This window comes from Bacillus sp. LBA3-1-1.1, assembly GCF_040676495.1.
Taxonomy (GTDB): Bacteria; Bacillota; Bacilli; order Bacillales; family Bacillaceae_G; genus Bacillus_A; species Bacillus_A nitratireducens.
This window is the reverse complement of record NZ_JBEGIB010000011.1, coordinates 57672-106218: the sequence shown is the minus strand read 5'-3', so window position 1 is coordinate 106218 and position 48547 is coordinate 57672. Positions and strand designations below refer to the sequence as shown.

Annotated in this window: 38 protein-coding genes, 1 pseudogene and 1 riboswitch (1 of these 40 running past the window's edge); of the genes and pseudogenes, 37 read left to right on the top strand and 2 right to left on the bottom strand. The window is 36.0% G+C overall.

Annotated elements, in window-relative coordinates; genetic code table 11:
• The 33 genes and pseudogenes from MRBLBA3_RS10950 to mutL form a co-directional block, all read left to right on the top strand.
• Window positions 1-233: pseudogene (locus tag MRBLBA3_RS10950) on the top strand (hypothetical protein); the annotation flags it as partial.
• Window positions 234-383: 150 nt separating this feature from the next.
• On the top strand, window positions 384-1430 hold the full coding sequence (asd, locus tag MRBLBA3_RS10945) for an aspartate-semialdehyde dehydrogenase (protein WP_000414857.1): 1047 nt from the start codon (window positions 384-386) through the stop codon (window positions 1428-1430).
• 23 nt (window positions 1431-1453) lie between these two features.
• A complete protein-coding gene (gene dapG / locus MRBLBA3_RS10940) occupies window positions 1454-2686 on the top strand; it encodes an aspartate kinase (RefSeq protein ID WP_000692461.1) in 1233 nt (410 codons plus the stop codon).
• Window positions 2687-2697: 11 nt separating this feature from the next.
• On the top strand, window positions 2698-3576 hold the full coding sequence (gene dapA, locus MRBLBA3_RS10935) for a 4-hydroxy-tetrahydrodipicolinate synthase (protein WP_097810826.1): 879 nt from the start codon (window positions 2698-2700) through the stop codon (window positions 3574-3576).
• 610 nt (window positions 3577-4186) lie between these two features.
• Complete coding sequence (locus tag MRBLBA3_RS10930; protein ID WP_000823077.1) at window positions 4187-5857, top strand: ribonuclease J; 1671 nt, start codon at window positions 4187-4189, stop codon at window positions 5855-5857.
• Between the two features lie 103 nt (window positions 5858-5960).
• Entirely contained in the window at window positions 5961-6710 is a 750-nt protein-coding gene (gene tepA, locus MRBLBA3_RS10925; RefSeq protein WP_000139810.1) for a translocation-enhancing protein TepA, read from the top strand.
• Window positions 6707-6910, top strand: coding sequence for a YlzJ-like family protein (locus MRBLBA3_RS10920; RefSeq protein WP_000605032.1), 204 nt, complete (start codon window positions 6707-6709; stop codon window positions 6908-6910). The genes tepA and MRBLBA3_RS10920 overlap by 4 nt, the downstream gene beginning before the upstream one ends.
• 212 nt (window positions 6911-7122) lie before the next feature.
• Window positions 7123-9513: a DNA translocase FtsK gene (locus MRBLBA3_RS10915; RefSeq protein ID WP_363381241.1), complete on the top strand. Its 2391-nt coding sequence runs from the start codon at window positions 7123-7125 to the stop codon at window positions 9511-9513.
• A 204-nt stretch (window positions 9514-9717) separates the two neighbouring features.
• Window positions 9718-9819: riboswitch (purine riboswitch) on the top strand.
• 226 nt (window positions 9820-10045) lie between these two features.
• Entirely contained in the window at window positions 10046-10771 is a 726-nt protein-coding gene (locus MRBLBA3_RS10910; protein ID WP_000114184.1) for a GntR family transcriptional regulator, read from the top strand.
• A gap of 90 nt (window positions 10772-10861) precedes the next feature.
• The gene (locus MRBLBA3_RS10905; protein WP_000730600.1) at window positions 10862-11938 is read left to right on the top strand and encodes a BMP family lipoprotein; all 1077 of its coding nucleotides are present in this window, start codon (window positions 10862-10864) and stop codon (window positions 11936-11938) included.
• 108 nt (window positions 11939-12046) lie between these two features.
• On the top strand, window positions 12047-13579 hold the full coding sequence (locus MRBLBA3_RS10900; RefSeq protein ID WP_000456923.1) for an ABC transporter ATP-binding protein: 1533 nt from the start codon (window positions 12047-12049) through the stop codon (window positions 13577-13579).
• Window positions 13572-14630, top strand: a complete 1059-nt coding sequence (locus MRBLBA3_RS10895; RefSeq protein ID WP_001074493.1) for an ABC transporter permease — start codon at window positions 13572-13574, stop codon at window positions 14628-14630. The genes MRBLBA3_RS10900 and MRBLBA3_RS10895 overlap by 8 nt, the downstream gene beginning before the upstream one ends.
• Entirely contained in the window at window positions 14631-15590 is a 960-nt protein-coding gene (locus tag MRBLBA3_RS10890; RefSeq protein ID WP_000008059.1) for an ABC transporter permease, read from the top strand.
• Window positions 15591-15800: 210 nt separating this feature from the next.
• Window positions 15801-17075: an EF-P 5-aminopentanol modification-associated protein YfmF gene (yfmF, locus tag MRBLBA3_RS10885; RefSeq protein WP_098328013.1), complete on the top strand. Its 1275-nt coding sequence runs from the start codon at window positions 15801-15803 to the stop codon at window positions 17073-17075.
• Window positions 17076-18362 carry an EF-P 5-aminopentanol modification-associated protein YfmH gene (yfmH, locus tag MRBLBA3_RS10880; protein WP_000411957.1) on the top strand — a complete coding sequence of 429 codons (1287 nt, stop codon included), beginning with the start codon at window positions 17076-17078 and terminating at the stop codon, window positions 18360-18362. It begins immediately after the preceding gene.
• A 116-nt stretch (window positions 18363-18478) separates the two neighbouring features.
• Entirely contained in the window at window positions 18479-19192 is a 714-nt protein-coding gene (ymfI, locus tag MRBLBA3_RS10875) for an elongation factor P 5-aminopentanone reductase (protein WP_000759587.1), read from the top strand.
• 75 nt (window positions 19193-19267) lie between these two features.
• Complete coding sequence (locus MRBLBA3_RS10870; protein ID WP_000114449.1) at window positions 19268-19516, top strand: DUF3243 domain-containing protein; 249 nt, start codon at window positions 19268-19270, stop codon at window positions 19514-19516.
• A 139-nt stretch (window positions 19517-19655) separates the two neighbouring features.
• Entirely contained in the window at window positions 19656-20441 is a 786-nt protein-coding gene (locus MRBLBA3_RS10865) for a DUF3388 domain-containing protein (RefSeq protein WP_000574107.1), read from the top strand.
• Window positions 20442-20462: 21 nt separating this feature from the next.
• A complete protein-coding gene (locus MRBLBA3_RS10860) occupies window positions 20463-21404 on the top strand; it encodes a helix-turn-helix domain-containing protein (protein WP_363381246.1) in 942 nt (313 codons plus the stop codon).
• Between the two features lie 63 nt (window positions 21405-21467).
• Window positions 21468-22046, top strand: a complete 579-nt coding sequence (gene pgsA / locus MRBLBA3_RS10855) for a CDP-diacylglycerol--glycerol-3-phosphate 3-phosphatidyltransferase (protein ID WP_001052979.1) — start codon at window positions 21468-21470, stop codon at window positions 22044-22046.
• 21 nt (window positions 22047-22067) lie between these two features.
• On the top strand, window positions 22068-23306 hold the full coding sequence (locus MRBLBA3_RS10850) for a competence/damage-inducible protein A (RefSeq protein ID WP_363381233.1): 1239 nt from the start codon (window positions 22068-22070) through the stop codon (window positions 23304-23306).
• A gap of 143 nt (window positions 23307-23449) precedes the next feature.
• A complete protein-coding gene (gene recA / locus MRBLBA3_RS10845; protein WP_001283855.1) occupies window positions 23450-24481 on the top strand; it encodes a recombinase RecA in 1032 nt (343 codons plus the stop codon).
• Between the two features lie 482 nt (window positions 24482-24963).
• A complete protein-coding gene (rny, locus tag MRBLBA3_RS10840) occupies window positions 24964-26526 on the top strand; it encodes a ribonuclease Y (RefSeq protein ID WP_000099777.1) in 1563 nt (520 codons plus the stop codon).
• 171 nt (window positions 26527-26697) lie between these two features.
• A complete protein-coding gene (locus MRBLBA3_RS10835) occupies window positions 26698-27492 on the top strand; it encodes a TIGR00282 family metallophosphoesterase (protein WP_001221088.1) in 795 nt (264 codons plus the stop codon).
• A 149-nt stretch (window positions 27493-27641) separates the two neighbouring features.
• Window positions 27642-27902, top strand: coding sequence for a stage V sporulation protein SpoVS (spoVS, locus tag MRBLBA3_RS10830; protein WP_000404341.1), 261 nt, complete (start codon window positions 27642-27644; stop codon window positions 27900-27902).
• Between the two features lie 59 nt (window positions 27903-27961).
• Window positions 27962-28885: a dipeptidase gene (locus tag MRBLBA3_RS10825; RefSeq protein WP_000688013.1), complete on the top strand. Its 924-nt coding sequence runs from the start codon at window positions 27962-27964 to the stop codon at window positions 28883-28885.
• 227 nt (window positions 28886-29112) lie between these two features.
• Window positions 29113-30870: a 2-oxoacid:acceptor oxidoreductase subunit alpha gene (locus MRBLBA3_RS10820; protein ID WP_000625430.1), complete on the top strand. Its 1758-nt coding sequence runs from the start codon at window positions 29113-29115 to the stop codon at window positions 30868-30870.
• Window positions 30857-31723 (top strand): 2-oxoacid:ferredoxin oxidoreductase subunit beta, encoded by an 867-nt coding sequence (locus MRBLBA3_RS10815; protein WP_000190147.1) that lies wholly within the window; start codon window positions 30857-30859, stop codon window positions 31721-31723. The genes MRBLBA3_RS10820 and MRBLBA3_RS10815 overlap by 14 nt, the downstream gene beginning before the upstream one ends.
• A gap of 429 nt (window positions 31724-32152) precedes the next feature.
• A complete protein-coding gene (gene miaB / locus MRBLBA3_RS10810; protein ID WP_001005382.1) occupies window positions 32153-33682 on the top strand; it encodes a tRNA (N6-isopentenyl adenosine(37)-C2)-methylthiotransferase MiaB in 1530 nt (509 codons plus the stop codon).
• Between the two features lie 3 nt (window positions 33683-33685).
• On the top strand, window positions 33686-34117 hold the full coding sequence (locus MRBLBA3_RS10805) for a RicAFT regulatory complex protein RicA family protein (protein ID WP_000649390.1): 432 nt from the start codon (window positions 33686-33688) through the stop codon (window positions 34115-34117).
• A gap of 127 nt (window positions 34118-34244) precedes the next feature.
• Window positions 34245-34787 (top strand): outer spore coat protein CotE, encoded by a 543-nt coding sequence (gene cotE / locus MRBLBA3_RS10800; protein ID WP_001288802.1) that lies wholly within the window; start codon window positions 34245-34247, stop codon window positions 34785-34787.
• 180 nt (window positions 34788-34967) lie between these two features.
• Window positions 34968-37640: a DNA mismatch repair protein MutS gene (gene mutS / locus MRBLBA3_RS10795; RefSeq protein WP_000195996.1), complete on the top strand. Its 2673-nt coding sequence runs from the start codon at window positions 34968-34970 to the stop codon at window positions 37638-37640.
• An 8-nt stretch (window positions 37641-37648) separates the two neighbouring features.
• Window positions 37649-39592 carry a DNA mismatch repair endonuclease MutL gene (gene mutL / locus MRBLBA3_RS10790; protein ID WP_098883180.1) on the top strand — a complete coding sequence of 648 codons (1944 nt, stop codon included), beginning with the start codon at window positions 37649-37651 and terminating at the stop codon, window positions 39590-39592.
• 320 nt (window positions 39593-39912) lie between these two features.
• On the opposite strand, the gene MRBLBA3_RS10785 is transcribed toward mutL, so the two are convergent.
• Window positions 39913-40194: a GntR family transcriptional regulator gene (locus tag MRBLBA3_RS10785; RefSeq protein ID WP_232290536.1), complete on the bottom strand. Its 282-nt coding sequence runs from the start codon at window positions 40192-40194 to the stop codon at window positions 39913-39915.
• A 453-nt stretch (window positions 40195-40647) separates the two neighbouring features.
• On the opposite strand from MRBLBA3_RS10785, the gene licT reads away from it, so the two are divergent.
• From licT to MRBLBA3_RS10770, 3 genes are all read left to right on the top strand, one after another.
• Entirely contained in the window at window positions 40648-41490 is an 843-nt protein-coding gene (gene licT, locus MRBLBA3_RS10780) for a BglG family transcription antiterminator LicT (RefSeq protein WP_000453252.1), read from the top strand.
• Window positions 41491-41614: 124 nt separating this feature from the next.
• Window positions 41615-43543 (top strand): beta-glucoside-specific PTS transporter subunit IIABC, encoded by a 1929-nt coding sequence (locus tag MRBLBA3_RS10775; protein WP_001233914.1) that lies wholly within the window; start codon window positions 41615-41617, stop codon window positions 43541-43543.
• An 83-nt stretch (window positions 43544-43626) separates the two neighbouring features.
• Window positions 43627-45054 carry a 6-phospho-beta-glucosidase gene (locus MRBLBA3_RS10770; protein WP_000672303.1) on the top strand — a complete coding sequence of 476 codons (1428 nt, stop codon included), beginning with the start codon at window positions 43627-43629 and terminating at the stop codon, window positions 45052-45054.
• A 389-nt stretch (window positions 45055-45443) separates the two neighbouring features.
• On the opposite strand, the gene MRBLBA3_RS10765 is transcribed toward MRBLBA3_RS10770, so the two are convergent.
• Window positions 45444-45629: a hypothetical protein gene (locus MRBLBA3_RS10765; RefSeq protein ID WP_000461134.1), complete on the bottom strand. Its 186-nt coding sequence runs from the start codon at window positions 45627-45629 to the stop codon at window positions 45444-45446.
• Between the two features lie 583 nt (window positions 45630-46212).
• On the opposite strand from MRBLBA3_RS10765, the gene MRBLBA3_RS10760 reads away from it, so the two are divergent.
• Window positions 46213-48547, top strand: partial view of a dynamin family protein gene (locus tag MRBLBA3_RS10760; RefSeq protein ID WP_001235295.1) — the 5' portion only. It continues 449 nt past the right edge of the window; the window shows 2335 of its 2784 coding nt (coding positions 1-2335); the start codon lies at window positions 46213-46215; its stop codon lies beyond the right edge, outside the window.

The window sequence follows — 48547 nt, the reverse complement described above, 5'->3', positions numbered from 1 at the left end:
AAGGTAATGAAAAAACTACACATTTTCATTGTCGCTACCATGTTGGCGTCAACCTCATGCGCCTAATGGCTACAAAAAACATCTACTTCGTCCCATTCGGCCAAGATGCACCAGAGAAAAAACCGAACTCAATGGTAGCTCGTATGGAGTTACTTGAAGATACAGTATTAGAAGCATTGCAAGGGAAGCAATTGCAACCTGTTGTTGTAGAAAAATTCAGATATATGAATTAAAAAACGAAAAAAAACGGACAATTTTTGATGAAACCATCATTCTTACTGTAGAATATGATAAAATTAACGTTATTAAGATTGGGAGGGGCATTTTATGCTCCTTCTAATTCTAAGTTATAGAAGGATTGGTATCTAGAAAGGGGCATAGTGATGGAAAAGCAAAAAACTTTTCATGTCGCTGTAGTTGGAGCAACCGGCGCAGTTGGTGAACAAATGTTAAATACTTTAGAGAAACGAGAATTTCCAATCGGGAAATTAACGTTACTTTCATCTAAACGATCTGCAGGTAAGAAACTTGTATTTAAAGGCGAAGAATTTACAGTTCAAGAGGCAACTCCTGAAAGTTTTGAAGGAGTAGATATCGCACTATTTAGTGCTGGTGGATCTGTATCGAAACAATTAGCGCCAGAAGCAGCAAAGCGCGGTGCGATTGTTGTTGATAATACAAGTGCATTCCGTATGACAGAAAACGTGCCACTTGTTGTGCCTGAAGTAAATGAAAACGACTTAAAAGAACATAATGGTATTATTGCAAATCCGAACTGTTCTACAATTCAAATGGTAGTAGCTCTTGAGCCAGTTCGTCAGCAATATGGTTTAAAACGAGTAATCGTTTCCACATATCAAGCTGTATCAGGTGCTGGTGCGGCAGCGATTGAAGAACTTCATGAACAATCACAAGCAATCTTAAATGGCGAAGAAGTTAAGGCGAATGTTTTACCTGTATCAGGTGATAAAAAACATTACCAAATTGCTTTTAATGCGATTCCACAGATTGATAAGTTCCAAGATAATGGATTTACGTTTGAAGAAATGAAAATGATTAATGAAACGAAAAAAATTATGCATATGCCTGAATTAGAAGTAGCGGCAACATGTGTACGTTTACCAGTTGTATCAGGGCATTCTGAGTCTGTTTACATCGAAGTAGAAAAAGAAGGCGTAACAGTAGCAGAATTAAAGAGCTTACTTGCAAATGCGGAAGGTATTGTTCTGCAAGATAATCCAGAAGAGCAGTTATATCCAATGCCAGCTACTGCAGTAGGTAAAAACGAAGTATTCGTTGGAAGAATCCGTAAAGATTTAAATAACGATAAAGGATTCCATCTTTGGGTCGTATCTGATAACTTATTAAAAGGCGCTGCATGGAATTCTGTTCAAATTGCAGAGCGCTTAGTAAAATTACAATTAGTGTAAACGGCTAAGAGAAGGTGCAAAATATGAAAATAATTGTTCAAAAATTTGGTGGCACATCAGTACGCGATGAAAATGGACGTAAGCATGCGCTTCATCATATAAAAAAATCGTTAGCTGCTGGTTATAAAGTAGTTATTGTCGTATCTGCTATGGGCCGTAAAGGTGAACCGTATGCAACGGATACGTTATTAAGTCTTGTAAATCAAGAGGAATCTAATATTTCTAAACGTGAGCAAGATTTATTATTATCATGCGGAGAATTAATCTCAGCAATCGTCTTCTCTAATATGTTAAATGAGAACGGCATTAAAGCAGCGGCATTAAATGGTGCACAAGCTGGTTTTGTAACAAATGATGATTTTACGAATGCGAAGATTATTGAAATGAATTGCGATCGCGTACATGAAGAGTTAGAAAATGTAGATGTAATTGTCGTTACAGGATTCCAAGGACAAACGAAAAAAGGTGATACGACAACACTTGGACGCGGAGGTAGCGATACTTCAGCTTCAGCGTTAGGTGTTGCGCTTCATGCTGAATATATCGATATCTTCACAGATGTAGAAGGTGTTATGACTGCGGATCCTCGTATTGTGAAAGATGCACGTCATCTTCAAACTGTAACGTACAATGAAATTTGTAACATGGCATATCAAGGTGCAAAAGTCGTTCATCCACGTGCAGTTGAAATTGCGATGCATGCAAAAGTGCCGCTTCGTGTACGTTCTACGTATTCTGATAGTGAAGGTACGCTTATTTCAGCATCTGATGGTGCTACAAAAGGCCGTGATGTAGAAGAACGACCTGTTACAGGTATCGCTCACGTATCAAATGTGACGCAAATTAAAGTGCTTGCAAAAGAAACGGCATATGATTTGCAACAGCATGTGTTTAAAGAAATGGCGAATGAAGGAATAAGTGTCGATTTAATTAACATTTCACCTACTGGAGTAGCTTATACGGTGAGTGATAATGTATCAAGTCGTGCAGTTGAATTATTAAAGAACCTTGGATATGAGCCAATTGTGACAGAGCACTGTGCAAAAGTATCTATTGTAGGAGCTGGAATGGCAGGATACCCAGGGGTTACTGCGAAAATCGTTACAGCTTTAGCGGAAAAAGGTATTCAAATTCTGCAATCAGCAGATAGTCATACGACAATTTGGGTTCTTGTAAAAGAAACCGATTTAGTGGAGGCTGTAAATGCATTACATAGTGCGTTTGAGCTTTCAAAAGAAAAGCAACTGGAACAATAAGGAGTGAGACCATGATAGATTTTGGGACAATTGCAACCGCGATGGTAACACCGTTTGATATAAACGGGAATATCGATTTTGCAAAGACAACGAAATTGGTAAATTATTTAATTGATAACGGTACAACAGCAATCGTGGTAGGAGGAACGACAGGTGAATCTCCTACATTAACTTCAGAAGAAAAAGTAGCGTTATATCGCCATGTCGTATCTGTTGTCGATAAAAGGGTGCCCGTAATCGCTGGAACAGGTAGCAATAATACGCATGCTTCTGTTGAGTTAACAAAAAAGGCAACTGAAGTTGGTGTTGATGCAGTTATGCTAGTGGCGCCGTATTATAACAAACCGAGTCAAGAAGGAATGTATCAGCACTTTAAAACGATTGCTGAAAGCACGCCACTTCCGGTTATGCTATATAACGTTCCAGGACGATCTATTGTACAAATCTCCGTTGATACAGTTGTTCGTTTATCAGAAATCGAAAACATTGTTGCGATTAAAGATGCAGGCGGCGATGTGTTAACAATGACAGAAATCATTGAAAAAACAGCGGACGACTTTGCAGTATACAGCGGTGATGACGGTTTAACGTTACCGGCTATGGCAGTTGGAGCGAAAGGTATCGTTTCAGTAGCATCTCATGTTATTGGAAACGAAATGCAAGAAATGATTGCAGCGTTCCAAGCAGGAGAATTTAAGAAGGCGCAAAAATTACATCAATTACTTGTAAGAGTAACGGATTCATTATTTATGGCGCCAAGCCCAACTCCAGTAAAAACAGCGTTACAAATGGTGGGATTAGATGTAGGTTCTGTACGTTTACCGCTTCTTCCATTAACAGAAGAAGAAAGAGTAACGTTACAATCTGTAATGCAATCCATTCCTCGTTAATAAAAAATGACCTAGTGTGAAACTAGGTCATTTTTTATTTTTTTAACTAACTGTAGTAACATTCCTTAGAGTTAATAGGATGTAGGGGAAGAGGAAATAACATTTAATTAGTTATATACTGATTGCATAGTTAATATATTATGGAACATTTTTAGTGCATATAGTTTTATATTCATGCAAAGAAATCGCATGAATATTTTTCCATCAAACTCTTGTGGAGTAGGAAAAGTAATAAAGATGATATGAATTTCACCCTCGTAAATTATAACCTCATTTTAGTGTCTTCTCTTGTCTTTCGCATAATTTAACTTGTGTTCTATTTCTTGTATCAGGTATAATATGGCTAAGTAGCTTAGTACGGGTATGCTTAGCAAAATTGGGAAAAATTATGATTCAATGAAATTTTCATATCATATCGAATAAGATATTTGATTTATATAATGAAAGAGAGGTGAAACCTGGTTTAAAAAATAAACAAGGACATGATATCGCATAACGGTAAGGACATTCGTCTTGGACGGTGAATATATGGTGGTTGTAGAGTTTCCCCTGGTGTCTCTACAATTTTAGTGAAATCAGTGTTTGCAAGATTTTTAAACCAGGCAACAACATGAAGAGAAAAGAGAATGAGTCTGTTAAAGTATTTGCTCTTGGTGGAGTAGGTGAAATCGGGAAAAACATGTACTGTGTTGAAATTGATTCTGAAATCTTTATTGTAGATGCAGGATTAATGTTCCCAGGAGATGAAATGTTTGGAATTGATATCGTTATTCCTGATATTACATACTTAGTGGAAAATCAAGAGCGAGTAAAAGGTTTATTTATTACTCACGGTCATGAAGATCATATTGGTGGAATTGTTTATGTACTTCGTAAATTATCTATTCCAGTATATGCAACGAAATTAACAGTAGGACTTATACAAGAAAAACTTGGCGAAGCGGGCATGTTAGGCCGTGTAGACTTAAAAACAATCGATTCAAATTCAACAGTAGATTTTAATAGTACAACGGTGTCATTCTTTGGAACGACACATAGTATTCCGGATTCTGTTGGTGTTTGTTTCCATACATCAAAAGGTGCTGTAGTGTATACAGGGGACTTTAAATTTGATCAAACTCCAATTGGAAATAATGGAGCAGATCTTGGGAAAATGGCGCAAATCGGAAATGAAGGCGTACTTTGCTTATTATCTGATAGTACAAACGCTGAGCGTCCAGGCTACACAGGTTCGGAAAAAGAAGTTGGTGTAGAAATTTCTAAAGTGTTCTACGGTGCAGAAGGTCGTATTATCGTTGCTTCATTTGCATCAAATGTACATCGTATTCAACAAGTATTTGATGCGGCTGCTGAAACAGGAAGAAAAGTAGCGGTAGTAGGACGTAGTATGGTGAAAGTAGTAGACATTGCAAGACGTCTTGGTTATTTAGATGTTCCAGAAGGTATGGTTATTTCATTACAAGAAGTAGACAATTTCCCAGAGAAAAAGGTAGCTATTTTAACGACAGGTAGTCAAGGGGAACCGATGGCAGCCCTTTCTAGAATGGCGAAGCAAGCTCATAAACAAATTTCAATTCGTAAAGGTGATACGGTTATTATTGCAGCTTCACCAATTCCAGGAAATGAAATATCTGTATCAAAAATTATTGACTTGTTATTTAGATCTGGGGCTGAGGTTATTTATTATGGTGAAAGAAAAGTACACGTTTCAGGTCACGGTAGCCAAGAAGAGTTAAAACTAATGTTAAATTTAATGAAGCCGAAGTATTTTGTACCCGTACATGGTGAGTTCCGTATGCAAAAAGCACATGCATATTTAGCGGAAGATGTAGGTATTGCGAGAGAAAATATCTTTATTGTAGAAAAAGGCGATGTAATTGCTTTTGGCGATGAAGAAGCAAACTTAGTTGGTAAAGTGCAAGCTGGCAATGTTTTAATTGATGGATTAGGTGTTGGCGACGTTGGTAATATTGTTCTTCGAGATAGAAAGATGTTATCTCAAGATGGAATTTTAGTTGTTGTTGTGACACTTGGTAAAGATGAAAAGAAAATTATCTCTGGTCCAGAAATTATTTCACGTGGTTTCGTATATGTACGTGAATCAGAAGCGTTGATCGAGCGATCTACAGATATTGTACGTATGATTGTTGAACAATCTATTAAAGAATATTCAATTGAATGGTCTATGTTAAAACAAAATATTCGTGAATTATTAGGGCAGTTCTTGTACGAAGAAACGAAGAGAAAGCCAATGATTTTACCGATTATTATGGAAGTATAAAGAAGATCACCTTTACAGGTGATTTTTTTCTTTTTTAAACCCTATCGAATGAAATTTATAACTTAAGAAATAATAGTTATATACGAGTGAAAGGGGATACGATATGACAGAACGTGATCGTTATACAAATGAAGAAAAAGAAGCTGAGCCGAAAGAAATTCCGAAAGAAGCTTCTATAGTGGAGAAAATTCAACAACTTGGACAGACGAATGTCCCGCAAATGAATGAATCGCGTATTCATTGTTTAACAATTGTTGGGCAGGTTGAAGGTCATATTCAGTTGCCGCCACAAAATAAAACAACAAAATATGAGCACATCATTCCGCAAATTGTCGCGATTGAACAAAATCCGAAAATTGAAGGCTTACTTTTAATATTAAATACAGTTGGAGGTGACGTTGAAGCTGGGTTAGCAATTTCTGAAATGGTGGCTTCGCTTTCAAAACCAACTGTTTCTCTTGTTTTAGGAGGAGGGCATTCAATTGGTGTACCGATTGCTGTCTCAACCGATTATTCATTTATTGCCGAAACAGCGACGATGACAATTCATCCAATTCGTTTAACAGGTCTTGTTATAGGTGTGCCGCAAACATTTGAGTATTTGGATAAAATGCAAGAAAGAGTCATTCGATTTGTGACAAAGCATTCGAAAGTAACGGAAGATCGTTTTAAAGAGCTTATGTTTGCAAAAGGGAATTTGACGCGAGATATTGGGACGAATGTAATAGGTGGAGATGCAGTGAAGTATGGTCTTATAGATGATGTCGGTGGTATTGGTGGCGCGCTGCGGAAGTTAAACGAATTAATTGATGCGCGTGTGGATAATCAGACAGAAGGGACAATGCTACAATGATTTTATATACAATTATGCCAGAGCAACTTGTATATCCGGCCGATTATTCACAATGCGAAAGTCAAAAAGTTGTGAATGTAAATGGCGTGGAATTAATGGTCTCTGAGGAGGATAATCAATGTTACTCGATTGTACGTGTGCTAAGTACGAATCCGTCTCACTACCTAGAGTTTGAGCCTGGACAGAAAATTACCTTTTAGCAAAAAGAAGGATTTTGTTTAGAAGCTATGGTATAATATAAAAAACAAGACGGTTGAGCAGCCATGAGTAGGCTGCTTTCTTCTGTTTATTTAACATTTTACAAGAAGTGTAAAAATAGAAGATATAAAGACCAGAAAAATAGAGAGAAAGACATATAAGTAGAGCTTTTTTTAGGAAGTTGTACTTAATTTTTAGAACACGAGGTGAAGAAATGGCAAAACAAAAGCAAAGAGGGACGAAGGCAAAAGCAAGGCGTACGATAAAGCCAACTTTGTATTATGAAATCGTCGGGTTGACTCTTTTTGCACTTTCGATTATTACGATTTTACAGCTAGGTGTAGTAGGGAAATCGTTTGTGTTATTTTTTCGCTTCTTCTTTGGTGAGTGGTACATAATTGGTGTGTTAGGTGTAATAGCTTTATCTGTTGCTTTTGTTATAAAGCGTGGATGGCCAAACCTTTTAAATAAACGGCTAATAGGTGTTTATTTAATTGTATTAGCAATATTAATGTTTAGTCATATTACATTATTTAATCTTCTTACGAAAGATGGAGCTGTGCAAAATACTTCTGTAATTGTTAGTACAAAAGATTACTTCTTCCTTGAAATGAAAAAGGGCCCAGATAGTGTTCATTTAGGTGGTGGTATGTTCGGTGCGCTTATGTTCGCAACGTGTTATTTCTTATTTGACGAAGTAGGAGCATATATCATTGGCATTATTTTAGTTATTCTCGGGATACTGTGTATAACAAATAAACATATTGGAGAAGTGCTGGCCCCTGTAGGGCGAATTCTTAGAAGTCAATTCGAAGTAATGCAAGGGGATTATAAAGATTGGAGATCTAAAAGGGTCGCTGAGCAAACTGAAAAGAAAAAAACAACAAGAAGTACGAGGCGTGAACGAGTTACCGAACGAGAAGAGGCTATTGAGCCAGTAGAAGAGATAGAAATCGGTCCGCCAATTATTTCAAATTTTACTGAGAATTATCCAGTAAGTGAAGAGGCGGAAAAGCAGATAAAAGAAAATGAAAATGATTTAATCACTCCTCCGTTTATTGAAGAGGCAGTTCCGGCTACACCAGAAGAGCAACCTCAAAAGAAACGAGGAGAAAAAATCGTTGAATCGCTAGAAGGTGAAACGAAAACACCTCCTATGCAATTTTCTAATGTGGAAAATAAAGATTATAAGCTTCCTTCGCTTGATATATTAAAGTTTCCAAAAAATAAGCAAGTTACAAATGAAAATGCGGAAATTTATGAAAATGCTCGTAAATTGGAACGTACATTCCAAAGTTTTGGTGTGAAAGCGAAAGTAACAAAAGTACATAGAGGTCCCGCAGTTACGAAGTATGAAGTGTATCCTGATATGGGAGTAAAAGTAAGCAAAATTGTTAGTTTAAGTGATGATTTAGCGCTTGCTTTAGCAGCGAAAGACATTCGTATTGAAGCACCTATTCCCGGGAAATCAGCTGTTGGGATTGAGGTTCCGAATTCAGAAGTTTCTATGGTAACGCTTAGAGAAGTTCTTGATTCAAAGGCGAATAACCACCCAGAAGAGAAGTTATTAATTGGTCTTGGACGTGATATTACAGGAGAGGCTGTATTGGCACGTTTAAATAAAATGCCCCATTTATTAGTAGCTGGTGCGACTGGTAGCGGAAAGAGTGTATGTATTAATGGGATTATTGTAAGTATTTTAATGCGTGCGAAACCGCATGAAGTAAAATTAATGATGATTGATCCGAAAATGGTAGAGTTAAATGTATATAACGGTGTTCCGCATTTATTAACGCCAGTTGTAACTGATCCGAAAAAAGCGTCACAGGCTTTGAAGAAAGTTGTGAGTGAAATGGAGCGTCGTTATGAATTATTCGCGCATAGCGGTACGCGTAACATTGAAGGGTATAACGATCATATTAAAGAGCATAATAGCCAATCGGAAGCAAAACAACCAGAATTACCATATATTGTAGTAATTGTGGACGAGTTAGCTGATTTAATGATGGTTGCTTCTTCTGATGTAGAAGATGCGATTATGCGTTTAGCTCAAATGGCACGTGCTGCGGGTATTCATTTAATTATTGCGACTCAGCGTCCGTCAGTTGATGTTATTACAGGTGTTATTAAAGCGAATATTCCATCGCGTATTGCATTTGCTGTATCTTCCCAAACAGACTCTCGAACGATTCTTGACGGTGGTGGTGCAGAGAAGTTGCTGGGGCGTGGAGATATGTTGTTCATACCAATTGGTGCATCGAAACCTGTTCGTGTACAAGGAGCATTTTTATCAGATGATGAAGTTGAGAGAGTCGTAGAATATGTTGTTGCGCAACAAAAAGCGCAATATCAAGAGGATATGATTCCGCAAGATGTTCCTGAAACAAAGCAGGAAGTAGAAGATGAATTATACGATGAAGCGATTCAGCTTGTCGTAGAAATGCAAACAGCATCTGTGTCTATGTTACAACGTAGATTTAGAGTAGGATATACGCGAGCGGCTCGTTTAATTGATGCCATGGAAATGAATGGTGTAGTAGGTCCTTATGAAGGTAGTAAACCGAGGGAAGTACTCATTAAAGATGTACAAGAAAAAAGTTCTTGAAAAAAAGCCTAATTGTTTTTACAATTAGGCTTTTTCATATGCTGTTTTTGTTATATACTATAGTCAACATAAAAGAAAGGGCTTACATAACGAGGTGCTCTTTAGAATACGAATGCTTATTGTTTTGGTTTTCGAAACGTTCGATATTTAATGTAGAAAAATGTTGAATTCTGTTGACACATATGGGAGCAAGTGGTAAGATTACTTCGAAAAGAATCACTGCCTCATATAATCTTGGAGATAAGGTCCATAAGTTTCTACCTGGCAACCATGAATTGCTAGACTATGAGGGGAAAAGTGTGTAACAAAGGATGTAAGGGATCTTTGTACCGAACTTTTTCTCTATATGAGGAATGTTTATGGTACAAAGTTTTTTTTATGGAATAAAGAGTGAAAATTTCTTCTTGAAAAATTATTAATATTTATTCGACAATTATGCTTATTTTTAGTATTTCATACTATGTTGTAAGTTGAAAAAAGAGAAAAGAAGTCTTACATCAGAGGTCGAATAATTGAAATGCGGGGGAGTCTTATGTCAGTAAAATCCGATAGTCGTCATTTGTATTTGCGAGTGATTGATCACATCAAAGGAAAAATTAAAGATGGGGCTTACAAAGAAAAACAAAAGTTACCTTCAGAGTTCGATCTAGCGAAAGAACTTGGTGTAAGTAGGGCAACTTTAAGGGAAGCACTACGTATTTTAGAAGAAGAAAATGTTGTTATTCGTAGACATGGTGTAGGGACGTTTGTAAATGCGAAGCCGTTATTTTCTTCTGGAATAGAGCAACTTTCTAGTATTACAGATATGATTTCTAGTGTGGGGAAAACACCAGGAACAATCTTTTTATCATCATCTACAACAACTTTAACAGAAGAAGAAAAAGAGAAGTTTAATAGTGAAGATGGTTTTAATGCGGTAATGATTGAGCGTGTTCGTACAGCGGATGGGGAACCAGTTGTATATTGCATTGATAAACTGGCGAAAGAGATATTACCAGATTTATCGGGATATAATGAGGAATCGCTGCTTACAGTAATACATAATAATACGCACAAGCGTATCACGTACGCAGTTGCTCATATTGAACCGATTGGTTATCACCCGAAAATTTCACCGATTTTAGAATGTGAACCTGAAACGGCACTGCTAGTTTTAAAACAAATGCACTATGATCAAAATGATGAGCCAATCTTATATTCTATTAATTACTTTAGAGCTGATAAGTTTAGCTTCCACGTATTAAGAAAGCGTATGTAGGGAAGTTCCTTTTTAGGGAGGTGACAGCAAGAAGTAAGGGACAGCAGCGTATGAATCATTAGATAAAACATTTCAGGAGGGGTTTCTAGTATGAAGAAAAAAACAGGTCTTTTATTATCGTTAACGTTAGCAGCAAGTACAGTGTTAGGTGCATGTGGTAACTCGGATAAAGCGGATAGTGACAAAAAAGGGGATAAAGAGTTTAAGGTTGGTATGGTTACAGATGTTGGGGGCGTTGATGACAAATCATTCAACCAATCAGCTTGGGAAGGTTTAACGAAATTTGGTAAAGACAACGACTTAAAGAAAAATGAAGGATATCGTTACCTGCAATCAAGTAAAGATGCAGACTATATCCCGAATTTAACGAAATTTGCGAAAGATAATTATAACACAACATTTGGTATTGGTTACTTAATGGAAAAATCGATTGCAAAAGTAGCTGAACAGTATCCGAAAGAACAGTTTGCTATTGTAGATACAGTTGTGGATAAGCCAAACGTAACAAGTATTACATTTAAAGACCATGAAGGTTCATTCCTAGTTGGAGCTGTAGCAGCAATGACAACAAAATCAAATAAAGTAGGTTTTGTTGGTGGTGTGAAGAGTCCATTAATTACAAAATTTGAATCAGGTTTTAAAGCTGGTGCAAAAGCAGTAAATCCAAATATCGAAATTGTATCGCAATATGCTGATGCGTTTGATAAGCCAGAAAAAGGATCTGTATTAGCTTCAGCAATGTACGGTCAAGGTGTTGACGTAATTTATCACGCTTCAGGTGCAACTGGTAACGGTGTATTCACAGAAGCAAAAAACCGTAAGAAAAAAGGTGAAAACGTTTGGGTAATCGGTGTTGATCGTGACCAAAACCAAGAAGGTATGCCTGAAAACGTAACTTTAACTTCTATGGTAAAACGTGTTGATATTGCAGTAGCTAAAGTAGCGCAAGAAGCGAAAGATGGTAAGTTAAAAGGCGGTAAAATAGAAGAGTTCGGATTAAAAGATGACGGTGTTGGTATTGCGAAAACAACTGACAATGTGAAAAAAGTAAATCCAGAAATCTTAACAAAAGTAGAAGAGTTTGAGAAGAAAATTACTGCTGGTGAAATTAAAGTACCTGCAACTGACGAAGAATATAAAGCATATGAAGCTTCTCTAAAGAAATAATAATAGAGAAATAGCAAAGGTTAGTTCTTAGAACTAACCTTTGTATATATAAAAATACCTTTAATAGACTGCAATTGGGGAGTGTTCCCTGCTAGAAGGAGGAACAAAATGGAATACGTAATTGAGATGAACAATATTACAAAAGTATTCCCAGGCATTGTAGCGAATGATGATATTACGCTACAAGTAAAACAGGGAGAGATACACGCTTTACTTGGAGAAAATGGTGCAGGGAAATCAACGCTAATGAATGTACTGTTCGGTTTGTATCAACCAGAACAGGGAGAGATTAAAATTAAAGGGAAACCTGTAAAAATTACAAATCCGAATATAGCAAATGACCTTGGAATTGGGATGGTCCATCAGCATTTTATGCTTGTTCATAATTTTACAGTTACAGAGAATATTATTCTTGGAAATGAACCGAAGAGAAAAGGGAAAATCGCTGTTGAAGAGGCTGCAAAAGAAATTAAACAATTATCTGAACAGTACGGTTTAGCTGTTGATCCATATGCAAAGATTGAAGATATTTCGGTTGGGATGCAGCAAAGGGTTGAAATATTAAAGACACTTTATCGTGGTGCGGAGATTTTAATATTTGATGAACCTACTGCGGTATTAACCCCTCAAGAAATTAATGAATTGATTCAAATTATGAAAAAACTTGTACAAGAAGGAAAATCTATCGTTCTTATTACACATAAGTTGAAAGAGATTATGGAAGTTTGCGATCGTTGTACAATTATTCGTAAAGGTAAAGGGATTGGTACAGTTGACGTTGCGGAAATGGATGAACATAAACTTGCAGAATTAATGGTCGGACGTCAAGTGAATTTTAAAACAGAAAAAATAGAGGCTAAACCGAGAGAAGAGGTTTTATCTGTTTCGAGTATTGTCGTTCATGATGCACGCCAATTACCTGCTGTAAAAGGCCTTGACTTAACTGTTCGTGCAGGAGAAATTGTTGGGATTGCAGGGATTGATGGAAATGGACAAAGTGAATTAATAGAGGCGATTACTGGTTTACGAAAAGTTGAGTCAGGTTCTATTGCAATTAAAGGAAAAGAAATAACGAATTGGCCTGTTCGAAGAATTACAGAGGAAGGAATTGGTCATATTCCAGAAGACCGTCATAAACACGGGCTAGTGCTTGATTTTTCTGTTAAAGACAATATAGTTTTGCAAACGTACTATAAAAACCCATTTTCAAAGAAGGGGATTTTAAACTTTAGTAAAATCACAGAGAAAGCAAAGGCTCTTATTGAACAGTTTGATGTACGTACGCCTAGCGAACAAACATTAGCGCGTGCTCTATCAGGTGGAAATCAGCAGAAAGCTATCATTGCACGTGAAGTAGATCGAAATCCAGATTTATTAATTGCAGCACAACCAACACGTGGTTTAGATGTAGGGGCGATTGAATTTATTCATAAGAAGTTAATCGAGCAGAGAGATAAGGGGAAAGCGGTATTACTTCTATCGTTAGAACTGGATGAAATTTTAAATGTTAGCGATCGAGTTGCTGTTATATATGAAGGGGAAATTGTAGCGATTGTCGATGCAAAAGAAACAAATGAACAACAGCTTGGTTTGTTGATGGCTGGCGGAACGGAGAAAGAGAAGGTGAATACAAATGGCTAAAAAATTTTTAACGGAGCGAACAATTAATATTTTAGTTCCTGTATTATCCGTTATTTTTGGTTTACTTGTTGGTGCCATTGTAATGTTAGTTAGTGGATATGATCCAATTGTTGGGTATGCAGCGCTTTGGGAAGGAATGGTTGGGAATCCGCAAGCAATTGGTGAAACGTTACGTACGATGATTCCGCTTGTGCTAGCAGGACTTTCCGTGGCATTTGCATTTCGTACCGGTCTTTTTAACATTGGGGTAGAAGGACAATTATTAGTTGGGTGGCTTGCCGCTGTTTGGTTTGGTTATGCAGTATCGTTACCGGCATTTTTGCATATTCCATTATCTATTTTAGTAGCCGCGATTGCTGGTGGTTTATGGGGTTTTATACCTGGATATTTAAAAGGAAAGCTTAAAGTAAATGAAGTAATTGTAACAATTATGATGAACTATATTGCGCTTTATGTTACGTATGACCTTATTAAACGTTTTATACATGAAGGTAACGAGAAATCTTATGATGTACAAGCGAGTGCTTCATTAGCTTCTGATTGGCTATCTTCATTGACAGATGGATCTCGTTTGCACTGGGGAATTGTTGTAGCTATTATAATTGCTATTGTAATGTGGTTCTTGCTAGATAGAACTACGTTAGGATATGAGTTAAAATCGGTTGGTTTTAACCAAAATGCATCGCAATATGCAGGGATGAAAGTCTCTCGTAATGTTGTATTATCAATGACGATTGCTGGTGCTTTTGCTGGAATTGGTGGGGCAATGGAAGGTCTAGGAACATTCCAAAGTATGACGGCAATGACGTCGTTTACTGGTATTGGATTCGATGGGATTGCGGTAGCTCTTCTTGGAGGAAATAATCCGTTTGGTATATTATTATCGGCTTTACTGTTCGGTGGTTTGAAAAGTGCAGCCCCGCAAATGAATTTTGAAGCAGATGTACCTTCTGAGTTAATTAATGTTATTATTGCATGTATTATTTTCTTTGTTGCTTGCAGTTATGTTTTACGCTGGGCACTTACACGCATGAGCAAGGAGGGGAAATAAATGAGCTTTATAGATATTTTAGCCATTCTTGTGACTGGTACGTTATATACGGCAGCGCCACTTATTTTTACGGCGTTAGGTGGGGTGTTCAGTGAACGTTCTGGAGTTGTAAATATAGCATTAGAAGGCTTAATGTTATTTGGTGCATTTACTGGTATCGTTACAACGTTATTAATGGGTGATACGTGGGGAGCGATGACTCCTTGGATTGCGCTATTATTTGCAGCGATTGGTAGTGGGTTATTTGCACTTCTTCATGCGGTAGCATCTATTACATTCCGTGCGGATCAAGTAGTAAGTGGGGTAGCGATTAACTTCTTAGCTCTTGGTTTAACAGTATTTGCGATTAAGAAAATCTTTGGCAAAGGACAGACTGATTTCATTCAATACCGCATTGAAAAAATCGATGTTCCGGGCCTTTCGGATATTCCGGTAATCGGAAAAATCTTTTTCTCAAATGTACCGTTAACATCATATATTGCTATTATTTTAGCTTTTGTTGTCTGGTACATTATTTATAAAACGCCGTTCGGTCTTCGTCTTCGTGCAGTTGGTGAACATCCAATGGCAGCAGATACGATGGGGATTAATGTATATAAAATGCGTTATATTGCAGTTTGTATATCTGGAATGTTCGCAGGAGTGGGTGGTGCGGTCTTCGCAATGTCGATTTCTGGTAACTTCTCAGGTGCTACAATTACTGGACAAGGTTTCTTAGCATTAGCAGCTATGATTTTCGGTAAATGGAATCCACTAGGTGCCCTTGGAGCAGCTCTATTCTTCGGATTTGCTCAATCACTTGGGATAACAGGTGGTACAATTCCTGTATTAAAAGAAATTCCAAGTGTATTCTTAACGATATTACCGTATGTATTTACAATATTAGCACTTGTTGGTTTTGTAGGCCGATCTGAAGCTCCGAAAGCATTAGGAACGCCTTATGAAAAAGGAAAACGATGAGTATTTAGAAAGTATAAGAAAAGCTCGCACATTAGTGCGGGCTTTTTTACATAGAATATATTTAATACGGAAATTTACTATGTTCCTTACATATTAAATTTTTTAGAAAGACTCAATTGTAAGCATAATAAGGAAGAAAAGTTGATTTTTTATTTCTAAAAACTGTATATTGAAGAGGAATATTCCTACATACGTAAAGGAGGGCTATTAATGAAACTAATGGAACAGCAACTACATGAATTAGGTGGCTTGCGAGTACATATTATTCCGACTGATAAATATAAAACAAATACCTTTGTATTTCGTTTTAAAGCACCTTTAAATGAGGAGACGGTGACAGAGCGTGCCCTATTGCCATACGTATTGCAAAGTGCGACAGAAAAACTACCTTCTGTAATTCGCCTTCGTCAATATTTAGAAGAATTATATGGATCTTCTTTAGCGGTAGATGTAAGTAAGAAAGGGGAAGACCATATTATCTCTATTTATGTAGACATCGCAAATGAAACATATTTACGAGATGCACCACCGTTATTTGAAAAAGCGCTTTCTATGTTATCTAATATTGTTTTACATCCAGCAACAGAAGGCGAAGGTTTTCTACCTGCTATTGTAGAAAGTGAGAAACGAGCACTCTTGCAACGAATTGAGGCTACTTATGATGATAAAATGCGTTATGCAAACGAGCGTTTAATTGAAGAAATGTGCAAAGTAGAACCATATCGTTTAAGTGCAAATGGGAAAAAAGAAAGTGTTGCTTCTATTACAAATGAAAGTTTGTATCAATATTATCAAAAAGTGTTAGCTGAAGATGAAATGGATTTATATATTATTGGTGACATTTCAGAAGATGCTGTGGAGCTTGTAAATAAGTATTTTTCGATTTCGCCTCGTGTTGTGAAAGAAAGAAATGTACTTCTTCATAAACGAAATAATGAAGAGAAAGAAATTGTTGAAAAACAAGAACTAAAGCAAAGTAAATTAAATATCGGCTATCGCACATTCATTACGTATAAAGATGAAGATTATTTTGCACTGCAATTGTTTAACGGATTATTTGGAGGGTTTTCTCATTCAAAGTTATTCGTAAACGTCCGTGAAAAAAATAGTTTAGCGTACTATGCAGCATCAAGATTTGAAAGTCATAAAGGTTTGCTCTTCGTTATGTCTGGAATTGAAGCGAAGAACTTTGAAAAAGCGGTTGAAATTATTAAAGAACAGATGAAAGCAATGCAAAACGGTGATTTTTCAGAGGAAGAGATGCAACAAACAAAAAGTGTAATTCAAAATCAAATCTTAGAGGCTGTTGATACACCACGTGGTTTTGTTGAAATGCTTTATCATGGCGTTATTTCAGAGCGTACACGTCCAGTTGAAGAGTGGCTAACGGGTATAGAAGGCGTGACGAAAGAAGAAATTGTGAAAGTTGCTAATAATATTGAATTAGATACAATTTACTTTTTACATGGAACGGAGGGAGAATAAATGGAGAAGATTGTGTATGAGCAATTAAAAGAGACACTATATTATGAAAAACTTCCGAATGGATTAGATGTATACATTTTACCGAAACAAGGATTCAATAAAACATTTGCGACATTTACGACGAAGTACGGTTCTGTTGATAATACGTTTGTCCCACTTGGAAAAGAAGAAATGACTCGTGTGCCAGATGGGATTGCTCATTTTCTTGAGCATAAATTGTTCGAAAAGGAGGACCATGACGCATTTCAATTGTTTAGTAAACAAGGTGCTTCAGCAAATGCTTTTACGTCCTTTACGAGAACTGCTTACCTCTTTTCTTGTACATCAAATGTAGAGCAAAATTTAAATACGTTGTTAAATTTTGTTCAAGAACCGTATTTCTCGGAAAAAACGGTTGAAAAAGAAAAAGGTATTATCGGCCAAGAAATTCAAATGTACCAAGATAATCCAGATTGGCGTTTATATTTTGGATTAATCGATAGCTTGTTTGTGAAACATCCAATTAAAATTGATATTGCAGGGACGATTGAGTCTATTAGTAAAATTACAAAAGACCTATTGTATGAGTGTTATGAGACTTTTTACCATCCAAGCAATATGTTATTGTTTGTTGTTGGAGCGATTGATCCTGAAAAAACAATGGATTTAGTTCGTGAAAATCAAGAGAAAAAAGATTACGAAAACCAACCGGAAATCGTTCGTTCTTTTGAAGAGGAACCAGAAGAAGTAAATGAAAAGAAAAAGATTATTTCAATGCCTGTTCAAACTCCAAAATGTTTAGTCGGTATTAAAGCAACGAATTTACAAGAAAAAGGGCAAGCTCTTTTAAAACAAGAAATTGCGCTTACATTACTTTTAGATTATTTATTTGGAAAAGGGTCAGTTCATTATGAATCTTTATATAATGAAGGTCTTATTGATGATTCGTTCTCGTATGACTATACAGAAGAAAATAACTTCGGTTTTGCGATGGTTGGTGGAGATACGAAGCAACCTGATGAATTGGCAGATCGATTAAAAGGTATTTTACTACAAACGAATTATGATCAGTTAGATGAGGCTGCGCTGGAACGGGTGAAGAAAAAGAAAATAGGTGGATTTTTACGATCATTGAATTCACCTGAATATATTGCAAATCAGTTTACACGATATGCGTTTAATGAATCTAGTTTATTTGATGCTCTTACAGTGTTAGAAGGATTAACTGTTCAAGATCTACAACAAGCAGCAAAAACATTATTAATTGAAGAGAAAATGAGCGTCTGCCAAGTACTTCCAAAAAAATAAATTGATATTTGAATAAAAAACGCAGTATCTATATCCCTCATCTAACGTTTGGTTATTGCCAAATGGTAAGATGAGGGTATTATTTATTTATACATAAAAGATAAGAGAGGGAACTTATGAAAAAGTATGCATTAGTAACTGGAGGGAGCGGAGGGATTGGCTCTGCTATTTCGAAGCAGTTAATCGAGGATGGTTATACAGTCTATATTCATTACAATAAAAGCGAAGAGAAGGTAAGGGAGTTACAGAAGGAATTTGATGTAGTGATTCCTGTGCAAGCAAATTTAGCTTCTAGAGATGGAGCAGAGGAATTGTGGGCGCAAATCGAACATCCTATTGATGTTATTGTATACGCAGCTGGAAAGAGTATTTTTGGATTAGTAACAGATGTTACAAATGAAGAATTAGATTATATGGTCGAGCTTCAAGTGAAGAGTGTATATAGACTTCTTTCGATGGCGCTTCCATCGATGATCGGGCGGAGAAGTGGAAATGTTGTTGTTATTTCATCCATTTGGGGGCAAATAGGAGCATCTTGTGAGGTGCTGTACTCAATGGTAAAAGGTGCACAAAATTCATATGTGAAAGCTTTAGCGAAAGAAGTTTCTTTAAGTGGATTACGTGTGAATGCAATAGCACCAGGTGCTATTGAAACGGAAATGTTAAGTGTCTTTTCAGAAGAAGATAAAATGGGAATTGCTGAAGATATACCATTAGGTAGAATCGGTTTACCAGAAGAGGTAGCAAAGACAGTGTCGTTTCTCGTATCACCAGGAGCATCTTACATAACGGGGCAAATTATTGGAGTCAATGGCGGTTGGCATTGTTAAAAATTTCTTACATAAAAAACAAAAAAATGTACAAATTAAGCATGATTCTATTACTCAATAGTGAGGTGCTTAAACATGTCAGTGTTAGATAATTTTGATCAGTGGAAGAGCTTTTTGGGAGAACGTTTAGAACAAGCGGGGGGGAAAGGGCTTGATGGTGGTGCCGTATCAGATATGGCATTTCGTGTTGGAGATTATTTAGCTAATGAAGTAGAAGCGCGCAACGATCAAGAAAAATTATTGTCTGAGCTTTGGAAAGTTGCTGATGAACAAGAGCAACATACAATCGCAAATTTAATGGTGAAGTTTGTACAACATAAGTAAAAGTAGAGAGGAGAAACTCCTCTCTACTTTTTTTGTATAATAATTAAGAGGGATAGATTATACATTTAGCTTCCCTATTAAGATGAAATCATATAATATAGTACGTAGGTGTAAAGTAAGCGTGGGGGAGTGATCTTGGATGATTGAATGGTATTTTGAATATGAAATACATAAAAACCGACCTGGCTTACTTGGTGACGTTTCTTCGTTAATCGGTATGCTTGGCATCAATATTGTCACAATTAATGGTGTAGATAATGCACGACGTGGACTTCTGCTTATGTGTGATAATCAAGAGCAAATCTCTAGACTTGAATCAATTCTAAATACGATGGATAATATAACGGTAACGAAATATCGTCCGCCAAAGCTTAGAGATAAGCTAGCAGTTAGACATGGTAGGTACATACAACGAGATGCAGATGATAAGAAGACATTTCGATTTGTACGTGATGAATTAGGATTACTTGTAGACTTTATGGCGGAGATAATGAAAAAAGAAGGTCATAAGCTAATTGGGATACGAGGAATGCCTCGTGTCGGAAAAACAGAATCCATTGTTGCCGCAAGTGTTTGTGCAAATAAGAGATGGCTATTCGTATCATCGACTCTTATTAAGCAAACTGTACGTAGCCAATTGATTGAAGATGAGTATAGCGACGATAATATTTTCATACTAGATGGAATTGTATCAACAAAGCGTGCAAATGAAAGACATTGGCAGCTTGTTCGTGAAATCATGAGGTTGCCTGCAACGAAAGTTGTGGAACATCCAGATGTATTTGTGAGTCAGTCGGAATACACATTGGATGATTTTGATTATATTATCGAATTGCGTAACGATTATGATGAAGAAATTCAATATAATTTAGTAGATGAAATTGAGCAAGGTACGCAAAATAATTTCTCTATGTTTGACTTTTAAAGAAATATTGAGGTGTTAGTAGTGACGGAATTAGGACAAAAGCTGACAGAAGCAAGAGAAGCGAAAGGCTTGTCTATTGATCAGCTGCATGAAATTACAAAAATTCAAAAACGCCATTTAGTAGCGATTGAAGAAGGCAATTATAATGTATTGCCAGGAGCTTTTTATGCGCGTGCATTCATTAAACAATACGCAGATGCGGTTGGATTAAATGGAGAGGAACTGCTTGTAGAATATCAGAGTACGATACCACAATCTGAAAAACACGATGTTCCACAAGTATCAACTGGACAGAAAACACAAGAAACAATGCAAAAATCTTCATCATGGCCAATTGCAGATCATATGCCGAAAATTTTGATTGCGTTATTAGTGATTGCATTTGGAGTGGTAGTATGGTTTGTTATTCAAGCGTTAACTGGAAAAGATGATAGGCAAGTTCCAAATGCTCAAAGTGAGAAAATTGAAGTTCAAAAAGCAAAAAATTCTCCGCTAGATACGAAGAAAGATGAAGAGAAAGCGGAAGAACCAAAAAAAGAAGAACCAAAAAAAGAAGAGCCAAAGAAAGAAGAGCCAAAGAAAGAAGAGCCAAAGAAAGAGGAACAACCAGCACAACCAACTGGACAGCAAGAGGTAAAAGTAGTTGGAACAACTGGTAAGGTATCTACTTTGGAAATTCATAATAATAAAACATTAGAACTGGAAATATCGGGTAAAGGTGCGAGTTATGTAGATGTTAAAGATGATGCTGGGAACGAAATTCTAAACACTACAGTACAAGGTGGCCAAATAGAAAAACGTGATTTATCAACAGTAAAAGAAGTGCGACTTAATATTGGAAATGCAACGAATGTTGAAGTTAAACTGAATGGTCAAGTGGTTGCTTTCCCATTGGATCCAGAAAAAGAACTTCACCAAAGATTGGTGATAAAAAACCAAGGGATAGGGCAACCTGCACAATAACAGTCATCGCTTCGATGACTTTTTTCAATGAACAAATGTTTTTGATATGATGGAGGAATAGCTGTGAATTTACCAAATAAAATTACAATATCTAGAATCTTCTTAATTCCAATTTTTATGGTAATTATGTTAGTGCCCTTTGAATGGGGCTCATTTATAATTGGTGATGTAGAGTTACCAATTCAACATTTAGTAGGGGCACTTATCTTTATTGTCGCTTCGGCTACAGATTGGATTGATGGACATTATGCAAGAAAGTATAATCTTGTAACGAATTTAGGGAAGTTCCTTGACCCGTTAGCAGATAAACTACTTGTTTCGGCAGCACTTATCACATTGGTAGAAATGCAATATGTACCTGCTTGGATCGTTATTGTAATTATAAGCCGTGAGTTTGCAGTAACAGGTTTACGCCTTGTACTTGCTGGGACAGGGGAAGTAGTGGCAGCAAATCAGTTAGGGAAAATTAAGACATGGACACAAATTATTGCGATTGCAGCGTATTTATTACACGATGTACCTTTAAATTTAATCCATATCCCAGTTGCTGATATTTTCATATGGATTGCATTAATCTTTACTGTTATTTCAGGATGGGATTATTTCTGGAAAAATAGGGCTGCTTTTGTAAACTCAAAATAGAAGTTTTATGGGGGAATTGGGATGAATGCTGAGATTATTGCGGTTGGAACTGAATTGTTACTTGGACAAATTGCAAATACAAATGCCCAGTTTTTATCTGAAAAGTTAGCTTCAATTGGAATAAATGTGTACTATCATACTGTTGTGGGTGATAATAACAAGCGATTACAAAAGGCAATTGAATTGGCTGAAGAGCGCGCTGATATGCTTATTTTCACAGGCGGATTAGGGCCGACAAAAGACGATTTGACGAAAGAAACAATAGCGTCTAGCTTAGGTGAAGAGCTTGTGTATGATGAAACAGCATTAACGTCCATAAGCGATTATTTTAAGCGTACAGGCCGTGAATTTACGGAAAATAATAAAAAGCAGGCGCTCGTTCTAAGTGGATCGACTGTATTTGCGAATGATCACGGTATGGCACCTGGCATGGGTTTAAATAAAAACGGAAAAGTTTATATTTTATTACCAGGGCCGCCAAAAGAAATGAAGCCGATGTATGTAAGTTACGTAGAGCCTTTTTTACGTAACTTTACAACAGAGGAAAATATTTATTCTCGCGTTCTTCGCTTTTTCGGTATTGGGGAATCTCAATTAGAGGTAAAAGTTCAAGATTTAATTGATGGACAAACGAACCCGACCATTGCACCACTCGCAAATGATGGAGAAGTGACATTGCGTTTAACTGCAAAACATCATGATGCGAATGAGGCGGAGAAACTAATTCAACATGTGGAAAATTTGATTTTAGAAAGAGTAGGAGAATTTTTCTACGGATATGACCAAGATTTTCTTCATTACAAGGCAATAGAGTTATTGAAGCAAAAAGGGTTAACTTTAGCATGTGCAGAAAGTTTAACAGGCGGTCTCTTTGGAAATCAAGTAACAGAAAATGCGGGTGTTTCGTCTGTGTTTAAAGGCGGAGTCATTTGTTATCAAAATGAAGTGAAGCAACAAATTTTACGTGTACCTGAAGAAGTGTTACGTACTGACGGCGCGGTTAGTAAACAATGTGCTCGTTATCTTGCTGAAAATGTAAAGAAACTGTTAAAAGCAGATATTGGAATTAGCTTTACTGGGGTGGCAGGACCTGATGCTTCGGAGTATAAAGAACCAGGAACAGTATTTGTTGGATTGGCGATTAAGGATGAACCGACTGAAGTCTTCCCTCTTAATTTAAGTGGAAGTCGTCAACAAATTAGAGAACGCTCTACAAAATATGGGTTTTATCATTTATACAAAAAACTAGAAGAGATATAAGTTTCTTCTGGTTTTTTTTGTGGGAAAATCTAGTTTGATTCGATATAAAATAAAAAAATCGAATAAATGTTCGATTTTTGTTGGCAAATTGAATTGAAAATAGGTATAATAAGATTAGCAGTTCAGTTAAGGAGGAGTTATGAATGAGTGATCGTCAAGCGGCATTAGATATGGCGTTAAAACAAATAGAGAAGCAATTCGGTAAAGGTTCAATTATGAAATTAGGAGAACAAGCGGAGCGTAGAATTTCTACAATTTCAAGTGGTTCTTTAGCACTAGATGTGGCACTAGGGGTAGGCGGATACCCACGTGGCCGTATTATTGAAATTTACGGACCTGAAAGTTCAGGTAAAACAACAGTTTCATTACATGCAATCGCGGAAGTACAGCGACAAGGTGGACAAGCAGCATTTATCGATGCGGAGCATGCGATGGATCCTGTTTATGCACAAAAATTAGGTGTTAACATCGATGAATTACTATTATCACAGCCTGATACAGGGGAGCAAGGACTAGAAATCGCAGAAGCACTTGTACGAAGTGGCGCGGTTGATATTATCGTAATTGACTCTGTAGCAGCTCTTGTACCGAAAGCTGAGATCGAAGGGGACATGGGTGACTCTCACGTTGGTTTACAAGCACGTTTAATGTCACAAGCACTTCGTAAACTTTCAGGTGCAATCAACAAATCAAAAACAATCGCAATCTTTATCAACCAAATTCGTGAAAAAGTTGGGGTTATGTTCGGAAACCCAGAAACAACTCCAGGTGGTCGTGCGTTGAAATTCTATTCAACTGTCCGTCTTGAAGTGCGTCGTGCTGAGCAGTTAAAACAAGGTAACGACATCGTTGGTAATAAAACGAAAGTAAAAGTAGTTAAAAATAAAGTAGCACCACCATTCCGTGTTGCTGAAGTTGATATTATGTACGGAGAAGGTATTTCAAGAGAAGGTGAAATCTTAGATATGGCTTCTGAACTTGATATCGTGCAAAAGAGTGGTGCTTGGTACTCTTATAATGAAGAACGCTTAGGACAAGGTCGTGAGAATTCGAAGCAATTCTTAAAAGAGAATACGGATTTAAGAGAGGAAATTGCCTTCTTTGTTCGTGAACATCATGGAATTGGTGAAGACTCTGGTGTTGAAGACACGGAAGATTCAACCCTTCAAGATTAAAAATAAAAGACACGGAATCGTGTCTTTTATTTTTAAATTTGCTATGAAAGCGTTGTATATAGTTGGAGATAAAATATTTATTCTAACCAAAAGGCTATGTGTAAAGAGGAATATTCATATATTTTACGTGAAGACAATGGGATTTACTAAGGTTTTCCAGGATAATATGCTACCTACTTTTCGAATTCAGATAAGATTCAGGGCTGAAGGTAAAGAAAGTAAAAGTAGACAACGCTTGACAATGAAAATTGCGATAGATACAATGAGAATGTATATTTTTTCTTATATACGATATACTCTTCTCAAGAAGAGAAGTAATATTCGGAGTAAGACTTAAATCTTGCCGAAATAATAATATGACATTTTAATTGTGAAATGAAGAAAGTCCCTTAAAAAAGCGGGACGACGGTCTTTGCTGTACGTTGCTATTCAATGTACATGCCGACAGTCTTTTTTCATTCATAGCAAGGGGAGGTGAAATCATGAGTAGTACAGTTTGGATACTCATCTCCATTTTGCTTGCAACAGTCGGTGCAGTTGTTGGCTTTTTTGTTCGAAAGTCTATTGCTGAAGCGAAGATTAATGGTGCAACTAATGAAGCGAAACGTATTCTAGACGAAGCGAATCGTGAAGCAGAAGCACTTAAGAAAGAAGCGCTTTTAGAAGCAAAGGATGAAATTCATACACTTCGTACAGAAGCTGAATTAGAAATTCGTGACCGTAGAAGCGAATTACAAAAACAAGAAAATCGTTTAATGCAAAGAGAAGAGAACCTTGATCGTAAAGACGAAACGCTCGATAAGCGCGAGCAACAGTTGGAAAAGAAAGAGGATTCTCTTGTAGCGAAACAACAACAGATTGAAGAGTTGGAAAGCAAAGTGGGAGAGTTAGTTCAAAAGCAACAAACAGAATTAGAGCGCATTTCCAATCTGACACGCGAACAAGCGAAAGCAATTATTCTTGGTAAAGTAGAAAGTGAAGTTTCTCATGAAATTGCCGTTATGGTAAAAGAAAGTGAAGTTCGTGCGAAAGAAGAAGCGGATAAGAAAGCAAAAGAGATTTTATCTCTTGCAATGCAAAGATGTGCAGCTGATCATGTTGCTGAAACAACCGTTTCGGTTGTAAATCTTCCAAACGACGAAATGAAGGGACGTATTATCGGACGTGAAGGTCGTAATATTCGTACGCTAGAAACGTTAACAGGTATTGACCTTATTATCGATGATACACCAGAAGCGGTAATTCTATCTGGATTCGACCCGATTCGTCGTGAAACAGCTCGTATCGCTCTTGATAAACTAGTACAGGACGGACGTATTCACCCAGCGCGTATTGAAGAGATGGTCGAAAAATCAAGACGTGAAGTGGACGAGTATATTCGTGAAGTCGGAGAGCAAACAACGTTTGAAGTGGGTGTTCATGGCTTACATCCAGATTTAATTAAGATTTTAGGTCGTTTAAAATACCGTACAAGTTATGGACAAAACGTCTTAAAACACTCTATGGAAGTTGCATATTTAACTGGACTTATGGCAGCGGAGCTTGGTGAGGATGAAAAACTAGCAAGACGTGCTGGTCTATTACATGATATCGGAAAAGCAATTGATCATGAAGTAGAAGGTAGTCACGTTGAAATTGGTGTTGAACTCGCAACGAAATATAAAGAGCATCCTGTTGTAATAAACAGTATCGCATCTCACCATGGTGACACAGAACCAACTTCTATCATTGCAGTTCTAGTTGCAGCAGCAGATGCATTATCAGCTGCAAGACCGGGAGCTCGTAGTGAAACACTTGAGAACTACATTCGTCGTCTTGAGAAGTTAGAAGAAATTTCAGAGTCTTATGAAGGCGTAGAAAAATCTTTCGCAATTCAAGCAGGACGTGAAGTTCGTATTCTGGTAAAACCAGATACAATTGATGATTTAGAAGCTCATCGTTTAGCTCGTGATATTCGAAAACGTATTGAAAATGAACTGGATTATCCAGGACATATTAAAGTTACTGTTATTCGTGAAACACGTGCAGTGGAATACGCAAAATAAAGTGGTGAAACACCACTTTATTTTTTTGTGTTGGAATTGGGTAAAATAAAATTATTTATGAGAAGTATGCAAGTGAAAGAAACTTATAATAGGTAAATTTTTAATATTATAAGGAAATTGCTTGTTAGAGTAAGGTAATAAAAAATGCAGTACATAGAAAGGGTAAGACATATGAGAATATTATTTGTTGGGGATGTAGTAGGATCTCCTGGTAGAGACATGATTCAACAGTACGTACCGGCATTAAAGAAAAAATATACACCTACAGTAACAATCATTAATGGAGAAAATGCTGCGGGTGGACGTGGAATTACGGAAAAAATATATCGAAACTTTTTGGAGTGCGGGGCACAGGCAGTTACGCTTGGAAACCATGCTTGGGATAATCGTGAAGTATTTGAATTTATTGATGATGCCAAATATCTTGCAAGACCAGCTAACTTCCCAGAAGGAACGCCAGGGAAAGGTCTTATCTTTGTGAACTGTAACGGAACAGAAGTTGCAGTAATTAACTTACAAGGACGTACTTTCCTACCTCCAATTGATTGTCCATTCCGAAAAGTGGATGAATTAATCAATATTGCAAAAAAACGTACGAATATTATCTTTGTTGATTTTCATGCTGAAACAACAAGTGAGAAGCAGGCGTTAGGTTGGTACGTAGATGGTCGTGCTACAGCTGTAGTAGGTACACATACACACGTTCCTACAGCTGATAATCGTATTTTACCAAGCGGAACAGCTTATATTACAGATGTTGGTATGACAGGACCGTATGATGGTATTTTAGGTATGGATCGCGAAGCGGTATTGAAGAAGTTTTTAACGAACTTACCAGTACGTTTTGAGGTAACGAATGGCAGAACGCAATTAAGTGCAGTTTTAATCGATGTGGATCCAAATACAGGGAAAGCGAAGAAAATTGAACGCATTTTAATTAATGATGATCAGCCGTTTTTTGAGTAATTTTTAACGAAAAGTTAGAGAAGTCATTATATTTTAATTTTTTAGAAAAATTACAGGGATTTAGCAGGAATACGTGCCATTCCTCGTGAATATAAGTTAAAGTGAAATAATTGCTATTACTTTTTATAAAAACGAGGAGGAAACGCGGAATGGAAATATTAAAAGTTAAAGCAACGTCGGTCCCTAATTCTGTAGCTGGTGCACTTGCAGGTGTTATTCGCGAACGCGGAACAGCAGAAATTCAAGCTATTGGTGCAGGTGCATTGAACCAAGCGGTAAAGGCAGTAGCAATTGCAAGAGGATTTGTAGCGCCTAGTGGTTTGGATCTGATTTGTATCCCAGCGTTTACAGATATTATGATCGATGGCGAAGAGCGTACGGCAATAAAATTAATTGTAGAACCTCGTTAAGTTGAAACAACCTGTTTGCATGTATGCAAACAGGTTGTTTTTATAGTGGAGGAATGAATATGAAAATTTTTGATGCTCATTGCGATGTACTCTTTCAGTTATGGAGTGCAAAGGGAAAAAAAGACTTTCAAAACGATTCACAATTACATATTACATTTGAACAATTAAAGAAAAGAAAAGGAAGTATACAATGCTTTGCGATATATATACCAGAAACAGTAGCGTATGAAAAGCGCTTTGAAGTTGCACTGCAAATGATAGATATTTTTCATAGTGAAATTCTATCGCTACCAGGAATGAAGTTTATTCAGACAAAAAACGATATTAACATGCTAAAACAGGACGAGATTGGAGCGTTATTAACATTAGAAGGATGCGAAGCGATTGGAAAAGAAGCGATGAAATTACGTTTGTTTTATCGCTTAGGTGTACGTTCCTTTGGATTAACATGGAACTATGCTAATTTATTAGCTGATGGGGCGCTAGAGACACGTGGTGCAGGCTTAACTACATTTGGTAGACAAGTTGTACAAGAACTTAATATGTTAGATTTATGGACCGATGTGTCTCATTTAAATGAAAGAAGCTTTTGGGATGTTATAGAAATAGCTAAAAACCCAATTGCATCTCACTCAAACTGTTATCAACTTTGTGGGCATCCACGCAATTTAACCGATGAACAAATAAGAGCTCTCATAAAGAAAAATAGCATTATTGGTATTACATTCGTACCGCAGTTTTTAACGAATGAAAGACAAGCGAATATAGCAGATATATTAAGACATGTGGAATATATTTGTTCATTAGGTGGAGAAAAAAATATAGGATTCGGTTCTGATTTTGATGGAATTTTAGAAACTGTTGTAGGTGTAGAAGCATACAGGGATTATGAAAATATAATTAATCACCTGTGTAAAAAGTATAGTGAATCAACTGTAGATCGATTTTTGTATAAAAATTTTGTTGACTGTGTAACGTTCTAAAGATTGTGTTTTAAAAATTCAGAAAAATTAAAATGAATTCACTTGAATTTATTGATTTTTTTAAGACCTAATACTAGAATGGAAAACGAAATAGCTTTATACTAAAGATTCAGGGAAATCAGAAGAGGCATAATTTGCGTCCATTGTAGTTTATTTGTATAAAAAATGCTAAACTAATACTGTAAAAAAATACACTACAATGAATGCAGCCAAAAGGGGTGTAGGAGATGATTAGTCAACTTTCATGGAAAGTTGGAGGCCAACAAGGTGAAGGAATTGAAAGTACAGGGGAAATCTTCTGTATTGCATTAAACCGATTAGGATATTACCTATACGGTTACCGCCACTTCTCATCACGTATTAAAGGCGGCCATACAAATAATAAAATTCGTGTAAGTACAACAGAAGTACGCGCGATCTCAGATGATTTAGATATTTTAATTGCTTTTGATCAAGAAACAATTGATTTTAACTTCCACGAACTACGTCCGGGTGGAATTGTAGTTGCGGATGCAAAATTTAATCCAACAATACCTGATAATACAGATGTAAATCTATATGTGATACCGTTTACAGATATTGCTTCAGAGTTAGGCACATCATTAATGAAAAACATGGTTGCTGTTGGGGCATCTAGTGCGGTATTAGGATTAGACGAAACAGCGTATTTAGAGGTTGTTGAAGAAATCTTTGGTCGTAAAGGAGAGCAAGTCGTTCAAAAGAATATGGAAGCCATTAAACGCGGCTCTCAATATATGAAAGAATTGCTTGGTGAAAAAGTAAACATGATGCAGCTTGAAAAAGCTGACGGTAAGAAACGCATGTTTATGATTGGAAACGACGCAATCGCATTTGGTGCAGTAGCTGGTGGTGCTCGCTTTATGTCTGCATATCCAATCACACCTGCATCTGAAATTATGGAATACTTAATTAAAAAGTTACCGAAAGTCGGCGGGACAGTAATCCAAACTGAGGATGAAATCGCAGCTTGTACAATGGCAATCGGTGCAAACTACGCTGGTGTTCGTACATTAACAGCATCTGCTGGTCCTGGTCTTTCTTTAATGATGGAAGCAATAGGTTTAGCAGGTATTACTGAAACACCGCTAGTTATCATTGATACACAACGTGGTGGTCCAAGTACGGGCTTACCAACAAAACAAGAGCAGTCTGACTTAATGGCTATGATTTACGGAACGCATGGTGAAATTCCAAAGATCGTAATGGCGCCAAGTACAGTTGAAGAAGCTTTCTATGATATTGTAGAAGCGTTTAATTTAGCAGAAGAATATCAAGTGCCTGTTATCTTCTTAACAGATCTACAGCTTTCTTTAGGAAAGCAAACAGTAGAACCACTTAAGTTAGATAAAGTTGAAATTCGTCGCGGTAAGCTTGATTTAGAAGTAGAATTACCAGAACGTGAAAATAAAGCATACTTCAAGCGTTATGAAGTAACAGAAGATGGAATTTCACCACGTGTTTTACCTGGTATGAAAAATGGTATTCACCATGTTACAGGTGTAGAACATGATGAAACGGGTAAACCATCTGAATCAGCGTTAAATCGTAAAGATCAAATGGACAAACGTTTCCGTAAAATGGCGAACTTGCAGTTTAATACCCCTATTTACAAAAATGCTAAGCATGATGACGCAGACGTATTGTTAGTTGGCTTTAACTCAACTCGTGGTGCGATCGAAGAGGCAATGCAGCGTTTGGAACAAGAAGGAATGAAAGTAAACCATGCCCATGTACGTTTAATTCATCCGTTCCCAACAGCTGAAATCGATCCACTTGTGAAAAAAGCGAAGCGTGTTGTAGTAGTAGAAAACAATGCAACTGGTCAGCTTGCTAACATTATGAAAATGAATCTTGGCAGTGGTGAGAAAATTTCTAGTCTTTTAAAATACGATGGAAATCCATTCTTGCCGAAAGAGATTTACAACGAATGCAAAAAAGGGGTTGTATTAAATGGCAACATTTAAGGACTTTCGTAACAGTGTAAAACCAAACTGGTGCCCAGGTTGCGGAGACTTCTCGGTGCAGGCTGCGATTCAGCGTGCGGCAGCTAACGTTGGTTTAAATCCAGATGAGCTAGCTGTTATTTCTGGTATCGGCTGTTCAGGTCGTATTTCAGGGTATATTAATTCATATGGTTTGCATAGTATTCACGGACGTGCTCTTCCGATTGCACAAGGTGTAAAAATGGCAAATCGTGATTTAACAGTTATTGCATCCGGTGGTGACGGTGATGGTTTTGCGATTGGTATGGGACATACGATCCATTCTATTCGTCGTAACATTGATATTACGTACATCGTAATGGATAACCAAATTTACGGATTAACAAAAGGTCAAACTTCACCACGTAGTGAAGCTGGATTTAAAACGAAAAGTACACCACAAGGTTCAATTGAACCATCACTAAATGTTATGGAAATGGCTTTAACAGCTGGTGCGACATTTGTGGCGCAAAGCTTTTCAAGTGATTTAAAAGAATTAACGCAAATTATTGAAGCTGGTATTAACCATAAAGGCTTTTCATTAATTAATGTATTTAGTCCATGTGTTACTTACAATAAAGTAAATACTTATGATTGGTTTAAAGAGAATTTAACGAAACTAAGTACAGTAGAAGGATATGATCCATCTAACCGCATGATGGCTATGCAAACATTAATGGAAAAGAACGGGTTAGTAACAGGTTTAATTTATCAGAATACAAAGCAACCTTCATACCAAGAACTTGTAAAAGGCTATAGTGAGAAGCCTTTAGTGCAAGCTGATTTAAATATGGATCAAAAAATGTTTGATGAACTTGTTGCTGAATTTATGTAATATAAGAAGAGGAGGTTGCCATTTGGTAACCTTTTTTTATGAGTAAAAAATATAGGGTAGTCTTATTTACTTAGAAAATTCAGAATGGTAAAATAATATATAAATCGTTGTATGAAAATGGCGAGTTCATTGCTGATGAAATGTAAGATCAGACAGAGCCTCTTTCTTGTTAAAATTGGCGCAACGCTTCATACTATGGTAATGTTTATAGGGATAAAGCAATATGCTTTTGGATAGGACAAAAAGAAGTATGAAAAGGGAATGTCTATTTGTGTGGGGAAGACTTCATTCTTATGAATGATTAGATTGATTACTCAAGTTTCAAAGGACAAGTTATCTCTCAAGCTATCTAACCATTTTTGAGGTGAGTCAAAGCGCATTAAAATGGACTATAGAGTGTGTATAGTTAAGGGTGAAAGGAGATTACCGATGAACGAGCAACAACGATTAGCAAGTCAACAAGCGAATTCCTCTACGAAAAAAGAAGAGAAAGATTATAGTAAATACTTTGAAAGTGTATACCAACCACCTTCCTTAAAAGACGCGAAAAAACGAGGGAAAGAAGAAGTTAAAATTGAACGGGATTTTGGCTTACCTGAAGAATTTCGAAATTTTGGTACAGGAAGAAAGTTCTATATTCGTACATATGGTTGTCAAATGAATGAGCATGATACGGAAGTAATGGCGGGTATTTTCACCGCACTTGGATATGAGCCAACCTTTTCAACTGAAGATGCAGATGTAGTTTTATTAAATACTTGTGCAATTCGTGAAAATGCTGAAAATAAAGTGTTCGGTGAACTAGGTCATTTAAAGTCATTAAAAAGAAGAAATCCGGACCTTTTAATTGGTGTATGTGGTTGTATGTCTCAAGAAGAATCTGTTGTAAATAAAATTATGCAAAAAAATCAGCATGTAGATATGGTGTTTGGAACGCATAATATTCATAGATTGCCGTATATTCTAAAAGATGCAATGTTCTCGAAGGAGACGGTAGTTGAAGTTTGGTCAAAAGAAGGGGATGTAATTGAAAACCTTCCGAAAGTACGCCGTGGTGATATTAAAGCTTGGGTAAATATTATGTATGGCTGTGATAAGTTCTGTACATATTGTATCGTGCCGTATACACGTGGAAAAGAGCGAAGCAGACGTCCGGAAGACATTATCCAAGAAATTCGTCATTTAGCTGCGAATGGTTATAAAGAAATTACATTACTTGGCCAGAACGTAAATGCATATGGTAAAGACTTTGAAGATTTTGAATACGGACTTGGCGATTTAATGGACGAACTCCGTAAAGTTGATATTGCCCGTATTCGTTTTACAACGAGCCATCCACGTGATTTCGATGATCACTTAATTGAAGTGCTTGGAAAAGCTGGAAACTTAGTAGAACATATTCACTTACCAGTTCAATCTGGAAGCACAGATATGTTAAAAATTATGGCGCGTAAATATTCACGTGAGCATTATTTAGAACTTGTAAGAAAAATTAAAGAAGCAATTCCAAATGCAGTATTCACAACTGATATTATCGTTGGTTTCCCAAATGAAACAGATGAGCAATTTGAAGAAACGATTTCGTTATATCGTGAAGTAGGATTTGATACTGCCTTTACCTTTATTTATTCTCCGCGCGAAGGTACACCAGCTGCAAAAATGAAAGATAATGTACCGATGGAAGTGAAAAAAGAACGTCTTCAACGCTTAAATACACTAGTAAATACGTTGGCAATTGAAAAGAATAATCGTTACAAAGGTCAAATTGTAGAAGTGTTAGTTGATGGGGAAAGTAAAAATAATCCAGAAGTACTCGCAGGTTATACTCGTACGAATAAACTTGTAAACTTCGTCGCTTCAAAATCTTTAATTGGTCAGCTTGTGAAAGTAAAAGTAACGGAAGCAAAAACTTGGTCTCTTAACGGGGAATTAGTTGAAGAGCCGATTGAGGTGGAATAATAGATGAAAGCATATTCGAAAGATGAAATTGTTGAACAAGCGAAAGAATTAGCAAAAATGATTTCTGAAACAGAAGAAGTCGACTTCTTTAAGCGAGCAGAAGCACAAATTCATAAAAATGAAAATGTAAAGCGCGCAATTGATGAAATTAAAGCACTGCAAAAGCAAGCAGTAAACTTGCAGCATTACGGGAAATGGGAAGCTTTGAAAAAAGTAGAAGCTGAAATTGATGCATTGCAAGATAAGTTGGATAGTATCCCAGTTGTGCAAGAATTTAAATCTTCACAAACATATGTAAATGACTTACTACAGCTAGTTGCAAGTACGATTTCTAACAACGTAACAGATGAAATATTAGTTTCAACTGGTGGCGATGTATTGAAGGGGGAAACTGGTGCAGCAGTAGAAAGTAAAAAAGGAAATTGTGGTTGTTAAAGAGATGTCTTATTGACATCTCTTTTTTTTATGGGTTATAACGTAAATTCTTCTCAAAAAAAAGAATGACACATTCCGCTATTGTCACGCATATGATTAAGTGAATAGTGATTGAGGAGGGTTACGAATGTCCGAATTTAGAGAGATTATTACAAAAGCAGTGGTTGGAAAAGGACGTAAGTATACAAAGTCAACGCATACATGTGAATCGAATAATGAGCCAACAAGTATTTTAGGGTGCTGGGTAATTAACCATTCGTACGAAGCGAGAAAGAATGGAAAACATGTGGAAATTGAAGGTTTCTATGATGTAAACACTTGGTATTCATTTGATGGAAACACAAAGACTGAAGTAGTAACAGAACGTGTTAACTACACTGACGAAGTAAGCATTGGGTATCGTGATAAAAACTTCTCTGGTGACGATTTAGAAATTATCGCTCGTGTAATTCAGCCGCCAAATTGTTTAGAAGCTCTTGTATCGCCAAATGGTAATAAGATTGTTGTGACGGTAGAACGTGAATTTGTAACAGAAGTAGTTGGGGAAACGAAAATTTGTGTAAGTGTAAATCCTGAAGGTTGCGTAGAATCAGACGAGGATTTCCAAGTCGATGATGATGAGTTTGAAGAATTAGATCCGAACTTTATCGTCGATGCAGAAGAAGAGTAATAGAAAGCTAGGGAGAAGTTCTTCCTAGCTTTTTACATTACATAAGTGGTGCTGAATGAACATGATTTCTTATGAAATGTGCTATAATGAGGAAAGACTCCTGAAATAGGAGATATGGGTGTCCGTGAAGTGTGACATATATGAATATAGATTATTATGTAAGAATTATGGAGGAAAGACATGACGCAATATACCCCTATGATACAGCAATACTTAAAGGTTAAGGCAGACTATCAAGATGCCTTTTTATTTTTCCGATTAGGTGATTTTTATGAAATGTTCTTTGAAGATGCGGTTAAAGCAGCTCATGAACTTGAAATTACATTAACGAGCCGAGATGGTGGTAGTAGTGATCGTATACCGATGTGCGGTGTACCGCATCATGCAGCTAAAAATTACATTGAACAACTTGTTGAAAAAGGATATAAAGTAGCTGTTTGTGAGCAAGTGGAAGATCCAAAAACAGCTAAAGGTGTAGTACGTCGTGAAGTAGTACAACTAATTACGCCAGGAACGATGATGGAAGGGCGTACAATAGACGAGAAAGAGAATAACTTCTTAGCAGCATTAACACATTTTGAAGATGGATCGTATGCTTTAGCTTGTAATGATTTAACGACTGGACAAAATACAGTAACGTTGTTAACAGGTTCAGTAGAAGATATTTTATTAGAAGTGTATGCAACTGGTTCAAAAGAAATTGTTGTAGATTCTACATTTTCAAAAGATGAATTAAATAAATTAACTGCAACATTAAAAATGACGATTTCGTATGAAGATGCAACAACCATTCCGGAAGGGTTAGAACATCTTGTGAAAAACGTTTCGCAAGCAAAGTTAATTAAAGCAGTTGGACGCTTATTTAACTATGTGATAAGAACGCAAAAACGTTCGTTAGACCATTTGCAACCAGTGGAAATTTATTATACGAATCAATTTATGAAAATTGATGTGCATTCAAAGCGAAATTTAGAGCTGACAGAAACACTTCGAACGAAAGAAAAAACAGGATCATTATTATGGCTATTAGATAAAACGAAAACAGCTATGGGTGGTCGTATGTTAAAACAGTGGATGGAACGTCCACTGATCCAAAAAGAAAAAGTGGAAGAGCGTTTAGAAATGGTTGAAACATTTGTAAATGATTACTTCTTACGTGAAGATTTAAAAGAAAAATTAAAAGAAGTATATGATTTAGAACGTTTAGCTGGGAAAGTTGCATTTGGTAATGTGAATGCACGGGACTTATTACAGTTAAGACGATCTTTACTTCAAGTACCGGCTATTTTAGAAGCGATTAGTCTGTTAGATAATGCTTATGCAGCAAGGTTAATTCAAGGTGCGGATCCATGTGAGAGCTTAACTGAATTGCTAGGAAGAAGTATTCAAGAAAACCCACCGCTTTCTATTAAAGATGGAGATATTATTAAAGACGGTTATAATGACAAGCTTGATCAATATCGTTACGTTAGTAAAAACGGGAAAACGTGGATCGCTGAGCTTGAAAAACGAGAGCGTGATATTACAGGAGTTAAATCGTTAAAAATCGGGTACAACCGTATTTTCGGCTACTACATTGAAGTGACGAAGGCGAATCTTGCAGCACTTCCAGAAGGCCGCTATGAGCGTAAACAAACGCTTGCTAATGCTGAACGTTTCATAACAGATGAATTAAAAGAAAAAGAAACATTAATCTTAGAAGCAGAAGAGAAAATTGTACAATTAGAATACGATTTATTTACAGCGCTTCGCGAAGAAGTCAAAGTATTCATTCCGAAATTACAGCATTTAGCGAAAGTAATTAGTGAACTAGACGTACTGCAAAGTTTTGCGACAGTTAGTGAAGAAGAACAGTTTGTAAAACCTGTTTTAACAACTAAGCGCGAAATCTTTATTAAAGATGGTCGTCATCCTGTCGTTGAAAAAGTATTGAACGGGAAATTGTATGTACCGAATGATTGTATTATGCCGGAGAAGATGGATGTCTTTTTAATTACAGGACCGAACATGTCTGGTAAAAGTACGTATATGAGACAATTAGCACTTGTAACTGTTATGTCACAGATTGGTTGTTTCGTACCAGCAACAGAAGCGGTATTACCTGTATTCGATCAAATCTTTACGAGAATTGGTGCAGCGGATGATTTAATTTCGGGTCAAAGTACATTTATGGTCGAAATGTTAGAAGCGAAAAATGCAATTGCAAATGCATCAGAAAGAAGTTTAATTTTATTCGATGAAATTGGACGCGGTACATCTACGTATGATGGTATGGCACTTGCACAAGCAATCATTGAACATATTCATGACCAAATTGGTGCGAAAACGTTATTCTCTACGCATTATCATGAATTGACGGTGCTAGAAGAAAGTTTAGGACAATTGAAGAATGTACACGTTTCAGCTATTGAAGAGAACGGAAAAGTAGTATTCCTTCATAAAATTCAAGATGGAGCAGCTGATAAAAGTTACGGAATTCACGTTGCGCAACTTGCGGAGCTTCCAGATAGCTTAATCGCTCGTGCGAAAGAAGTGTTAGCGCAACTAGAAGGACAAGAAGAAATTATTATTCCAAAGCGTACAGAAGTGAAAGTACAAGAAGTTGCTCCAGAACCAGCTGTTGTAAAAGAAGAACCAGCAGAAATACAAGAGACGAAAGTAGAGACTGAGGAAGAATCGCAATTATCATTCTTTGGTGGAGAACAGTCTTCAAAAAAACAAGACAAGTCAGTGCTAGATGCAAAAGAAACGGTAGTACTCGCGCAAATTAAAAAAATTGATTTACTTGATATGACACCTTTAGAGGCGATGAACGAACTGTATCGCTTGCAGAAAAAGTTAAAGAAAGGATGAGTAAGTAGATGGGGAAAATTCGCAAACTCGATGATCAACTCTCTAACTTAATTGCGGCAGGGGAAGTAGTAGAGCGCCCTGCCTCAGTCGTAAAAGAACTTGTGGAAAATTCTATCGATGCGAATAGTACATCTATTGAAATCCACTTAGAAGAAGCTGGTTTATCAAAAATTCGCATCATTGATAATGGGGATGGCATTGCTGAAGAAGATTGTATCGTCGCTTTTGAACGACATGCGACGAGCAAAATTAAAGATGAAAACGATCTGTTTCGCATCAGAACACTCGGTTTTCGCGGTGAGGCATTGCCGAGTATTGCCTCAGTTAGTGAATTAGAATTAATCACTAGCACAGGTGATGCGCCTGGTACACACCTTATGATTAAAGGTGGAGACATTATAAAACAAGAGAAAACAGCGAGCCGAAAAGGAACAGATATTACAGTACAAAACTTATTCTTTAATACACCAGCGCGCCTTAAATATATGAAAACGATTCATACAGAGCTTGGGAACATTACAGATATCGTGTATCGTATTGCAATGTCTCATCCAGAAGTATCGCTAAAACTGTTTCATAATGAAAAGAAATTGCTTCATACGTCAGGAAACGGTGATGTAAGACAAGTACTTGCATCGATTTACAGCATTCAAGTTGCGAAGAAGCTTATTCCAATTGAAGCCGAATCTTTAGACTTCACAATTAAAGGGTATGTAACATTACCAGAGGTAACGAGAGCGTCTCGTAATTATATGTCAACGATCGTAAATGGTCGTTACGTTCGAAATTTCGTATTAATGAAAGCAGTTCAGCAAGGATACCATACATTACTGCCAGTCGGACGATATCCAATCGGTTTCTTATCAATTGAAATGGACCCAATGCTTGTTGACGTTAACGTACATCCAGCGAAATTAGAAGTTCGTTTTAGTAAAGAACAAGAATTGCTAAAGCTTATCGAAGAAACATTGCAATCGGCATTCAAAAAAATACAGCTCATTCCAGATGCTGGCGTAACAACGAAGAAAAAAGAAAAAGATGAAAGTGTGCAAGAACAGTTCAAGTTTGAGCATACAAAAACGAGAGAATCATCTATGCCTAACATCGTTTTACCGACTGGTATGGATGAAAAACAAGAAGAAACAACGACTGTGAAACGACCAGCACAACTTTGGCAACCGCCGAAGCAAGAATGGCAACCACCACAGTCACTAGTAAGAGAAGAGCAAAGTTGGCAGCCATCCTCTAAGCCGGTAATAGAAGAAACGGTTCGAGAGGAAAAGGAATGGACTAGCAACGATGATGATTTTGAATTAGAGGAATTGGAAGAAGAAGTTCACGAAATAAAAGAGATTGAAATGAACGGTAATGATTTACCACCGCTTTATCCAATTGGACAAATGCACGGAACATATATTTTCGCTCAAAATGATAATGGGTTATATATGATTGATCAGCATGCAGCGCAGGAACGTATCAATTATGAATATTTCCGTGATAAAGTAGGAAGAGTAGCGCAAGAAGTACAAGAACTACTTGTACCGTACCGTATCGATTTATCTCTTACCGAATTTTTACGTGTCGAAGAGCAGCTGGAAGAACTAAAAAAAGTCGGACTATTTTTAGAGCAATTCGGCCATCAATCCTTTATCGTCCGCTCGCACCCAACGTGGTTCCCGAAAGGACAAGAAACAGAAATCATTGATGAAATGATGGAGCAAGTTGTTAAACTAAAAAAAGTTGATATTAAAAAACTACGAGAAGAAGCAGCAATCATGATGAGCTGTAAGGCTTCCATTAAAGCAAATCAATATTTAACGAACGATCAAATATTCGCTTTACTTGAAGAACTTCGTACAACAACAAACCCGTACACATGCCCGCACGGAAGACCGATTCTTGTGCATCATTCTACTTATGAATTGGAGAAGATGTTTAAGAGGGTTATGTAGGGTTAACCTCTTTAATGCGAAACATTAAAAGACACCTTTATTTTAAGGTGTCTTTTTGAGTTTCACATAAAGATTAATACCATATTCTATTTTATCTTTATTTACTTGAGAGATACTTATCCGGATTACTTTGTGTTTGTTTCCTTCTAAATACATTCTAGATGCATTATCTACATAAATATGTTTTTCTTTTAACGAATGAATCAACTTGTCAATGTTTATATGTGAAGGTAAGAAAATAGTAAGATACAAACCACCTTTTGGCTTAGTAAATTTTATATAGCTTGGTAAATAAGATGAAGAAGCATTTAATAAGATAGTCATTTTATTAATGTACAATTTTTTCCATTATCAATATGATAATGGAACATTCCACTTTTTATATATATTTCTAAGGCGCTTTGTGATAGTGTCGATGTATTGAAATCAGCAATCAATTTATATTGTACAAATTGATCAACCATCGCTTCAGGGAGTATAACTGTTGCGATGCGTAATCCTGGTACAAATACTTTTGAAAAACTTTTAACATAAATAACTCTTCCGTTAGGTTCATATGCAAATAATGGATCTGCCTTGGAATCCATATCAAATTCTGCCAAATAATCATCTTCTACAATGTAAACATCATATTTTTCGGCAAGAGTGACGATTTTTTCTTGTCTTCATTTGTATAACAAGTATCAAAGGTTTTAAATCATTATAGGAAGAAAATACAACACTTCAAACAACAACATCAAAATTTCAGGGTTAAAATAAGGGGTTATTTAGTTTTTTAGAAACTTAGGCGTACAGATTAAGACGATTTGTCGGTAGTATTCCTTTTGTAGATTTGTGCCATTAACGGCGTTGACGAAATTTTAAATTTAGGATATTATGTACGTATATCAATGGAATTGGGTAGTAATTGTTTTAATACAAGCTAAGCCTATTCATTAGTGTGCAGAGAAGTTTTTAGGTACTTCTATGCATTTTAATGGATGGGCTTTTTTATGTTATATCGGAATAATATATGATAAATCCATACTAAAATATCCTTGATTGGAGTGAAATATATGGAAGTTAAAAGGAATCTAAATAACAATGTCGTTATTACGGAGGATAAAAATGGAAAAGAGATAATTGTTATGGGAAAAGGAATAGGCTATCAAAAATCAAAAGGTGATGTGATTGATGAAAGTAAGGTAAACAAAATTTTTCGCATAGCCAATCAAGATATATCTAATAAATTACAAGAACTGCTAAATAACATACCCATTGAGCATATGAAACTCTCAGATGAAATTATTGGATATGCTCAAAGAAAATTAGGTAAAAAACTCAATGAAGGTATTTATATTTCATTGAGTGATCACATGCATAATGCAATCCAAAGGATTAAAGAAGGAATTCAGATTAAAAATGCACTGCTATGGGAAATAAAACGATTTTATAAAGATGAATTTAATATTGGAATGAAAGCACTGGATATTATTGAAAGAGAGACGCACATTCGTTTACCTGATGATGAGGCAGGTTTTATTGCTTTTCATATTGTAAACGCTCAGTTGCATAAAGAACAGCCAATCGTACATGAGATCACACAGTTGATTCAAGAAGTGCTGACAATTGTAAGGGTTCATTTTGGTATTGAGATTATAGAAGAATCGGTTTCCTTTTATCGTTTTATTAGCCATTTAAAGTTTTTTGCTTCCCGGCTAATTACGAATAGCACATACAGTGATGAATCTGATGAAGAGTTATTTGAGATTATTAAAAATAAGTATGTGAAAGAGTTTGAATGTGTTTCAAAGATTCAACTATTTATCCAAAAGAAATACGGACATTATTTAACTTCAAATGAAATGATTTATTTGACTATTCATGTAGCAAAGGTAGTTCGGGAGTCGAGTAGATAGGTAAAAGAACATGAAAGGTGGTGATGACTGTAAACATGCAATACATAGCTGGATGGTAACATTAAGTTGGCCAGACCTTCACTATTTCTGTTAATAAATACAAGAAAAAATGGAGGATTGAAAAATGAGGAAATACAACGAATTAGCAAAAGAAATTATTGAAAATATAGGTGGAAAAGAAAATATAAATAGCTTAACACATTGTGTGACTCGACTACGTTTTAAATTGAAGGACGAGTCCATCGCAAATGATGATACCCTAAAAAATATGGAGGGTATTGTCACGGTCATGAAAAGTGGTGGTCAATATCAAGTTGTTATCGGAAACCATGTACCACAAGTATATGATGATATTAGTGCATTGATCGACGTAGATCAACTGAATGCAACTCAACAAGGTGAGCAAAAGCCTGAAAAATTACTTCATAAGGCAATTGACATCATATCAGGTATATTCCAGCCAATATTAGGTATTATGGCTGCGTGTGGTATGTTGAAAGGACTAAATGCACTGTTTGTTGCTATAGGATTATATAGCTCAACTTCGGGTGGTTCAATGGTCATTAATGCAATCGGTGATGCTTTATTTACTTTTCTACCATTGTTTTTAGGTTATACTTCAGCTAAAAAGTTTGGTTTAAAACCCATGTTAGGCTTAGTTGTAGGGGCTATTATGTGTTATCCAAGCATACAAGCTAGTGCTGTTTCTTCAAGTACTACTGCAATGTATACATTATTTCAAGGTTCTATGTTTAAATCGCCGATCTACATTGACTTCTTTGGCATACCTTTAATTTCAATAAATTATACAGGTACAGTTATTCCTGTTATTTTAGCTGTATATTTTGCAGCAAAATGCGAAAGTGTGTGTAATAAGTTTGTACCAGATTTACTTAAATTCTTCTTTGTTCCAATGCTTACATTACTAATTGCATTACCAGTTGCATTTATTGTAATTGGACCACTTGCAACATTTGGCTCAACGGCTGTTTCTGAATTTGTATTTGCAGTTAGAGATTTCAGCCCCTTGTTTGCTGGCATCATAGTTGGAGCTACGTGGCAAATACTAGTTATCTTTGGTATACACTGGGGATTCATACCTGTATATCTAAATAACATTATGACTATGGGATACGATAATGTGATGATGCCTTTCTTTGCTTGTACTTTCGCAACTGCGGGAGTTGTCCTAGCGATATTATTTAAAACAAAAGACAAGAAAATGAAGGAAATGTCTTTACCAAATTTCTTATCCAGTATATTCGGAGTAACAGAACCGGCTATTTATGGAATTCTATTACCCTTAAAGAAACCATTTATTATTAGTTGTATTGCTGGTGGAATTGGTGGGGGATTCTATGGATTCTTTAATTTAAGAAAATTTATGGCTGGTGGAATGGGTATTTTTGAATTACCTGCAATGATTGAACCGGATGGAGCAATGGGGAATTTAATTGTTGCGGTTATCGGTATTGTAATTTCGATGGTAGTTGCATTTATATTGACGATGATTGTCTATAAAGATAAAGAGACTGTTTACGCAGGGGTGAATGAGCCTCAAATTGAAGTTAGCCAAGATGAAAAGAAAAGTAGATTAGAGAAAGAAATAATTGAAAGCCCGATAAAAGGTGAAGTATTGCAATTAAAAGATATAGAAGATGCGGCTTTTTCATCAGGTGTATTAGGTAATGGAGTTGCCATCGTACCTACAGAAGGGGTAGTTGAGGCCCCTGTTAATGGGGAAGTAACAGCATTATTCCCTAGTTTACATGCGATTGGAATTATATCGGATAATGGAGTCCAGATTCTGATTCATGTTGGTTTAAACACAGTCCAATTAGAAGGTAAAGGATTTAAAACTTATGTACAACAAGGTGATAAGGTAAGGAAAGGTCAACGATTGTTAGATTTCAATATTGAAGAAATAGAACAAGCTGGTTACAGTGTTGTTACTCCAATAGTTATTACGAATTCCGCAGATTATTTAGAGGTCGCGGAGAGTAAAGAAGGTAACGTGGATAGAGGAGCGAGTTTAATTACGGTTATATTTTGATGCCAAAGACGGCCAAATCTAGGCGGAAAAGTTTTCTATACACGGTTATTAAGAATAATACTTCGATATTGGAGGAATGAGTGATGAAGTTTAGTGATGATTTTTTATGGGGTGGGGCTACCGCAGCCAATCAATGTGAAGGGGGATATAACGAAAATGGGAGAGGACTTTCGAATGTCGATGTATGCCCAACAGGAGAAGCTCGATCTTTAGTAATTACAGGAAAGCTGAAAATGTTTGATTTTGATGAAAATTACTATTATCCAGCTAAAAAAGGCATTGATATGTACCATCATTTCAAGGAAGATATTCAGCTATTTGCTGAAATGGGCTTTAAAGTTTATCGAATGAGTGTTGCTTGGACTAGAATCTTTCCATTAGGTGATGAAGAAAAACCTAATGAAGCGGGGCTTCAATTTTATGAAGATTTATTTAAAGAATGCCGTAAATATAATATAGAGCCACTCGTAACCATTACTCACTTTGATTGTCCGATGCACCTAATTAAAAAATACGGTGGCTGGAGAAACCGTAAAATGATTGATTTCTATATACAACTATGCCAGGTTATTTTTAAAAGATATAAGGGTTTAGTTAAATACTGGTTAACGTTTAACGAGATAAATATGATTTTACACGCTCCATTCATGGGGGCAGGAATTTATTTTGAAGAAGGTGAGAATAAGGAGAAGATAAAATATCAAGCTGCACACCATGAACTTATTGCAAGTGCAAAGGCCACTAAAATGGCTCGTGAAATAGATGGAAATAATGTAGTCGGCTGTATGTTTGCAGCAGGGAGTGTATATCCTTATAGTTGTAATCCAAATGATGTTTGGGAAGCAACAAAATTAGATCGGGAAAGTTATTTCTTTGTTGATGTACAAGCAAGAGGAAAATATCCAAACTATGCACTAAAGGAAATGGAACGTAATGGGACGCTGCCAATAATGGAGAATGGGGATGAAGAGCTCCTCGCAAAATATACAGTAGATTTTATTTCCCTTTCTTATTATAACAGTCGATGCGTAAGAACAGATAGCGACGGGGGAGATAATGCAGAAGGGAATTTATTTGCATCCACCAAAAATCCTTATTTGGAGTACAGCCAATGGGGATGGCCCATTGATCCATTGGGATTCAGAATTACTCTAAACCATGTCTACGATCGTTATGAGAAGCCATTATTTATTGTAGAAAATGGATTAGGGGCAAAGGATGAAGTGGACAAAAATGGTTATGTGGAAGATAATTATAGAATTGATTATTTAAGAGAACACATCCAAGCGATGAAGGATGCGATTCAGGTTGATGGGGTAGATATTTTAGGGTATACAACATGGGCACCTATAGATTTAGTGAGTGCAGGATCTGGTGAGATGGACAAGCGGTATGGATTTATTTATGTTGATCAGGACAATAAAGGAAATGGAACATTAAAAAGAAGTAAAAAGAAGAGCTATTATTGGTATAAAAAAGTTATTTCCACGAATGGGGAAGATTTAGATTAAATAGTGTAGATGGCGTAGTCACAGGGGTGTAGCTATGATGGAGGGAGTTCTTCATCACGGTACAGATATTGTAGGTAAATATAAAAACGTAGAAATAATTAATTTCTACGTTTTTATTTGTTCATATGTAAAGTTAAGTGTTCAATGAGATTCGGAGGAAGTAATTTTGTTGTTTATTAAAATTTGAGTGCATGATATTTAATAATGCAAGTAATGCATTTCTAGACTAAGGAAACTTTAATTTATCTATGTATAAAAAAGCGCTGTATATCAGCACTTTTTAAAAGGTACGTGGATTTTAAAATAAAGGTTGTACATTATTAAAAGCGTAACTATGCACGGCTAAACATAGATTCTTACTTTGTTAATTGTTATAAAGATCTATGCAATTATTTATCTTTCTTATTATTAATTTTTTCAGTATATAAAACTTGCTCTTTATAATGCTTTTTAATTGGAAAGTTATGTGTACCTGTGCCGTTTTTGTATTGTTTATAAACTGGGTTTTTTATGGGAACTGTTGTAGTTTCGGTAAATTCATATGGGTAATTTATTTTAGATTTATCTTCAAACATGAAAATGCCTCCTTTTAGGATTTCCTGAATTCTTTACTATAACATGATATGCATATAGATTTTTTTTGGACTAGTTATTTATATAGGTTAATGGAATTTAATTACGTAACTACTGAAATATTTCCAAGGAAAACAATTGGAGAAAGATATTGTAATGATAGCCGTTCACTATTATTGTTGTTTAAGTTATCGTGGTGTGTTCGAAATTCTGAGGGGACGTAGCATATTGGTCTATCTAATAACCATTATGTGATGAGTTCTTTTATTTATCAGTGAAACAAACAATGTATATATATTCGTTATATATTGTTTTTATAATGTAATATATATATAGTTTTCCTGATAATATAATGTGGAATATTATAGTATTATTAGGTTATTAGGAACATTTAATGTTGTTTCACAACTGAAAGGGAATTGAAAAAAAACTGAAACTTTTCTCATAAAAATTCAATCTTACTTGAAAAATGAAAGGAAAATGAAATTTTCCAAAAGGAATTCTTTGTTAAGATAAAAAGCATACATACAAAAAAGTATTGACATATCTCAAAAAATGTATTTTTGAGATATAGTGGGGGAAAAGATGAGATTAGAAAAACAATTAATAAAAAAGATGTATTATGAAACATTCCTAATGGAGAATGAAACACACCCACCTCTTCAAGTACTTGGAGAAGCTTATGTAAACGAAGAAAAAAATGAGATTTCTGATGGATCTTATATTCGTTTTGCGCAAGGTGAATTTTATTATCACCATCAAGATTTTGAAGCAGCTATTTTTAAATGGGAGAAAGTTAGTAATGAATTCGCGCCATGGGCACAAAAAAATATTGCGGATGCTTACTTCGAACTTAACCAATTATCAGTTGCTGAAAATGTGTATACTTCCATTACTACTGATAACAAAATACTGATGACCGAAATTGTACTGCAATTACTGTCTCTTTACATCGAGCAAAATAATTTTGATTCAGCTTTCGCTGTTATAAAAGAAGCGGTTTCTTTAAATCCCGATTATCCAAACGTCACAACAATTGCACGTTCCTTTTATGAAGAACAGCAAGATTTTGATAGTGCAGTAGAGCTGGCTGTGAACGAGTTAATTCGAACAGAATCTTATCCGTGGTTTGAGGTTCTAAAAGAATATATCGATAAAGGATTTACTAAAAATATTTCACCAGATTATTTTTATAAAGTATTAGTAACATTAAATAATGTAGATCAAGTACAATTTACACAAATAGTTTCATCACTTTGGCGCAGCTATAAAGATGAACAAAATTACTTATTATGGCTTAACACAATAAATGAATTTTTCATACATATCGAAATACGTTCGTCCGATATATGGGACGAAATTTCTTCTCTTTACGAAGAAACATACTTTGAATTAATTCAGGGTCAATATATGCTTAGACAATTACACGATATCATTCCAAATCTGTTAACAAATTGGTTAAAGGTAGTCAATCCCTCTCATGCTGTATTTCCATCTGCAGCAGTATTGGCATGGGATGAGATTTTCCCTTCTAAAATAGATTCAGCGGATATAAAAGATGCGGAAAACCTACTGTCATATTCTATTAATCATGTGAATGGATTAGAGTATAGTTTACATCTTTTTGAATCTATTACATACTGGGCACAAGAATATGATTTAGAAATGGGTCACCGATTTAGCTGGTTAGTTGGCGAGCTTGCAGATTTAAGAACAAATCGCCTATTAGTAACTGGAACTTCAGGAAACGGAAAAGCGTCATTTATTAACTCTATTTTAGGAGAAAATATATTAGAAAACTCAATCTCAAATGTAGTTGTTTTTAAAAATGACGCTTATACAGAAATTAACGCTATAACAGATTCGGAAATTACAACAACTGAGAATTTTTCTGATTTCCATAACATGATGGCAGTGCACCGTCAAACATATAGAGATAGAGCATGTGTTGAATTTAAGTTACCATGCAGATTTTTAAGTAAAAATAAACTTACATTCGTTGTTACACCTAGCTTTAATAGGAACAATGATGCGAGAGATGAGGTGTTTGAATATTTAAATTCTGTAGATGAATTGTTATTCGTATTGAATGCGGATTCACCTTTTACTGACAAAGAACGTGACATTCTATTAAGTATCCAAGAACATACACCAAATCTACAAGTTCATTTTTTATTAAATAAAATCGATAACATTTACAATGAAGCAGAAGCAAAAAGAGTTATACAAGATACGCAAGTGAGAATTAACACATATTTCCCTAGTGCAAGAGTTTTCCCTTATTCTTCGTTATATACAAATAGTAAACAACTAAACGATTTAACTGAGTTTATTCATTTTAACTTTAACTATAAAAATATCGATGCAGAACGTACTGAAAAGCTATTGTTTTTCATTCGAAAAACAATTACATATCTTTTGGATAAACGCGTCGAGAGGGAAAAAAATCTAGTGGATTCTATTAATTGGAATGAAGATATGTTAGTTAAACTTAATGGTTGTATTAATAACCTTACTGCTTTTGAGAAGGAAAAAATTCATTTAATTACAGAATCATATCGTACGATGAAAAACGAAATTACTAATGATCTTACAGAACATATTCCGAAACTATTGAAGAGTTGTTCCGATTTAATTAGTGAAGAAAGCGATTTTAGTCACATTGATATTGAACTAAACACAGCGATGAATGGAAGAGTGCAACAATATCTAGAACAAACTGTATTACCTAATCTTGCTCGCTCTATGCAAAATTGGATTGCGACCTCTAATAATGAGCTCCTTCAAAGTCAATTGTACTTAGAAGAAACCAGTGAAGGACTTAATTCTTTATTTGGAGAAAATCGAATACAGTTAGAATGTGACTTTAAAGTAATTGATGACTGGCGCAGAGATACTGATAGAATGACAACTAGAATAC

Excerpts from the sequence above, each read along its gene's own strand:
- spoVS (WP_000404341.1), top strand. The coding sequence starts at position 27,642 with ATGGAAATATTAAAAGTTAAAGCAACGTCGGTCCCTAATTCTGTAGCT.
- MRBLBA3_RS10890 (WP_000008059.1), top strand. The coding sequence starts at position 14,631 with ATGAGCTTTATAGATATTTTAGCCATTCTTGTGACTGGTACGTTATAT.
- MRBLBA3_RS10920 (WP_000605032.1), top strand. The coding sequence starts at position 6,707 with ATGATTTTATATACAATTATGCCAGAGCAACTTGTATATCCGGCCGAT.
- MRBLBA3_RS10900 (WP_000456923.1), top strand. The coding sequence starts at position 12,047 with ATGGAATACGTAATTGAGATGAACAATATTACAAAAGTATTCCCAGGC.
- mutS (WP_000195996.1), top strand. The coding sequence starts at position 34,968 with ATGACGCAATATACCCCTATGATACAGCAATACTTAAAGGTTAAGGCA.
- MRBLBA3_RS10815 (WP_000190147.1), top strand. The coding sequence starts at position 30,857 with ATGGCAACATTTAAGGACTTTCGTAACAGTGTAAAACCAAACTGGTGC.
- MRBLBA3_RS10905 (WP_000730600.1), top strand. The coding sequence starts at position 10,862 with ATGAAGAAAAAAACAGGTCTTTTATTATCGTTAACGTTAGCAGCAAGT.
- mutL (WP_098883180.1), top strand. The coding sequence starts at position 37,649 with ATGGGGAAAATTCGCAAACTCGATGATCAACTCTCTAACTTAATTGCG.
- recA (WP_001283855.1), top strand. The coding sequence starts at position 23,450 with ATGAGTGATCGTCAAGCGGCATTAGATATGGCGTTAAAACAAATAGAG.
- MRBLBA3_RS10820 (WP_000625430.1), top strand. The coding sequence starts at position 29,113 with ATGATTAGTCAACTTTCATGGAAAGTTGGAGGCCAACAAGGTGAAGGA.
- MRBLBA3_RS10825 (WP_000688013.1), top strand. The coding sequence starts at position 27,962 with ATGAAAATTTTTGATGCTCATTGCGATGTACTCTTTCAGTTATGGAGT.
- licT (WP_000453252.1), top strand. The coding sequence starts at position 40,648 with ATGGAAGTTAAAAGGAATCTAAATAACAATGTCGTTATTACGGAGGAT.
- MRBLBA3_RS10930 (WP_000823077.1), top strand. The coding sequence starts at position 4,187 with ATGAAGAGAAAAGAGAATGAGTCTGTTAAAGTATTTGCTCTTGGTGGA.
- cotE (WP_001288802.1), top strand. The coding sequence starts at position 34,245 with ATGTCCGAATTTAGAGAGATTATTACAAAAGCAGTGGTTGGAAAAGGA.
- MRBLBA3_RS10770 (WP_000672303.1), top strand. The coding sequence starts at position 43,627 with ATGAAGTTTAGTGATGATTTTTTATGGGGTGGGGCTACCGCAGCCAAT.
- MRBLBA3_RS10835 (WP_001221088.1), top strand. The coding sequence starts at position 26,698 with ATGAGAATATTATTTGTTGGGGATGTAGTAGGATCTCCTGGTAGAGAC.
- MRBLBA3_RS10870 (WP_000114449.1), top strand. The coding sequence starts at position 19,268 with ATGTCAGTGTTAGATAATTTTGATCAGTGGAAGAGCTTTTTGGGAGAA.
- ymfI (WP_000759587.1), top strand. The coding sequence starts at position 18,479 with ATGAAAAAGTATGCATTAGTAACTGGAGGGAGCGGAGGGATTGGCTCT.
- asd (WP_000414857.1), top strand. The coding sequence starts at position 384 with ATGGAAAAGCAAAAAACTTTTCATGTCGCTGTAGTTGGAGCAACCGGC.
- dapA (WP_097810826.1), top strand. The coding sequence starts at position 2,698 with ATGATAGATTTTGGGACAATTGCAACCGCGATGGTAACACCGTTTGAT.
- MRBLBA3_RS10775 (WP_001233914.1), top strand. The coding sequence starts at position 41,615 with ATGAGGAAATACAACGAATTAGCAAAAGAAATTATTGAAAATATAGGT.
- MRBLBA3_RS10765 (WP_000461134.1), bottom strand. The coding sequence starts at position 45,629 with ATGTTTGAAGATAAATCTAAAATAAATTACCCATATGAATTTACCGAA.
- tepA (WP_000139810.1), top strand. The coding sequence starts at position 5,961 with ATGACAGAACGTGATCGTTATACAAATGAAGAAAAAGAAGCTGAGCCG.
- MRBLBA3_RS10865 (WP_000574107.1), top strand. The coding sequence starts at position 19,656 with ATGATTGAATGGTATTTTGAATATGAAATACATAAAAACCGACCTGGC.
- rny (WP_000099777.1), top strand. The coding sequence starts at position 24,964 with ATGAGTAGTACAGTTTGGATACTCATCTCCATTTTGCTTGCAACAGTC.
- MRBLBA3_RS10910 (WP_000114184.1), top strand. The coding sequence starts at position 10,046 with ATGTCAGTAAAATCCGATAGTCGTCATTTGTATTTGCGAGTGATTGAT.
- MRBLBA3_RS10805 (WP_000649390.1), top strand. The coding sequence starts at position 33,686 with ATGAAAGCATATTCGAAAGATGAAATTGTTGAACAAGCGAAAGAATTA.
- yfmF (WP_098328013.1), top strand. The coding sequence starts at position 15,801 with ATGAAACTAATGGAACAGCAACTACATGAATTAGGTGGCTTGCGAGTA.
- yfmH (WP_000411957.1), top strand. The coding sequence starts at position 17,076 with ATGGAGAAGATTGTGTATGAGCAATTAAAAGAGACACTATATTATGAA.
- MRBLBA3_RS10915 (WP_363381241.1), top strand. The coding sequence starts at position 7,123 with ATGGCAAAACAAAAGCAAAGAGGGACGAAGGCAAAAGCAAGGCGTACG.
- miaB (WP_001005382.1), top strand. The coding sequence starts at position 32,153 with ATGAACGAGCAACAACGATTAGCAAGTCAACAAGCGAATTCCTCTACG.
- dapG (WP_000692461.1), top strand. The coding sequence starts at position 1,454 with ATGAAAATAATTGTTCAAAAATTTGGTGGCACATCAGTACGCGATGAA.
- MRBLBA3_RS10895 (WP_001074493.1), top strand. The coding sequence starts at position 13,572 with ATGGCTAAAAAATTTTTAACGGAGCGAACAATTAATATTTTAGTTCCT.
- MRBLBA3_RS10850 (WP_363381233.1), top strand. The coding sequence starts at position 22,068 with ATGAATGCTGAGATTATTGCGGTTGGAACTGAATTGTTACTTGGACAA.